Below are 57,671 nucleotides of genomic sequence, written 5' to 3'. Positions count from 1 at the left end.
CACACCTGTTAAGTAATGTGACATGACTCTTCCTGTTGTTAAATAGAGCGGATACTCTTCACATAATTTTTCTTTCGGAATCTCTGCAATGTTCGGACCAACCACCATCGCCGCCTTTCCATCCAGGTGAGCAAAAGAGGTTTCAAACAGCCGTTTCGTCCCACTATGGTCTGTTTCTGGGCAGGGCCATAATATTCCGCCCTCTTTTCTTAAACGCTCATATGTTATTCCAAAATAATCGGCAGTCCCTCCACGGCTTGCCATCCTTAATTCAGTAAATATTTCTTCAGCAGAAGAAAAGGAAAAATACTCTTCTTTCCCAAGCACACGGGCAAGTTCGCAGATAATTTGCCAATCATGTTTCGCTTCGCCTGGACACGGCAAGCTTGCTTCCCGTAATGTTACCCGTCCTTCCACATTTGTCATCGTTCCTTCATCTTCCAGATAGGAAGAGGCCGGGAGTATGACATCTGCTAATCTAGCAGTTTCTGAAATGAACAGATCAACGGCTACAAAGAAGGTTAATTTTTTCATAGCCTCCTTGACGAAGTTGGCATTGGGATTGGAAACAATCGGGTTGGAACACATAAGAAACAAACCTTTAATTTCCCCTTCATGGATTTTCTCCATCATTTCATAGGCTGAAACTCCTTTACGGGGTAAATCATCTGGATCAATCCCCCAAATGCCGGCCACATAGTTTCGATGTTCATCATTCTCAATTGACCGATATCCAGGAAGCTGGTCGGCTTTTTGTCCATGTTCCCTTGCCCCCTGTCCATTTCCCTGTCCCGTAATCGCCCCATAGCCACAATTCGGTTTACCGATTTTCCCTGTGGAAACCAGAATGTTCAGGAAATTACGAACAGTTTTTGAACCGTTCGTATGCTGCTCCACCCCTCTTGCTGTAAAAATCATTCCCGATTCTTCACTGCCAAACCTAACAGCCGCTTTGCGAATAAGGTGAATGGGTATCCCGGTAGTCTCTTCAATTTCCTTCATACTGAGGGATAATACATACTCTCTAACCTCTTCAAACCCGTTCACACGTTCTTGAATAAACTTTTCATCCACATAATTTTCCTCAATCATCACTTTCAATAGCCCATTTGCTAATACGGCATCCGTACCTGGTCTAGGTTTTAAATGCAAGTCTGCTAGTTTCGTTGTGGCTGTTTCACGCGGGTCTATAGCGATGATATAGGCGCCATTTTCTTTTGCTCTTTCAAAATAGGGCATAATCGTCGGCTGACATTCAGCAATATTCGTCCCTGCTAAAATGATACAACGAGTGTATGGAATTTCTGCCAAGCTATTCGTGAAGCCTCGGTCCAACCCAAAGGTTTGGTTCGCAGCCGAAGCAGCCGCAGACATACATAGTCGGCCATTATAATCGATGTATTTTGTTTTTAAGGCCACGCGGGCAAATTTCCCTAATAAATAAGCCTCTTCATTTGTGATTGACGCACTGCCGTACACCGCTAAGGCATTTTGACCAGATTCCCCCTGAATCTTCATAAAGTTTTCTTTAATATGATTCAGAGCTTCCTTCCAGGACACTCGGACAAATTCTCCATTGATTTTTACCAATGGGTATTTTAAACGCTCTTTATGGAAAGCGTGTTGATGGGCGTTCATACCCTTTACACATAATCGCCCCTCCGATGTTGGATTGTCTTTTCCGATGGTTATATATTTTTTTCTCGACACAATCGATTGTTCAATCAATTGCATTTTACATTGCATACTACAGTAAGGACATTGAGAGTCGTATCTTTTTTCTGATTTCACTTCTTGTTCCTTTGTCCGAAAATACTTTAATAGCGCTTCTGTCAAGCTGATCACCCTTTTCTATTGTTGGTTGTTGATTTCTATTCCAGACACTTGTTTTCCACTGAACCTTTTGCGGAACATTGTATCCTTCTCTAACCGAAGTAATAATTGCTGACGAAGTTCAAAATCAAAAATCACTTCTCTCACATGCACTAAACCGACTCTTTCGATCCATTGCCACGTCCGTTCGAGGAAATTGGCTGTCTCACGATAATATTGAATAAAAGCACAAATGATTTCGATTACATCCTGATTCTTCGTTCCAAGGGACAATAACTTACCTGCACGTACATTTCTCCCGCTGCTGCCACCGACATATATTTCCCAGCCGAGTCCAGTTCCAATTACACCGATATCTTTCGTCGTTGAACCGGCACCGTTATGCAAACAAGCAGAGACGCCTAATGTTACTCGATAGGGAGTTATGAGAAATTCTAATCTTTTTTCGAGACTGACAGCCAGCTCCATTGATGAATGTTTGTCACAATGGCAAATATGCTCTCCGATACTCGTTTTTACATTTTGAACCATATTTCCGTAAGTAGAACTTACTTGCATATCCAAATCTGCCAACAAAGCAGACAAATCTTTTTTCTTTACGCCCATCAAATGAATTCTTTGTTCACTAGTGACAGCGATATTTGTAATGCCGAACTTCTCGGCGACCGTGGCAATCATTCTCAATTGATCTGCGGAAGTTTTTCCACCGTACATCTGAGGGATGACAGTGTACGTCCCATCCTTCTGAATAATGGCCATCCTTTGTTCGGAAATATATAGGTTTTCTTGCTTCCTCTCATATTCCGGATAGATCATGCCTAAATAATAGGCTAAAGCAGGCCGACAGGTAGAACATCCTTCCTTATTCTCCCAACCAAGGAATTCCATCACTTCCTGTACCGTTGTTAATCCTTGCCATTGCATCTCATGCACCACTTCATCTTCCGTGAGTGTTGTACAGGAGCACATTGATTTTTGTTCAATGACTTCATTGAATTCATTGCTATGAATGTAGTTGAGTAAATCAGCTACTAATGGTTTACAGCCCCCGCATGCCCCCGAGGCTTTTGTACATTTCTTCACTTGGTCGACTGTCGTTAATCCGTTTTTTTGAACCGCTTCTATAATTGTCCCTTTCGCCACCCCATTACAATTGCAAATCATTTCACTATGGGCCATAGAAGCGACCGAATTCACATCCCTATTTAATGCTTGAAAAAGAGTAACTTTCTCCAAGTCTGATACATCTTGTCTTTTCATGATCATGTCTAGCAATCTTGTACGGTCACTCGTGTCTCCAAATAAGACAGCGCCAACCATTCGGGATTTTTCAAAAACCAATTTCTTATAAACGCCATCTAACTCATCGAAGATTACAATCGACCGCAATCTTTCGTCACATGAAAACTGTCCAACCGAAAACACATCTACTCCTGATATTTTTAATTGTGTCGAAAGAACAGTTCCTTCGTATCCATTTCCTCTAAGTCCGCAAATTCGTTTTGCCAACACCTTCCCTTGATCGTAAAGAGGCTTTACCAACCCATAGACCATTCCCCGGTGTTCCACACATTCACCGACAGCATAAATATTGGGGATATTTGTTTCCATATAATCATTGACAAGGATGGCTCGATTCGTCGCTATTCCACTTTCTTTAGCTAGTTGGATATTGGGTCTCACCCCTGCAGCCATCACAACCAGATCAGCAGCTGCTTCGGTACCATCTTTAAAGGAAACTCTTTCTACGCGATTGCTTCCGCAAATTTCCTTTGTTTCTCTTTCAAAAAGGAAACGCAAGCCTTGCTTTTCTAGTTCTGTTTGCAACAGTTTTGCAGCTGTTACATCCAATTGTCTTTCCATAAGATGTCGCCCATTATGAACAACGGTTACTTCCATACCAAGATTGAGCAGACCTTTGGCAGCCTCTAAACCTAAGACACCCCCTCCGATGACCATCGCTTTATGATAGTGTTTCGCTGTTTCCATCATTTTCTGACAATCTTCTATAGTTCGAAACGTAACTACTCCATCCATATCTTTACCGGGTATAGGGAGAAGAAATGGCATGGAACCTGTTGCGATGATAAGTCGATTATAGGGGTGCCTTCGACCTTTATCCGTTAGCAACTCTTGTTTTTCTGTATCTATTTTTAGGACCGTTTCACCAGTAAACAGTTCTATGTTCTGTTCGTTATACCAATTTCGACCATTGATTGTAATATCATCAAATGTCGTACTCCCCTGCAATACAGCTGATAATTGGATTCGATTATAGTTTAGGTGCGGTTCCGCTCCGAAAATTGTAATCTCATAAAGATCAGGTGCATCTCGTAAAATTTCCTCCATACATCGCACACCCGCCATTCCATTCCCTATCAATACGAGTTTTTGCTTATCCATTCTAAATACCCCCGCAAGTTAATTATGTCGATTATGGCAACCGTAAATATCACCTATTATTCCATAAAACTTATGAAAAGGAATTTGTTGTGTAACATTTCCTAACACGATAAGTTCTGTGTTAGAGCATCTTACATAAAAAGTGACATCATCCTTCTCGATAGGCTATTGTTGAACAAAGCAAGAGAAACACAAATACTTAAGCAGTTTAAGGAGGAAAATGAAATGAAAAACAACATCAGCTTAGCTTCATTTTTGGTTTTACTAATAAGAGTTATGTTTTCAAAAGATAGTTGTTTTGAATGGTAATAAAGGTTAAATGACCTGGTTTGTAAAATGTTTTGATTCATAGGAAAAATGTTTTCTAGAAAGGGGTACAATCTAATGAAGTTATCAGATTTAAAGAAAAGCGGTCATGCACCGTCGTTAGCAGCTTCATTTTTATACTTTGATGTCAGTTTTATGATTTGGGTTATTTTAGGGGCGCTGGGGGTTTATATTACAAAAGATTTTGGGCTGACCCCCTCACAAAAGGGTTTTATCGTTGCACTACCGATCTTAAGCGGGTCGTTTTTTCGACTCATCCTTGGCGTCTTAACAGATCGAATCGGCCCACGGAAAACGGCAATCAGCGGAATGCTCGTGACCATCATTCCGCTGGCATGGGGTTGGTTATTTGGTCAAACCTTAACTGAACTTTATGTGATTGGGATTCTTCTTGGAGTGGCAGGAGCGAGTTTTGCAGCAGCCATCCCGATGGCAAGCAGATGGTACCCCCCGCATTTACAAGGGCTGGCAATGGGAATTGCCGGGGCCGGGAACAGCGGAACACTGTTTGCTACCTTATTTGGACCGCGACTTGCGGAACAAATGGGCTGGCACAATGTCTTAGGATTAGCACTTATACCTTTATTAACTGTATTTCTCTTGTATATCATTTTGGCAAAAGATGCACCATCCCAACCAGCACCAAAACCTATGGTTGAATATTTGAAGGTATTCAAACAAAAAGATACTTGGTATTTTTGTTTGCTTTACAGTGTCACCTTCGGAGGTTTTGTAGGTTTATCCAGTTTCTTAAGCATCTTTTTTGTGGATCAATATCATTTATCGAAAGTAACGGCAGGAGATTTTGTCACACTTTGTGTGGCAGCAGGGAGCTTTTTCCGCCCGGTTGGCGGTTTTATAGCTGATAAAATCGGCGGCGTTCGTCTTTTAACTTTCCTCTTTATCGGGGTTGCACTCACCATGTTTGGTGTGAGTCAACTTCCCCCCTTGGCTCTTGTGACCACTTTATTGTTTATCGGTATGCTCTGCTTGGGGATGGGAAATGGAGCAGTTTTTCAATTGGTTCCACAGCGCTTTCAAGAAGAAATCGGGATGATCACTGGGATTGTTGGAGCGGCTGGCGGGGTTGGCGGATTTTTCGTTCCGAATATATTAGGAACCCTTAAAGAAGTAACTGGAACTTATGGAACTGGCTTTATGGTATATACAGGGATTGGAGTTGTCGCATTACTAGTGTTATTTATGGCACAAATGTCTTGGCGAAAAACCTGGGCAACAAAGGAAGTATCACTAAAAAATTAACACAAAACGCATTTGCCATATATGGTGGCAAATGCGTTTTTTATTACTCAAATTTACTTTTTTTGCTCGAGGCTTTGGTAAACAGCCATCATATCTCGTTTATTCAACTCGCGAATACGATTGAAAATAGGAATCTCTGCGACTGATTCCATACATTCAGGAACCACATCACTTACTTTTCCAGTCAACCATGTTTGGACATCAAAACCTTCAACGATTTCTTTACGTCCCTCATCATTGATGCCACTGGCAGAACAACTCACACATGGGATGGATAATTTATGCACTCCCTCATGGAGATTATCTTCTGAAATGACTTTCTTCCCTTTACAAAATGGGCAGGGATGACTCGCCTTAATTTTGTTAATTTGGGTAACAATTTTTTTGTAGCCAAACGCCTCATACACATAGGTGAGTTTCTTGTATTTACCATTGGTGAAATACTTATCAATGATTGTTTCTCTCGTCTCGAAGATGTTGGCAAAATCACATATAGTGAGTTGATTCTTGTTGCTAATCGATTCGACATTGCCTTTAATATTGCCCCAGAAAGGTAAAACATTTTGTAAAACCACTTCATAGTGGGAAAAGCTTGCAAGTTCTAATTCAAACATTTTCAGTGAGACTTGTATTTCCCGAGGAAGTAACGATACATCTTCGGTAAGTGTCATTTCGCCGCCTACAATCGATTTTAGCTTTTCGAGTTCTGGTAACTTCCCGACTATTTTTAGAACTTGATTAATGGGCTGTTGAATCAGGTCACGAATATCTGTATCCCCAAATAATAGTTTTTTATGATGTTTAAGGACGGTTCCTTGACAGACTGGACAGATCATCATTTCTTTTGATGCTTTCATTTGCTCTTTAATAATCGATTTCGAAATAAACATATAACGCCCAATGATGAAATTAAAACCTTCCCACGTTCTCGAAGCCTTGCCCGCTTTATCATAAAAGGACTTTTCCCAATATCCATATAAAAAGGTATGCTTTTCTGCATCTGTCATCTCATTAAAGCTTTTACTAATGTCTTGACCAAGTTCATTCTTAATCTCATCAAAAAGGAATTGCAATTTGGGATATTGATAATAATTTAATACTTCCATTACGTCTGGATGTAGTAAGCCATCCCAGAATGGGACATTTTTATCTTGAATAACTACGTCTATATCAAATTTTTCAATAACCCGTCGCCCAGAACAAGATGGACAATGATTGTCTTGATGATAGAAATCGAAGCTTCTCGTATCTTTATTGGTCGGATGAGCAGCCACGATATGGTTGATCAATCCACCTATCTCATAGAGAAAACTATATTGACTATACAAATGCCTTTCAAGATCAATGGCGATGACGGGTGCAATGGTGTCAGATTCGAATTCACCATAAATCAGCCGCGCCATTGATGATAAGCTTTTTAAGATGCCGCCCTTATAGATGTTTTCTGCATTCTTAAAATAGCTTATATGATTTTCTGTTAAATAGTGAATGCCATTTTTTGACTTAAGAGTAGAAGAAATATGCTCTGGCGACACTTCAACTTCTTCGTTTCTTTGGCCATAATACTCGTCATGACCGACAACATCAAGATGTTCCACAGGCTCAAGCTGTCTTTTACCAAAATCAACAATAAAATCAGAGCTATCTAACATATAGTCATTATGTTCAATCATCATGATGGAAACCGAATCATCTTCAAGGATAACCCTTACACTATCAATAAATTGGTTTAAAATATTTTGAGATAATCCTTTTGAAGGTTCATCAAAAATAAACATCGTATGTGGATGTCTTGAGCTCCCAAACAGCTCCGAAACTAAGTGAACACACTGAAATTCACCCGTCGATAAAGTTTGTGTCTTTCTTTCCAACGTTAAATACCCAAGACCAAGTTTGATCAATAAGCTTAAACGTTTATGTGCGATGTCCTCATTTGGCAGTTCATCGATAATATCCTCAATCGAACGTTGAAAAATATCATCAATTTCTTCACTATATTTTGTAAGTTTCTTTTTAATATCAAGAAATGTCGCAACGGTTGACCGGCTGGTAATGGATTGATTTCGATCTTGCCCCACAATGACCAGTTTATCTTTTGGATAGCGCTGCAGAAAATCTTTGGCGATACACTCATTAACCAGTGTAGATTTCCCACACCCAGATTCTCCTGTAAAAGTTACCAGTCTATTTTTCGGGATCTGAATTTCAGCCATTTGGATATTGCGACAGTAAAGGTCCTTAAACTGATAGTATTCTGTTGGATTTTCCTGAATTCGGCCCCACACAATAGGCTTAGGACGTGGTGATTCCTCAACTATTTTTCCTCCATATTTGCCACTGCCAGGACCAAAGAACAATTGTTCGTCAGTAGCGTCAAGCACCGTATCCGAGTGATCAATAAGCCAAATTTGATTCTTAAATCCTAGTAGTTTGATCTGTTCAAGTATTTTAACTAATGTTTGCCGATCTAGACCAACCGAGATTTCATCAATAATAATAACGGTATCAACACTTGCTGCCATGAATTCAGCCAGATATAGTCGTGTTAATTCTCCTCCTGACAAGGTACCCATGATCCGGTCTAGTGTTAAATAACCAATATTCATGTTGATGATATTTTGAAGAATATGTTGTTTTGCCTCGCTAATATGTAATTCGTCTGCTAGAGACAAAATAGATTCAATACTTAAGTTATTGATATCGGAAATACTATGTATTCGATCAAATAATTCAATTTTATATTGCTCTACTTCTTGATTAAAGCGCTTCCCATTACACCTAGGGCATTCGACATTTTTGGTAGTTCCGCGTCCTTTGCAAGCCGGACACCAGCCTAATTCATTATTAAAAGAAAAAACTTCTGGCGACAGATTATATTTCTGAGCGATACATTCACGTATTTCTTTAAACACACCTGTATGTGTACCGATGGTTGATCGGGGATTGGATGAAATCGATGACTTCCCGAGAAAAAGGACTAATGGCATATCTTTCATCTTAATGGCACTGAAATTGGTTTCCATGATATTGGAAAATAAATACTGATATTCAGCCTTCGGCAATAAAGAAACAAGTCTCTTTTTGGATTCTTCACCAATCGTTTGACAAAACGTTGTTTTACCAGATCCAGACAAACCGGCAATTCCTAACGACTTATCAATAGGTAGTTCTGCATCTAATTTGTTAATATTATTGGCAATTAATTCATTTATCTTCATTGTTATTTCCTCTGGATTCTGTAAATTTACTGCTTTCATGTTACCATAAGTACAACATACAAAAAAATAAAAACTCGTCCAATAAATAGAACGAGTTTTGTGATTTATTTTAATTTCCGGCTCAAGTAGTCAATTTTTTAAGGAAGATCTCTTTTTATCAAAACCACAATCTTAAATGATAGTCATATTCATAAATATCAACGTTTTCTTCCTCTTCTTTTTTAGGGTTACACTCATCACAAGGTTCTTCCGCCTGGTTATGTTTACATTGTTCAAATAAAAGTTCCATGTTTATGTCCCCTTTCTCTCTTCTTACTTTCTATTTTAATGGAAGCGTTTCCAATTGTCTTGTGGTTTTTATTGGAAATCATCGGGGAGAGCGATTTACATAAAGTAAGAGCGCCCTCCCCGATAATTCTAAGCAAGCTTTTGAATTTAAAGAGAATCAATTTTTCTCAGGAAGTCCCCTGACACTCTTAAAAACTCATCGGGCTCCTCCACATACGGCATATGAGCACTGTGCTCATAGACATGGAACGATGAACCAGGTGTTAAAGTGCTGTAGTACTGTGTTGTTTCTGGAGTAGCCTCATCAAACCGACCACATGTATATAATGTGGGACAGGTGATTTCCTTTAATTGTGGTGTACAATCAAATTCCTTCAAATTCCCGCGAACAGTAAATTCAGAAGGTCCCCACATGATATTGTATACTTCCGGATTTCTATTTTGAGAGCCTTGCTTTAACCAGTCGGGATATGGATCTAAACGGCAGACAAAGGTTTTGTTAAATTCGTCTGTTGCCTTTTTAAAATCCTCTGAATCAGTCGTACCATTTTCTTCGCACCTTTTAATGGTTTCCTGAATTTCTTGAGGCAACTTTTCAAGGTTACGTCTTTGATCCTGCTCCCATAAAGGAGCACTTAAACATGGGCTTGAAAAAATAACACTTTTCACACCATTAGGTTTGGTCAAACAATAGGCTGCTGCGAGCGTCGTCCCCCAAGAATGGCCTAGAATATGTACTTTTTCAAGATTGAGGGCTTGTCTCACCTGGCCCAACTCCTCAACAAATCTTTCAATTCTCCATAATGTTGGATCAGTTGGCCGATCTGATTTCCCGCATCCTAATTGATCGTAAAAGATTACGGGCCGGTCCTCTGACAGAGCCTTTAAACCTTGGAGCGAATAGCAGGACGATCCTGGCCCACCGTGCAGAATAATGACCGGAGATCCTTCGGCATTTTTATTAAAAAGTTGATACGCAACCCTTCCCCCGGTTACATCAATGTATCCTTCTTCAAACATAAACATTCCCCTTTTATTTTTTTATGTTCCTTTAATTCAGTATTTCAACATCGATATTAAAATACCCTGTTTTTATATTTGAAAATCGTATAGGTATAGTAGAAGTTAGAGGGGAAATAAGGTAATTAGTCTTTCATCAATGAACGTGTATAAACTATTTTGTTTCAGAAGTCTTGTTATTTTCATCCAACAAAAAAGTAACTACATGAATTATTGATTATCCGGACAACATAGAGAGGTGCTGTGTTAAAGGGAAGGTGGCACTTTGTATGAATAAACTTACTTATACACTGAGGAGGGCAACGATGGGAATATTAAGCGGAAATCCGAAAGAAGAACCATTACACTACGGAGAAGTCTTTGACATTTGGTCATCACAATTAGTTGGAAATGGTATGATTGCTGGATATCAGACGATGTTAAATCATGCCGGTGACGATGATTTAAAGAAATTATTAGTTGAAGCAATTGAACTCTGTCAGCAGGAAAAGAAACAAGTGGAAGAACTTTTAAAAGAAAATGGTATTGGCTTACCACCAGCAGCACCTGAGCCTCCTGAAGCATGCCTAGAAGAAATTCCTGTTGGAGCAAGAATTCCCGACCCTGCTATTGCAGCTACACTGTCTGCTGATATAGCTGCAGGACTAGTTTTATGCAGTCAGGCAATCGGAAAATCAATCAGAGAAGATGTAGCGTTGATGTACGCACAATTTCATGCTCAAAAGGTCGCTCTTGGTGGAAAGGTACTTCGTTTAAATAAAGAAAAAGGATGGTTAATTCCTCCTCCATTACACCTTAATAAACACCATGATTGTTAATTCGTTAGAAAACACGGTTATCTCTAGCCGTGTTTTTTCTGTTCTAAACATCAATTTTCAAGTAACATGGTACACCCATTTGGTATAATAATTATCATATAAGTAATAGTTGAGGTGGCACCATGAAAAAGACAATTGGAATGTTTGCTCACGTCGATGCTGGAAAAACAACATTGGCAGAACAGCTGCTCTACCATACGAAAACGATTAGACAAAGAGGTCGTGTCGATCATCAAGATACCTTTCTTGATACACATGACATAGAAAAACAACGAGGAATTACAGTATTTGCCGATCAGGCGGTGTTTTCATATAACGAATCCACCTATTATCTTATAGATACTCCTGGACATGTCGACTTCTCGCCTGAAATGGAACGGGCGATTCAAGTGATGGATTACGCTATAGTGATTATTAGTGCAGTAGAAGGCATCGAGGGACACACCGAAACCGTTTGGAATCTGCTGCAAAAACATGCCGTCCCCACATTTTTCTTTATCAACAAAATTGATCGTGTGGGTGCCGATTCCGCACGAGTTTTAAACGAAATTCGCAGCTACTTAACCACAGATGTTTTTGATATCACTAACATTCTGACGGATGGTGAAATGAATGACGAACTGATTGAATTTATTGCTGAGCGGAATGAATCCCTTTTGGAAACATACATGGAATCCGGATATCAACCCCATCTTTGGTTAGAAACGATGAGGAAATTAGTAAAAGAACAACAACTTTTCCCATGTGCGATTGGATCCGCTTTACAAGATATTGGTGTTGACAGCTTTCTTGAAAAATTGGAGCTATTAACGATTATAAATTATCCAAATGAAGAACCCTTTGCCGGACGTGTATACAAGATTCGCTATGATGAAAAAGGAACACGAATGACGTTTATTAAGGCACTGCGCGGGACATTAAAAGTAAGGGATGAATTTTATTACAGTGTGGATGAAAATCTGCTCCACGAGAAAATCACTCAAATTAGACTTTATAATGGAAATAAATTTAAAACAGCCGACCAAGTAACAGCAGGAGATATTTTCGCTGTAATTGGATTGTCGGCCGCTGCAGCTGGAGATGGTTTGGGGACATTCGAAGAAAAAGCAGAATACGAGATGGTCTCCGCTCTGAAATCCAAGGTTCTATTTGAACCATCGATACATGTGAAAGAAGTGTTGAGGTATTTTAAAATGTTAAATGCCGAAGATCCTGCTTTAAATGTCAGCTGGGAAGAACGCACCCAGGAGATTCACATCCACGTCATGGGGGTCATTCAACTTGAAGTTATGAAACATGTCATTAAGGAACGCTTTTCTTTTGATGTCTCATTTGCAGATCCGGAAATCTTATATAAAGAAACCATTGATTCAACGGTGATTGGTTATGGTCATTTTGAGCCACTTGGCCATTATGCCGAAGTGCATCTTAAATTAGAGCCGTGCGGGCGAAACACCGGGATTTCTTTCGAAAGTGTGTGTCATACCGATGATTTACCTGTTGGGACACAAAACGTTATTCATAATCACCTGTTTGAAAGGGAGCATCATGGATTACTAACTGGGTCTCCCATTACCGACCTAAAGATCACCTTGGTAACGGGACGGGCCCATGTCAAACATACCTCCGGCGGGGACTTTAGAAAGGCAACTTTCCGTGCTTTGCGGCAAGGTCTTGAAAAAGCAAACAATATTCTGCTGGAACCATTTTATGTTTTTAAAATCCGAGTGAATTTAGATCACATGGGAAAAGTGTTAACAGACATTCAAAATGCACACGGCAGCTTTAACCCTCCGATGACCGAAGGAAATAAAACCTTCATAACTGGCAAAGTTCCCGTTGCTACCTTTATGAATTATGGCCCTGAGTTCGCCTCGATTACACAAGGGAAAGGTTCTCTAAATCTGGTTTTCGGTGGTTATTACCCTTGCCATAATCAAAATGAAGTAATGGCAAGAATGAATTACAATAAGGATGCAGATCCAGAATACACATCATCGTCCATCTTTTGCTCCAAAGGGCAAGGCTATTCCGTGCCATGGAATGAAGTTGAAGATGAAATGCATTGTTTGTAGGGTTAGCTTAGGTTTAACAGTCAATTGACGACCGTCTCTTCAATTTTTCAAAAGATTCGGTCGTCAAGAACCTCTATTGGCGACCGTCTCTTCAATTTTTCGTCAGATTCGGTCGTCAAGAACCTCTATTGGCGACCAACTCTTCTCATTTTTTGATAGTTTCGGTCGACTTTCTCCTTTCAAGTTACTCGCAGTCTACTATCCAATGAGCAGGTCTTCTTAATGCAGATGGTAATATAGTCGTAAGATCCCCCTTTGCTGAATTGACTTGCGCTTGCGTCAGAAATAAACTATCTGTAAGATTAGCTCCACGTAAATCTGCATCTCTCAAGTCTGCACCAATTAAATCTGCCCCTCGCAAATCTGATTTCCTTAGATCTGCTGCAATGAACAAGGCCCCCCTTAAATTAGTTCCTTTAAGGTCAGTTCCTTTTAACTTGGCGCCAATGAAGTCCCTCTTTTTTATGTTCTTCTTTGGCGAAATCTTTGCGCGAACAAGTTCACTTGTGCGGAGAAGCAACTCATTTACTATGGCTCTATGTGCAGGAACATTTAACGCTATGATGGAAGAAGAATTTAGAGTTGTAAGCTGTTCCGTTTCTTCAAAAGCAGTTTTCAATTCTTTTGAAATTGGCTGCGCCTCTTCTAAACCAAGCGCTTCATTCAAGTAACAAAGCATTTCATGAAGTTGTTGCATAATAGGAAATACCTCAAACATTTCTTTGGCTAAAGATGGATCATCTCGCCAATCGATTCCGTTATAGGTAACTTGCGAAACCTTTTGGCCTGCACCAAAACACTCATATCCCACACAGCCTCTAAATCCTTCGTTTCTAAGATTCTTATGGATCCCACACCGAAAATCGGATTGCAAATTTGAACATGGCGTACCTGCTTCTTTATCTACGGCAAAGTCAGCAGACTTCGCAAAAGGCAATGCCACACAGCACAATCCAAAACAATTCAAACAATCGGCACGTAAACCATCATTATTTTTAATAAGTTGTCTAGACAATCAAACCCCTCCTACTATTCTTCTAATTTACCACAAAAAACCTCTCATCTATAAAATTAGATAAGAGGTTTTTCACATGAAGTCTATTTAAGTTAAAGCTTTTCTTTTAAGCGCACGGCTGTTTAAATTTTTTTCATTCCAATAGGCCATTCCGCATGCAATTAATAATAAAATACCTGTTACGATAAAGACACTGTGAACAGGGAAGATTCCACCCAAAAATCCACCAACGATTGGACCGATCATCCCGCCGATTTGGTTGGCTGTTTGGTTTAAACTAAATGCGCGCCCACGGAAATCCTCAGGTGTAGATTTAACAACAAGACCATTAAGAGCAGGAAAAACGGCACAGAAGAATATTCCAAACACAAAGCGCATCAACGAAAATCCCCAAATTTGGCTGAATAATATTTGAGTGATGGTTCCAATTCCACCGCCTAGTAAACCAATAAATAAGACTCGTTGAAATCCAACTTTGTCTGCCCATTTTCCCCAAAAAGGAGCAAATAGCGCACTGGCAATCCCAGGAAGTGAGAACACAACTCCCGCTAGCAGCGAGGCGTTTTCAGACGACCCTCCCAAGTTTACAACATATAATGGGAGCACAGGCTCGATAGTCATGATGGAACAACTGGTAACCACCGTGAGGATGAGAACAAGAAAGAATGGACGATTTGTCACGGCCAATTTAAAATCATTTCTAACAGAACCACGAACCTTACTTGGCGTAAAATTTTCCTCGACTACCCAAAAAATAATGAGGAGAGTGGCAAGGAAAACAATTATACCAGCACTGGCAAAGGCCCACCGATTCCCCACTAAATGAGAAATCCCTCCTCCTAACAAGGGACCAAGAATACTCCCTGAGGCCGACGCTGACGAAATAAGCGAAAGAGCATAACCCACCTTGTTTCCAGGTGTATTGGTACCAATCAACGCGATGGCTCCTGGAATGAAACCACTTAATAATCCCTGCAAGATTCGTAGAGCTAGTATTTGATAGGGATTGGTGACAAAAGCCATTAACGTATAGATAGCAAAGAGGGCAAAACCTGCCCGAATAATCATCGGTTTCCGCCCGTATTTATCCGCCATCCTGCCCCAAAACGGTGAGGCGATCGCCCCAGAAAAGAAGGCTGCACTGAATAACAATCCTGCCCACAATTCCGTATGTTCATGTACACCAATTTGCAAAAGGAAAATGGGCAAAAAGGGAATGACCATGGAAAAGCTTGCTGCTGTAAAAAAGACTCCGATCCAAAGCACCCACAAATTACGTTTCCAGTTTAGCATGATACTCCATCTCCCAAGCCTTCATTATATTTGGTAAATTACTCCGTTGTGAATATGGTCTATAATAACATACTAGTCAATTATTTTCATTTCCGAAATATTCGCATATAGAAATTTTAATTAAAAAGACCTGTAGATTCTGCTTGCAATACAAAAACCATCCAAATAAATGGATGGCTTTTTACACAGTACCTATTACAGCGTTTTTTCATTCCCAGAATTTTTTCTGACGTAATGGACAAGGAAGGTTCCCGAGAATACAGCAATTAAGATAGAAAAGAAAACAAATTCATCTAGTTGGTATCCAAATGCAGAAATAATCATTTTAATTGCAATAATGGCTATTAGGACAAAAGCAGTGATTTCAACTTCAGGGACTTTTTCAATTAATATTAAGAATAATTGAGCTACCCCTCGCATCATTAAGATCCCAATCACCCCGCCAATAAATAGGACCCATTCTTGGTTAGAGACCCCAAAAGCCGCAATCACACTATCCATACTAAAAGCAATATCCATTAGTTCCACGGTTAAGACAGTTCTCCAGAATCCGAATTTATTAGTTTGAACTTCATCCTCACCGTCATTATTCTTGATGAAGTTTTGAACAACAATCCAAAGCAGGTAGTGTCCACCGACTATTTTTATCCAATCAATATTAACTAACGTGACCCCTACGCCGATTGCTAATATACGAAAAAAATACGCACCAAAAATCCCATAGAACAATGCCTTTTTTCGTTGATCCTTAGGTAAATTCTTCACTAATACAGCTAAAACGAGGGCGTTATCAGCCGATAATAACCCTTCAAGAATAATGAGGGTTCCTATCACTCCCCAACTTGTTGGGTTCGTAAGAACGTCCTTGAGGGCTTCTAGTGAAAAAAACGTACTATAACTACTGATCATTTCATGTAGAAACTCCATGATTTCTCCCTTTCCATCACACTATTTTATGACCCTTGACCGAAGTCAATTATTTTTGGCTCATAGTGCTTGTCCTTCAACTTGGTCATGTAATAACTCCTTATTTAAATGTATGTAAAGTAGTAGAATAAATGAACAAAATCATTCCATACTTTAACTCCTAAAACAAAATAAGCTGAGAATAGCCAATATATAGTCGAACAGGCTTTTTCTCAGCTCATTTTAGATGATTATTGGAATTGCTTCTCTCTTTCTTTAATTAACATCACATTATATTTCTCAACGGAATTTAACGAACTGCCATCATAAGAAGGATCAGGAAAGTACCATGATTTTTTTGAAAAGTAAATCCGCAAATCCTCCGACTCAAAAATATAACCATGCCGGGCATAAATTTCATTTCTTGCTAAGCGTAGTTGTCTTGGAGTAAGTAGTTCTAGGTCACTCATGGTTAATTTGACATAATCACTTTCTGGGAAGATATATTCATTGGAAAAATCACGCGGTGGATTACTGTATGATCCACCAAAAACAATCGTATGCATGACAAGCCTTAAATTTTCTTTATTTGTTCCCTCTAGAACCGGAATAGAATACCCACATGACCCTGAGTAATTGATTAAGTCCGATTGTGGCAGGGTAACAGGATATTCACCCACGCAATTATTGCCGACAGCAATGAGCCAATCTTCATCTAGTTCCTGGGATAACGCTTGGGCAATGGCATAAATCTCTTTAGCCCATGTTTTTAGAGGCAGTAGGTTGCCATTATCAAAAAGGCCAAAAATGCGGGCTAAATCCCGAGACGGAATCTCTGAAGCCGATAAGACGACACCTTCACCTTGACGGTTTACACTCCACTCTCCAACCGAAATATCCCGGCCGGAAGTGAAGATTCGCAAGTTATTTAACTTAGCAGTGTAATAGTTTATGATCGATTGTTCACTAGTACCGGTTGCCTTTTCCGGTTTAATTTCCGTAGCTACTTCTTTTTTCGCTGATTGAGTCGTATCTACTTGATTACTTGCTTCTTTTTCCATATTATTAGATACGGATTTGGTCTCATTCTCTTTGTTGTTTGCATCTGTTTGGGTAGAATCCTTTAGATTGTTTATAATGAAATAAACCGCAATGACCGTTATTACAATCCCTAACAAAGAGAATAAAATAAGTAGGAATCCTTTATTATTCTTTCTATGTACAGAACGCTTCTCAGCCTTTTCAATGAATGTTTCTTCCTTCACCTTAATAACGGGAGTTTGCAAATCCGCACCAAGTTTCTCTCCGCAACCTGTACAAAATAGTTCTGACCCATTTATTTTTTTACCACAATTCGAACAGAATTCCCCCACTTATGAACCACTCCTTTACCAAGAAATGCTACTAAAATATCCCCTGCCTGCCTAAGCAGACAAAGGGATTAATCACCATAAATTTTATTTAGGTGTACGTAGTAATATGTCATCAATTTTGGATGATCTATTAGCAGTAAGATTCTTCGGGGAATAAAAAAAAGATTCGAGAGTGTGTCTCCGAATCGTTGGTTGGGCACTATTTTCGATTTAATGGAATTAATCCATCTTTTTACACATATTGTACCAACTGACGCCCCCATGTTGGGAAGCAGATACTCCGCAGTTACGATAGCCATACTTTTCATAGAAGGCTGATAGATCCTGCTTACACGTCAGCGTAATCGTTTCTCGTTTTTTTCTTCTAGCTTCTTTTTCAAGGTGGTCAAGTAAGGCTGCTGCCACGCCGTGCCCTTGAAATTGAGGAGCGACCGCTAATCCTAAAATACTTTGATGACCACCTATTGCTGGATTATTCTTAATCATACTAAATAAGTTATCAGTTATGTAAACTGAATCGATTACAGGACCATTTACTAATCCTGCGATTTCGCCATCCACTTCTGCAACGAAGAAACTATCCGGAATCCGTTTGATTCTCTCTTTGAATGCCTCTGTCGTTGCTGCCTCTTCTTTTGAGAAACATAGATTTTCGATGATCTGCAACTGAGTCAAATCTTCCATTTTAACGTTTCGTATCTTGATCATACTATCAATCCTCCAACTATCCTTATTATATTCATAATGTATTAGATAGCAATAAGAAATGCATTGATTAAAGAGATTCATTTCTTTAGTTTGAAATATTGGGAATCATTTGTATATCAAATGCAAAAAAACCAGGATTACCCTGGTTTAATCGTTTCTTCTAAGATTTTAACTGTCCATACCTTCCTTTTTCCCCTTAGTTAAGGTTCGCCGGTCACTTGCTTTTGGCGGTTCCTCTAACCAGCCATTGTCAATCATAAGATTCGCTCCATCTTCAGCATATCTCAAAAGTTCAATCGTTAGAGCAATATATTTTTCCCCGAGATCCCTTCTTGCTGTAACACTTAACGCTGCTCCATAAAAAGCTATAGCCGCTTGAGTTGAGAGCTGAATTTGATACATCATCCATTTATCAGAAAATGGGGATGTGGTCGAGCTGGTTACATATGATTGCCATGAGACTGGAGAATTCAGCATTTCTTCACGAAAAATCTTCTCAAAGGCAGCAATATGTTTAGTAGAAATCTCCGTTCCCCTATTAATATATTTTCGGATCTTATCTGAAACAGCTACCTGGCTAAAACCAACCTTTAATGCGATATGCAGGTGCATCTTGTTCATATTAAAAGTAATATCACCAATTTCCAATGATGTTAATGGACGCCGGTCCCCAAACCATCCAGTTAAAAAGCTTTGATGCTTCACAAAATCCACCGCTTCTGCTGGGGCAATAATTGGCGGTCGCGAATAAATACCCTTAGTCAACATCGTATCGATGGTTTTTTCAAAAAGCAGCATCGTTTCAGTATTACATGACATGTTATATTGACGGAGGTCAGCCCGAATCGAAGTGCTGACAGCAAGAGCATATCCTGTTAACCCTTGTAATATCATTATGTAGATATAATAAAGATAAAACGGATCTTGAAACAGACGTGGGGCTTGGATGTTTACATCCTCATCGGTAAAGCCCTGGGGAATTGGAAATTTTTCATCTTTTAAAAACTTTTTCACATGTTCCACATGGCCTTCGGCAATTTCAAGAGATTGTTTATATATGTCACGAATGTCTTGATCTTCTATATGTTCTAAAGCGTATTTTAGGAAGCAAATGGACATTGTATCAAACATATATTGTGTCCATAGGCTAGAAATTTCTGGAGCAGTTAATCGAATAATAGGGGTTGGTTCCATTTCACTCGTCCTTTACATGATTTGAAAATATATTTCCCAATTATTTACAAACTTATTCTAATAAAATATTGTTTCTTCTCATAGAGGTATAGGAGTCACCACAACACATATTTCAATAAATTTACCGATATGTCCTTTACAGGCTTGTTTTACAAACATACACTAGAACAATTCATCAGTTTGGAGTGAAAAAAATGTCCACACACCTAATTACAAATGTAAGAACTGCATTGGCATATACGGTACAAGCCATCCGTTATGCTGACAATGCCTTAATCCTTTTCCTCGAAATGTCCGATTTCCCCTTACCGGCTAACCCTATTAAAATTCAATACTATCAAGATGTCATCGACCATTTAACAGAGGTGTATCTTGCCATGAAAGGGTTACCCTTTGATACGTATTTTCCAAGTGATCCCATCATTACAGTCGCCCCTGTTGTTGCCCAAGTTCAAGATAATCAACACCTGATCAATCTTTCGGACAATCGGATTTCCTTAGCATTGGACAAGACGGAAGATTCCATTAACTACGTGGATCAAGCGCTGTTATTAAGCGCTGACGATGAAAAACTCAATGGACAGCTTTTTTTTATTAAACTTGGTTTAGTAGAAGCACGGGATGCCTTAGTTTCGGGACTAAATGAACCTGATTTTGTAGTAGGTTAAGCCGCTAGTACGATTGGTTCTTACTTCGTTAATTCTTTTTATAACTATCAATAGGCAGCGAAGCGTTTCCGTCTTGCGCAGAAACGCTTCGCTTCTTATGATTGATTTGTTTTTTCACGAAATGAAGTCAGAATACATGGGCCATTTGAACATTCACCTTAACAAACAATTCAAAACATCCTTTTTTGTAAACAGACACGGAGTTTTATTTCTTTATCTCAATCACAAATGGAAACGCTCTTACCTTACCATTTTGTTTAAACTCTGCCCATATTTTATAGATGCCAGGCTTATCGAAAGATGTTTCAAAAATGGGTTCCTCGTTATTGGATGGGTGAACATGAAGGAACTCTTTCCCATATTCATCAAGAATTACCACATGCCCCATTGCACCTAGATAAGGAGTCAAATTGGTTTGATCTAAATCAAAGGATAACGTTACGGGTTCACCTGCCTTAAATGAACTTACCTTTAAGGAAACCGTTTCTCCTTCCACTGTTTTGTTGAACTTCGTATCTGGAATTAGTTCATGACCATGACTTGTAATGTTTGGATCGCCAACGATAAAAGGAATCGCCTCTACTTTATATGAGAAATCGGTCGGTTTAATATCGATAAACGCTTTATAAAAACCATCCGGAAGGGTATTTTTTATCGTAAATTCCCCTTTCCCAGTTCGTTCCGGGTGCACATGATAATATTTCTGCAGTTGTTCATCAACGATGATTAGATGTAGTTCCTTCTCATGATTCACTTCTAACTCGTCAATCGGGTTACCAGCCTTGTCTTTTAAGAAGATTATTAGGTTATTTTTATCATTTTGGACAAAGGCATTTACCTCGCTGCCGTCATGATTTCCTGCAGCCATTTCATGCCCATGGGTGCTTCCTTTTTCTTCCTCCTGATGACCTCCGCCCATTTCTTGATTACTTTTGTTTTCACCCATCTCCATTTTATCGCCTTTGCTTTCTGCCTGAGCAGACGTGCCTTGATCTTCGGCAATCCATTGATCATAAGCCTGGAATCCAAAAATGACGATCGTAACATAAAGAATCCCTGCTATCGCCCATTTCCTCATACCTGTCACTCCTTTATTCATGAATTTTTTTTCTTCATTTAGTTTCACTCGCTGTAAACGCAGAGCATTTAACACTACCGATACCGAGCTAAATGCCATTGCTGTTCCTGCAATCCAAGGTTCTAGAAATCCTGCAGCGGCAAACGGAACGCCTACGGCATTGTAAGCGAATGCCCAAAATAAATTTTGTTTAATATTCTCCATCGTCTTTTTGCTCATAAAGATCGCATCAGCGATTGTTCTTAAATCTCCGCGGATGAGTGCAATATCTGCTGCCTCTACCGCTATATCTGTTCCTGTCCCAATCGCCATGCCGATGTCCGCGGTTGCAAGGGCTGGAGCATCGTTAATTCCATCTCCCACCATCGCGATCTTCTTTCCTTGTTGCTGCAGCTTTTTCACTTCAGCTGCCTTTCCTTCCGGCAATACCTCCGCAATGACCTTGTCGATTCCAACTTCCCTGGCAATGGCATCGGCCGTCCTTTGGTTATCACCAGTGATCATGATGACATCAAGTCCTAAATCCTTGAGTCGCTGGATCGCTTCTTTTGAGGTGTCTTTGATGGTATCGGCAACAGCAATCATCCCTGCATATACCCTATCAATCGCAACAAGCATCGCTGTTTTGCCGGTCTTTTCGAATGATGTCATTTGGTTGATTTTTCCCTGAAAATCCACATCGTTCAAGTTCATTAATTTTCTTGTTCCGACCAATACTTCTTTGCCATTTACGATTGCTTTAATCCCAAATCCCGGAATCGCTTCGAAATGACTTACTTCACCAAGCTCGATTCCTTTTTCTTTTATCGCACGAACAATCGCCTCCGCTAAAGGGTGTTCCGATTGAAATTCTGCAGAACCTGCCAGAAAAAGAAATTCCGCTTCGTTTATGCCTGGTTCAACATGGATGTCTGTTACCTCAGGTTCACCTTTCGTAACCGTTCCGGTCTTATCCAGCAATACCGTGTTGATTTTTTGCGTGATTTCTAAATGTTCTCCGCCTTTAAAAAGAATCCCAAATTCAGCGGCACGACCAGTACCTGCCATAATCGAGGTAGGGGTGGCTAAACCAAGACCACAAGGGCACGCAATCACCAGGACAGCAATCATTTTTTCAAGGGAATCCGCTAGCTGCCCTGGACTAATCCAGAAATACCAAATGGCAAAAGTGAGAAAAGTAATCGCAACAACTATAGGTACAAAGATCGCTGATATTTTATCCGCATGACGTTGGATGGGAGCCTTAGATCCCTGAGCCTCTTTTACGATTTTAATAATTTGAGCAAGCGCCGTTTCCTTACCCACTTTCAGTGCTCTTATCTTTAAAAAGCCATTCTTGTTGATGGTCGCTCCAATGACTTGATCGTCGACCGTTTTATCAACCGGAATACTTTCCCCCGTCAGCATCGCTTCATCCAATGCCGATTGCCCTTCAATTATTACACCGTCAACGGGCACTTTTTCACCTGGGCGGATTAAGACGATATCCCCTATCCTTACCTCTTCTAATGCGATTTCCTGTTCCATTCCATTTCGGATGATGTTTGCTGTTTTTGCTTGTAATCCCATTAGTTTCTTTATCGCATCAGAAGATTTTCCCTTTGCTTTTATTTCAAAAAGCTTTCCTAGCACTATAAATGCGATCAAGATGGCACTCGTTTCAAAGTACCGGTCAAACATATTTGTTTCCGGTCCAATTGACTGAATGGAAAGATACAGACTGTAAAAATAAGCGGTGGATGTGCCTAGTGCCACTAATACATCCATGTTGGCACTACGATTGCGCAGGGCTTTAAAAGCGCCTTGGTAAAATTGCCATCCGATGATAAACTGTACCGGTGTGGCAATTGCCAATTGGACCCAGGTATTCATTAGAAAATCTGGAAGGTTGATAAAATAGGTAAACTCAAAATCAGAAGCCATCGCCCATAACAGCGGGGTCGCGAGGATGATTGAAAAAATCACCTGTCCCTTCATTTTTTCCAAATCTTTTTCGCGTAGTTCCGCTATTTCCTCCCCTTGTTTAGGGATGGCTTGATATCCAATCTGTTCAACCTTCTTTTCGATGTCCTCTATGGTAAGCTGAGAAGAGCTATATTCGATTACGGCTGTTTCCAGCGCTAAATTAACATGTACTGTTTTGACACCATCCAATTTTTCCAGCCCTCGCTCGATCCTTGCTGCACAGGCAGCACAAGTCATTCCGACCAAGTCAAATTCGACCTTTTCGTTATGATTCATCGCCAATCACTCCTTTCTATCGCCAAGTACAATACCCCTGTACTGTATTTATAAACTAAAAAGTTTTTTCTCTATATCTACATTTTACGATTTATCCTCTTTTTTAAACCGCAAGATGTTTTCGTGTTTCCGCAATTATTTTGCAAGGTGATAAAAAACGTACCAATATCATGGCACGTTTTTGCACAGTTATGCAATATCATATCCCTGTTCATCGATTGTTTGCTTAATTTGCTCCATGGTCACCAGATTGGACTGAAATTCAATTGCTACATTCCCATTTTTCAAATCGACTAGCACTTTTTCCACACCAGGTAGGCTTCCGACACTGCCTTCTATAACCTTTGCACAATGCCCGCATGACATCCCAATCACATTTAATTCTACCTTTTTCATAATTAATTACCTCGCTTATATATATTTTTCTGACAAGCTGCTTTATTAAACACTCCTCAACGCATCAATCGGGTTCAGCCTGGATGCTTTCCTTGCAGGAGCAAGACCAAATATAATCCCGATTGCTGCCGAGAATCCCAGGGCCAAGATGACGGTCGAGGCTGACAATGCGAAACTTGCTCCAATAATCAGGCAAACGACGAACGCGATGAACACACCAAGCAGGAAGCCAATCGTGCCCCCAAAAAGTGACATAAAAACCGCTTCTAGTAAAAACTGCTGCTGGATCCGTTTCGGTTCGGCTCCGAGTGCCTTTCTTAGCCCAATTTCCGTTGTCCGTTCCGTAACAGAAACTAACATCATGTTCATAATCCCGATGCCGCCAACCACTAGTGAAATCGACGCAATCCCACCAAGCATCAGAGATAACATCGTTGTTACTTGTTTAATCGAAGAAATCATATCTTCCATATTCATCACAGTAAAACTGTCAGCTTTGTAGTTAAATGCCTGATTTAATACGGATTCAATATCATTGGTTATTTTTTCAGAGTCATTAGAATCCTTCATATACACATCAACACTTGTAATGTAGCCCGTACCTAGCAGACTCATGGAGGTGGTATAAGGGATAATGACAGCATCATTAGTTGATCCTTCTGAGAAGCTGCTAGATTTCTGTAAAGTTCCGACTACCGTATAAGTAACCCCGGCGATCATTAACTTTTTCCCAATCGGATTCTCTCCCCAAAATAATTCGTTAGCAATATCGGAACCTATCAGACATACTTTGTTTTCACTATTGATATCTAATATATTTAATCCTCTGCCAGTTTCAACTAGGTCTTTTGTCTTGGAAAAATACCCATCATTTTTGCCTTGAACCAATACATCTGTTTTTTCGCTGCCGTTATAGACCACATTTGTGGTTCCAGTAAGAGTTGGTGAAACTCCCGCAACATCTTCAATTTCTGCCAGTTTTTGAATATCCGTATCTAGTAAACCTTTTTTGAGCGGTGTCCCGATGGCCTGAACTGAGATTTTATCTGCACCAAAGGATGAAAACTCACTGGTCATCCCATTCATGGCGCCTTTTACGATGGTAATTAGCGCAATGATTGAGGCCACACCAATCACAATCCCTAGCATCGTGAGGAAGGATCGCATTTTGTTATGAATAAGATTCATCCAAGACATCTTAAGATTTTCCTTAAACATGAACATGCTCCTCCTTCAGATTTCCGTCTAATATGTGTACAATCCTACTTGCATTTTTCGCAATTTCTATATCATGTGTAATCATAATAATGGTTTTTCCTTCTTCGTGTAGTTCATGAAAAAGCTCCATAATTTGCTGACCGGTTTTTTGATCGAGCGCTCCAGTTGGTTCGTCAGCGAGTAAAATAGTCGGTTCGGTCACCATTGCTCTCGCGATGGCTACGCGCTGCTGCTGTCCTCCTGAAAGCTGATTGGGGCGATGATGCAGTTTATCACCCAGCCCAACCCTTACCAGCATGTCACGGGCTCTTTGTTTGCGGACTTTTTCAGATACCCTCGCATAGATCAGAGGAAGCTCAACATTTTGGATTGCACTAAGTCTCGGAAGGAGTTGGAACTGCTGAAACACAAATCCAACCTCCTGATTACGAATTACGGCCAGTTGTGACTCATTAAGTTCATCCACTTTTTGATTCGATAATGTATAGTCACCGCTGGTGGGTGAATCGAGACAGCCAATCATGTTCATCAGAGTCGATTTCCCTGAACCTGAGGGCCCTAAAATGGCAACGAAATCACCTCTATGAACTGTGAGATTGATGTTATTTAAGACCACTTGATCTTCATCGCCCATAAAGTAGGTTTTGGTTATATGCTCCATTTTGAGGATTTGCTCATTCATTATTCATTACCTCCATGCATCATGGCTGCATCGGAATTGTTTTTCTCTTGATTCGGAATGAGGACAACCTCACCAGCGTCCACTCCGCCCTTAATTTCCACCGTCGTACCATCATTAATGCCGGTTTGGATAAATTGCTTTTTTGCCATCCCTTTTTCGGTTGGGATTAATACATAAGGTTTATTTTTACTATCAAATTGAATGGCCTTCATGGAAAGGGTTGTGACTCCCTTAGCAGATTGCTTCATTATTTTCGCTTCGGTGCTCATGCCCACCTTAATCGCTTGGTCTTTCGTAAGATCAATGGTTGCGGTAAAGTAAGAGACCCCATTCTCGTTGATGGCTTCTTTGGAAATGGCAGAAACGGTTCCTTTTATTTCTTTTTCAAGCGCGTTGATGGCAACATTCACTTTTTGATCCACTTTGAGATATTTGAGGTCATATTCATCGACCTTTACGTTGGTTTGTAATTTGGAATAATCGACAATATCGACAAGCTGTGCTCCAGACATGACTTCTGCGTTTTTCTCGACATGGATCTTGGATATCTCCCCGTCAAGTGCAGCCTTAATTTTGTCCCCTTGCTTAGTGGTCAACAAGACATCGCCTTTTTCTACTTCCTCCCCGACTTCCACTTCAATTTCTTTAATTTGTATGGCAGTATCACTCATCATCGTCTTCCTGTTTTTTGCTTCGACGGTTCCTGAAAAGGAGTAATAGGTAATAATGTCACCTGTTTCTGCTTTCTCTTCTTCAAGATCACTCGCACCTTTTGGCATAAATAAATAGCCAGTAAAGAGAGCCGAAGCAATCAGCGCAATCATTGTCCATATGACAAACTTCTTTTTACTCTTCTTTTTCATTTTTCTTTCCTCCCGAATCATTTTTTTGTTAGTTGTTACTTCGTATGGGGGTTTTCTTTTGTTTTGGATGATTTCAGTGTACGGTGTTTCTATTCCATCAAAACCGCAGACTTTTGGGGGAGCCCCGCATGTGGGTGTGTTTTGTGCTAAAAAGGGGTTACTCTCGGATAATTTGTATTTACTCTTGGATAAGGGGCAAATACTCTCGGATATCAAGGGATTACTCGTGGATAGGATGCAATACTCTCGATAACGGTTTTTTAATGTCCCATAACCCGAGTTTACTGGCGGATGAGTCCACTTTACTGGCGGATGAGTCCACTTTACTGGCGGATAACCCATGTTACTGGCGGTTGAATCCAGTTTACTGGCGGATAATCCATATTTACTGGCGAGAGTCAATTTAACTGGCGGATGGCATAGATTTAGTGGTGCTTGGCCCGAGTTTACTGACGGATAACTCCTGATTACTGGCGATAACCATACTCATAGTAAGCACAAAAAAACCTTAACTCTATATGTTAAGGTCTTTACTGCTATGAGCTTCCCTTTTAATTAGATAGATCATTATTACAAGACTACCAACTACGCTCATGATCAATAGCAACATATTTAAATATAATGGCAAGAACGAAACAGCAATGGCAATCCAGGCAAATAGAAGGGCTAACGGGCTCGTAGCTCTAAGGAAAATATGAACAAATCGGTAACTTGAACGGATAAAAGGTGTGGCTTCTAACAACAAAATAGTTGGGTTCATAATCGAACCATAAATCAATGGGATGACAATGTAAATGGAAAACTCAGTTTTCAACGACACTTCTAATAGAAAAGCAAAACCCAATGCAAACCCTTGCATGAAAAAATCAATATGAGCTGATTTTAGTTTTCTAGAATTCGTGAAAACTTTAGTTATCGGTGAACTTTTTTGATAATATACCGCTGAAAGCGGCAATGATAATACCATCCCAATCATAAACGAGAATAATCCCCACTGTAATAGATGAATATTCACAATAACACACCTGCAACTACATATCTGACCTTTGTCTTCATGATAATCCCCCTTCATTTATTTAGTATGGAATCATCATATTTCAGAAGGAGACACTGCCAACCGCAAACATTCATGGACTTACCGCAAATTATTGCGGATTCACCGAACCAACTCACCGTTTAATAACACAAAAAAGGACCGGCATTCGCTGGTCCCATTCCATCTAATATAAATCTTCCGTCGGCAGAATCCCCAGTCCTTTAGCTTTTTTAATAGCTTCCACCCGTGAGTTGACATTTAATTTTTGAAAAAGTTCGGTCAGACTGTACTCCAATGAGCGCTGACTGATTAGCAAGGTCTTGGAAATTTCCTTATTACTATGTCCCTTGGCTAACTCGCGCAGAAGTGTTTCTTCCTTTTTTCCAATCGTTGTTTTCTCATTGGCACTATCCCCTTGCACAATGATCTCCTGACGTCTAAGCTGCTTAAGAAGTTGCATCGGAATAATCGCCTCTTTCCTCGCGGCGCTGCGGATTGCCTGAACTAGCTGTTCTCTGGTCGATGTTTTCGAAATAAAGCCAGACACGCCTGAATCCATCAGCAAATTAAAATGTGGTGCAATATCAAATCCCGAATATATGAGAATTATGGCGTCAGGAACATCTTCGAGCACTTTTCGTGCTAAATCAGCCCCATTGATATTAGGCATATATAAATCAAACAAGATGACGTCAAAACTTTTTAGACGGACCAAATCCGGGACAAGATAAACGTCCGTTTCAATCGTAACATTCATATCTGGTTCTGACTCAATGAGCATCTTTGTTCCTTCGACGACGGATCTATGATCATCCACCAATAATATTTCCATAGTGATCACCTTTTTGCGTTGTTATAGTTGGAATGGTAATATCCATATGAAAGCCCTCTTGAGGAGCAGAATGAAACTCCACTTTCCCCTCTAAACTAAGGACACGATTCTCAATCCCAGCTAAACCCATATGTTTAAACGAGCCGCCAAAGGAGGTTAAATCGATCCCGACCCCGTTATCACCATAAGAAAAATGAATATAATCCTGTTTGCTGATCAAATTCATTGTTACTTTCGATGCTTTCGAATGTTTGGTGGCATTATTTAATAGCTCCTGAACTATACGATACAAGCCGAGGATTTGATCCTCATTTAATGAATGGATTAAATCCATGGCAGTGAAGTCAATCTCATAATTAGAAAACATGCGGGCATACGAAAACAGACTCTTTAAAGATTCCACCAGCCCCATTTTTATGAGAAACGGCGGGCGAAGTTCATTACAGGTAATGCGAATTTGATGAATGGCGTCAAGCAGTCCTTCTTCAATTTGCATTAGCTCTTCCTGAATCTCATCGTTAAACTTTGATGTGGAGCGTAATGATTCCAGTTTACGGTACCAAATAATAAGGTCCTGCAATACAGAATCATGCAAATCGCTGGAAAGAGAAGCCCGTTCCTTTTCCGAAAGTCTAAACAAGAGCCGGAGCATCCATTTAGGGGTCTCATTGATACTTACCATGTCCTCAATGCGTTTCATCAAATCTTCAATAAATCCAAGATTATCATATAAAATCGTGACATAATGAACGGCCGTTTCAAGCCACTCTTCCTCTATTTTTTTCAAAGCTTGATCAGTGCTAATCCTTAAATAGATAAGCTGATCCTTTTCGGCAATTTTTACCCATTTTTCCTTTTGGTTACCTAGAGATGCTTCCTTATTTCTTGGAACTTTTTCAATGGATGCACTTGTAACTGCCAATACTTTCTTAACCTCATCAATTAAACGATTTTCTAATTCAGAAACTTTCATAACGTTCGCAAGATCATGGGAGAAACGATTAATACTTTGCTGAAGCGTCTTATATCTTTCTTCACTTTGGATTAGCTCTAATTCCTCTTTTTTACGCTCAGTTATATCCTTAACCATCCCATGTACACCCATTAATTCACCATAAAGGAAGATCGGAACAAAGGAAATATTAACAACGCGAGGATCCGGTTGCCTATAGCGTACAATCCTGCATTCAATGTCTCTTGATTCATGGGTTTGAATGACTTCCGAGAGAACTTGATAGATAGCCAAGTGATCTTCATCATAAATCAACCCTATTAAACAACGATCTGGCAATTCGTCTATTTTGATACCTGTAATTTTTTCAAACGATCGATTAGCATTGACAAAATTAGCCTTTAAATCAATGGAAAAAACTCCATCCAAATTGTTCTCAAATAACGACTTATACCTTTGCTCACTTTCTTCTAATGCTAACTCCGACCGTTTTTTCTCCGTAATATCCAACATCAACCCATCAAGACGTTCGACTGCGCCTGTATTGTCCAAAAACGGGTGGACGATCAGCCTTCCCCATCTAGTTTCATTTTCAATATGGGTATAACGAATGACTTTGTTTACAGGTAGACCCCTATCCAAGTTCTTCTTTACTTCCCCCATTAGCATCATATTGTCCTCTGGGTGGATATGGTCATGAAGCCGAATTGGGTTATTCATGATTTCATGTCTAGGAATTCCCGATATTTTTTCGATACTCTCCGAACAAAAGGTATAATAGCTAAAATCCTTATCCGTTGACCATACCGCTGCATTTACACTCTCTAAAATATTTTCTAATAATTGTTCAGTCTTTTTTCGTTCAGTAATATCACGTATCACGGCAACTACATATTTTACATTTCCAAAACTATCAAATACAGGTTTTACCTTAGTCTCAACATGGAGCAGTGATCCTTGGGCGTGAATGGCACGATATTCCATCTTAATTTCTGTTTTGGTTTGGACTGCTTGAAAATGCAAGGCACGAATTCGCTGCCTGTCCTCAGGATGAATTAAGTCAAAGGCGTCCATTCCTTCGTATTGATCCGCTTTGTACCCAATCATCGAATAAATGGATGGTGATACATAACGAACTATCGTCCTTTGATCCACGAGTACGATGACATCCGATGTGTTATCGGCAACAATTTTATACCTTATATCTCCGTCTAGGAGGTGTTCGATGGTGGATTTTTGTAAAATACCCGTATAAGCAATTGGAGTTGATTCGTTTTCAATAATAGGTTTTAATTGCAGTCTCACAGAGATGGCGGAACCATCAAGACAATACACAACAAACGGTTCATTCTCTTTCTTTTCTTTTAAGATTAAGTTGGTTAAACTATCATCCCATTGTTTTTGGTCCGAACCAAAGAATTTCTGAAAAGCATCGTTTACCCATAATACTTTATTATCAAGTCCAATGATATACATCGCATCTGGCAGATTCTGCAGTAATTGTTGCGCGCTTCGTATAAATTTTAAGTCCGTGCTCATTGCCTACTCCTTTCAATAAGAAAGAATTTCCAGATAAATTCTATATATTCATTATAATGTAGGTAATGCGGTGAAAACACGCAAAAAATAGGGGGAGGTCCGCAAAAAAGAAAAAGCCTCCAAATGCTGGGGCTGAAAAAGCTAACTGTTAATCTCCATATGAGGTTTTTCATGTTTGTAATAATCCAAGCGATCTTGTAAAGTACCTGTGTGAAACTCAAACTTATGCCCGTCTGGGTCCGTAAAGTAGATAGACTTCTTGTCTTTTTCATCTCTTTCACGACCTGGTAAGATAGTAACATTCAAATCTATTAGTTTTTGAACCATACAATTAAACTCTGCTTCCTCAATAGAAAATGCTATATGTGTGTAGGATTGGTGAATTTCATTTCGGGGGATATCTTTTTCCACATTGAGAGCCAACCACATCCCATTTAGATCAAAATAGGCGGTGCTTCTTCCTTTTACCAACAGCTTAGCATCAAAGACATTCTTGTAAAACTCAATAGATTTCTCCAGATCCGAAACGGAAAATAAGAAATGATTGATACCTTTTATGGACACGAATAATCACCTCATATTATCAGGCTTCAATTTTGGTTTGATAAAAATTTGGTCAATGATTGCCAATACAATGACGATAACTATCCCAACGATTATATTTAACCATTGAATTGCCATTAATATACCAAGCGTAATTGACCCATACAAACGTATTGATTCAATTAACTTTCTATGCTTTTCCATGCGATCATCCTCCTTATCTAAACACTTCTTCAATAACAGATTCCCCCTCGGTATGCTCACCGTCTGTCCATTTCCACTTTTCATGTAATCTAATTCTTCCATCGGGAAGAGTTTCTGGAATCGAGCAGCACTTCCCGCCTCTAATTTCGTTTTTTGTGTTCACATGGTTATATCTAAATTGTAAATGGCCATTTTCCTGAACTATTCCAATCAGCGTCCCCTTTACGATCTCTCCGCCGCCATATGTAGCTGAAAGTATATTTCCTTCTTGTTTGTATTCAAATGAGGTACTTGAAGAAACCTCTCCGTTTGCTGTATTTTCAACAGATACAAATATCCGACCATTGTAATTGATCACCATTACCTTTTAACCTCCTTAATCGTTATAATATTCACATATTTTACCATATATTTTACATTTTCAAGTAGCTATAAATATAGAAACCTATTAATTTTTTTAAAATGGTTCACGTTAGAATAATCGCTCTGTTCAAAGAACATACTATCAAATGAGAATTGTTGGATTATATTGGGAGAAAAATTGATGTCAGAAACTGTTGAGATTATTATTCGAACGTTTACTTCATTTATATTATTATGGGTATTTGTCCTGGTACTCGGTAAACAAACGATTGCCCATAAGACGTATCACCTTTATATAGCTTCCATTACGATGGGAACAATAGCAGGAAATCTAGCCTTTAATATTAAAATTAGATTTCTTTATTTTATTATAGCGATGATCCTACTGGGTACGGTTGTTTTTATTCTAAATCAAGTGGCCTTACGAAATCCACGCTTAAGGAAATGGATCGCTGGTGAGCCTGCAATCTTAATTCAAAATGGAGAAATTCTTGGAGAATCAATGGAACGAATGCATTATTCGCTAGATTCTCTGCAACAAGCATTACGCGGCAAGGATATTTTCAACATTGAAGAAGTAGAATGTGCGATTTTAGAAATAAATGGCTCACTGTCTGTCTTAAAAAAAAGCCAATACCTATCCACCACTAAAGAAGATTTAAAGCAATTATCCTCCTCTGAGACGGTACCGGTCGAGTTGATTTATAATGGGAAAATATTATTTGAGAACTTAACCAAATCCAATTACGATGAAAAATGGTTAATGGGAGAACTAAAAAAGAGAAACCTTGCAGTTAATGATATTTCGTATGCTGTGATAGGGACCAAAGGAAATTTGTCCATTGATTTAAACGACAACATAAATAACTGATCATAAAAAGACATCCCACCAATGGATGTCTTTTCGGTAAAAATGAAAGGTTATTTAAGATTTGCCAACTTATTTAGATCATCACGGTGTCCAATGACTACTGCCTTATCCCCATTTTGAATAAGATGTTCCGGAAAGGGTGAAATGATTAAATTTTCATTACTTAGAATGGCAATGACATTCACATTATATTTCGCACGTAAATCCAGTTCACGTAAAGTTTTTCTAGCCATACACGGTGGCAGCATGATTTCTTCAATATTGTAATCCTTTGAAAGTTCTATATAGTTCAGGACATTGGGTGAGAGAAGTTGATGGGCTACACGTTCTCCCATATCTCTTTCAGGATGTACAACCCAATCTGCACCTACTTTTGTTAAAACTTGTCCATGGCGTTTATTCAGAGCTTTTGCAATCACCTGTTTCACGCCCATTTCTTTTAAAATTAATACTGTTAAAATACTTGCCTGCATATCATTGCCGATGGCAACAATAACATAATCAAAATTACGAATTCCAACCGCCTTCAGTGATTCTTCTTCCGTAGAATCAAGGACAACAGCATGGGTAACTAATAATTTACCTTCTTCGACTCTTTCTTCATTTATATCAATTCCCATTACTTCCTGATCTGCTTCAATTAGCTTGGATGCGATACTCGTACCAAATCTCCCTAACCCAATTACAACAAAACTTTGCTTTACCATAAGTACTAAACACCCCCTAATTAAAAAATGAAACTCTAGCCGATTAAGATCTTTTCTTCTGCATATCTAACTTTTGCATCTTTACGAGTATTTAAAAGTGCAAAAGCCATCGTTAAAGGTCCAAGCCTTCCAATAAACATCATGATGGAAATCAAGACTCTACCGAAGGGCGACAGGTCGGGTGTAAAATTAGCGGACAAACCTACTGTTCCAAAGGCAGAAATGGTTTCAAACAGCAGTTTGCTCATATCAGCTTTTTCGGTAAAGGTTAATAAGAAGAAAATGAGGAAGATAAAAAACATTCCCGCCACAACAATCGATAATGATTTATTGACAAGCTCCCACGGAAGCCTTCGTTTAAAAATGTTCACTTCATCCCGATTGGTAACCACCGCCCAAAAAGCTAAAATAATAATAGCAAAGGTTGTTACTTTGATACCTCCACCAGTAGACCCGGGGGATGCACCAATAAACATTAGGCCCATCATGAAAACAAGGGAAGAAAGATTCATCGCTCCTATATCAATCGTATTAAAACCGGCAGTCCGTGTTACAACGCCTTGAAAGTAAGATGCCCAAAGCTTATCATCAAATGACAGCTTCCCAATAGTTCCAGAATTATTATATTCTGATAATAAAATGATGAATGTCCCAACGATGTTCAGTAATAGTGTCATAAAGAGGGCGACTTTCGAATGAAGGGATAATTTGCGAAAGGATCTTTTATGAAAGAGATCGAGAATAACGGTAAAACCAATTCCACCCGTGATGAAAAGAAGGGTTATCATGATATTAACCGTCGGATCACCCACCCATTTACTTAAGTTGTCTGATTCAAGACCAAACCCTGCATTATTAAAAGCTGAAATAGAATGAAAAATACCATAGTAAATGGCTTTCCGGAGCGGCATGTCAAAGGACCAGCGAATGGCTAACGTGATAGCACCAATTAGTTCGACAATAAAGGTAATGATGATGATCCGTTTTACTAAGTTGACTACCCCCGAAAGAGAAAACACATTTAATGAATCCTGAAGTAATAAGCGCTCTTTTAATCCAATTTTTTTCCCTAAGATAATAAACAATAAGATACCCGTAGTCATAAATCCCCAACCGCCTATTTGGACTAAACAAAGAAGAACGATTTCTCCAAATAAAGTAAAGGTTGTTCCTGTATCGACCACAGCCAGCCCTGTCACACAAACAGCTGAAGTAGCCTCAAATAAAGCATCAATGAAACTAAGTCCCCGTCCCTCTTCATAGGTTGCAATCGGTAACATAAACAGTAAAGTCCCCAATAGAATTAAACATCCGAAACCTATCACAAGGATTTGGGCAGGATGCAAACGAACTAAATTCCCTTTTCTTTTTATTAATTTCACAATATTGACTCTCCCTCTCTACCAATACATTGGGGTACTATTTTTATGTTTTACCCTAATGTCTATGTTTATGATTACATATATTAATTAATGTAAATCCTCTAATTCCACGATCTTGTCAGTAATAAGGTTATGTTCAAGCTCTGCCACTTTATTTGAGATAATATCTTCCTTGACCAATTTCTCAATTGCTCCATGCTGAGCATATAAGGCATGTTTTTGTAGGATCGATTGTTGTTTTTCTTTCAGACTGGGATACTTTTTAAAAAGTTGCTCCATTTTGCTCTGTAATACAGAAAGTTCCTGTTCATATTCTGTAATCACCTCTTTAGCTGCTGTTTCGGTGATGAACAAATTTTTTTTAACGGTGTGTATTTCATTTATGGCTGTTTCAAATCTATGTCCCCTTGCAATCAGTTCTTCATATTCTTTATCCCCTTCTTCTTTTTTATTAAGCCCTAAGACGGATAATAGCGGTCTAATAGATATTCCTTGAAATATTAAAGAAAACAATACCACACTAAACGCGGCAATTAATATATCTTCCCTACCGGTAAATTCATGAGAAAGACTTAATACAAGTGCTATGGATAAAGAGCCTTTTAAACCCCCCCAGTTGATCACGTGTTTCCAGGGAGTTGGAAAATTACTGGTGAATAATAGACTTACATAAACTGCAATACTTCTGGCAATGAGAACAATCAAAATGGCAAGAAAAACTAACCCCCATTTGTCCGCTAAGTTAATCTGGGTTATTTCCAATCCAACCATTAGGAAGACGACTGAATTGGCCAATAGTGCAGTAACCTCCCAAAAATTATTAATATTTAGCTTCGTCGTCGGGCTCATCCCAATACTTGCTCCATAATTTCCAAAAATCAGTGCAGCGACAACAACCGCGATGACTCCTGAGGCATGGACGGCCTCAGCTAGTAAGAATGAACCGTAAAAAAGGAGCACACTAAAGATAATTTCTAATGGGTAATCGTCAAAGTAACTAGTTAGTTTAGAAAAACCATATCCAAGTGCACCGCCAATGATGAGTCCAAGGGAAATCACTTTAATAAATTCCCATAATCCATATCCAATCCCGACTGCCCCAAGATCCATATATGTAAGTAAATAGAAAGCAGAAATTTTAAATAGGACGACCGCCAGTCCATCATTAAATAAACTTTCTCCCTCAATGACAGTTGCGAGCCTTTTATTTACGCCAACGCTTTTAAAAATGGAGATCACACTGACAGGGTCAGTGGCACTCATTAGAGCAGCAAACACAAATGCGGTAGGAATCGAAAAATCTAAAAGCCATATCGTAGAAAAACCGACAATAAGAAAGGATAACAGAGTAGCTCCAAAAGCTAAAGCAAGAATAGGACCTTTATTCTCTTTTAAATGGGAAAAAGGAAGCTTTAAAGCCGCTTCGCCTAATAAAGCGGGCAAGAAGAGTGTAATGATAACAAAGTTAAAAACTTCACCTTCTGTAATAAAATCCTTTAAAGGAGATAATGCTGGAATATTTACCAGGCCAATAATAGTCCCAACTATAACTAAGGCAATTGGATAAGGCTGCTTTAATTTTTTAGAGATGGCTGTGATACCAGCTGCGATCATGATTAATGTAAGTCCAAGTTCGAAAATATGATGCATATCTATTTCCTCCACCTGATTCCCCCCTTATAAATTAATAATGTCCATTATGTGTACAACCTATCATTTAATTTTCCTCTAAAACTCAATGGTGCCATTTCTCTACGTGTCAATTTCTATAGGTATATTTAAAATCCTATTTTTTACGTAAAAAAATAGATATTAATATTAAGAAAAGGGAACGCGTTAGCGCTCCCATCTTTTTTACATTATTGTATAGACAACAAAGGTTTGAGTTTATCATATTGAATCTCTTTTATACCCTTATTTATTCTTCATCGCTAATTCCGCTCTGTTTTCGGCTAAAGGAGGTTGTTCCAGCCAACCGATATCAATCATCATGTCGAGCCAATCGTTTCCTATTTTTACGTCACCAGAAATTGCCATCATATAATGCGGGGTTAAATCCCTCCTGGGAGACGATGCCCATCCCGTTCCGTAATACACCATCGCAGTTGTAAATAAAAATCCGACTTGATACATCATTAGCTTTTCAGAAAACGGAGAAGTGGTGGAATTCGTCACTTCTGCTTCTAAAGTGGGTGGTGCAGGCAGATTTTCCTTATTTAAAAGGTCATTGAACATTTGGATGTGGCTGTCTTTTGTTTTCAATGCTTTTAATAGAAAGTCTCGAACGTTCTTAGACTGAGCGACTTGCCAAAAGGCCACTGTGACGGCTTTCGCCATTATGCTCTTCTTCAAATTAAAATAAATATCGGTAATTTCAATACAACTTAATGGTCGTTTTTCACCAAACCATCCCGCTAAAAAGTTTTCGTCTTTGACATAATCTGGCTTTTCAGGTGGTAAAACCACAGGGGGACGATAGTATAAGCCTTTTTCTAACAAAACATTCTTGGTCCGATTACACAATTCAACGGCAGATGCATTACAACGCGTGAAATATTCACGAACGTCCTGTCGAGCACTTGTGGTGATCGCGCCGCTGTACCCATGACAGCCATGGATGGTCATAATATTTAAATAATGCAAACACAAAACATCAGAAAAAAGACGTGGAGTGTTTGGTATCAGGTCATGATTCGTAAATCCGATTGGCACTGGAAAACCTTCTTGGATTAAGAACTCTTTTATTTTCTCTAAATGTTGGGTACCAAGAGACATTGCATATTCAAAAACATCTCTGATTTCCTTGTCTTCCAGGTGTTCCATCATATGTTGGTGAAAGCAAATCCCTGCTGTTTCGTTTAAATATTGTGTCCAGAGGGCAGCAATCTCGGCGGAAGTCAATTTGGTTTTATGAATGGAAGACACACAAGACACCTCATTGTTTTTTTCATAGATTGTCTTACATTTTATTGAAATATACCTTGTCTTTATTATATAAAACTTCGCGATTTGATTGGAATCACTTCTGGTTTCTTGACCATTCCATCACTTTTTTACTTTTATTTTCTCGGATATGGTCGTCCAGTACATCGGGTCTTCTAAGCCAAGTCTCCAAAGCCCTATTCCCCGTAAGTCATATTTCTCTACAAGATTTAGCTTAAACCGCAGACTGTGGCCATTCTCAAACCAAGCCTGGTGGCTATGATTTTTATTATCTACGTAACTGAAATGAGGTGTCTTTGTACGAGAGTCCCATTTAACTTTCGCTTTATATTTTGTTTTCTGACTCATTAACATTGCATAGGAGCTATACAAGGCTTTGTTTGCTGTTGTATCCCAGTTCCATCCATAAGTAGCGATACCGAGTAAAATTTTGGATGGTGGTACTTTATGTTTCAAAGCATAATCAATCGTTGCTTCTATCCAATTGACTGATGCTGTTGATCCGGGTGTTGTTCTTGGGTTGTGTTCATCGTATGTCATAATCATTAATCTATCTGAATATTGACCAAGCTTTTCGTAATCAAACCACGCTGACCAGGGATTAGCACGGGAATCACCTGTGTTTGCCGGAACTGAAACGGTTACAACTTTTCCGTCACGATGTAGTGATTCAGATAATTTTTTTATCAGTAAACTAAAGGAATCACGGTCAGTCAAATACAAATTTTCCATGTCAATATTAATCCCTTCATAGTTAAACTGATGCATTTCATCGCGTACGTTCTGAATGAAAACATTGCGGTTTTTATCGCTTTTGAGTATATTACTCGCTACCCGCTTTCCCTTCTCCTCCGTTTCATAAAAGAGATTATGTACAACCATATATACCTTTAGGTGTTTTTCATGTGCACCCTGAATAACCATTCTTTTATGATCTTCGGTAACTGAATCTATAAGATTGCCCGGTCGCTTATCATCAAGCTTATACCAAAAGGGTGCGATGATACTTAAATTATTGAATTGTGAGTTAACTGTAGGTTGGGACCCTGGTAACGTGCCTTCCTGTTCTGTATAGAAACCTAATACCTCGCGAGGAGTTTTATTCGTACTGGATTCTGCCTCTTTTCTTTGTGACTGACTACAGGATGACAAAAGTAAAAAGAGCAAAATTAAAGAAAGGATCGTGAATGACCGATAACAATATTTTCCCATCATGCACCTTCTTCTAATTCGTAGTTTTAGATAGAAATTGATTTATCAAAAAAATTTACATCATTAACAAAAGATACAGTAACTTGCCTTCCTATATTAGGTAAAATGTTTCACAATTATGTAAAGGTTTGATTTTTTTAGGAGTTCTTTTAATTGTCTATCATGCCCTATGAAGCTAAATATGAAAAAAATGGTGCCAGTTTATACGGACGCCATTTTCTTTGCTACTATTTTACAATTTGATAGTCATCTGTGGTTGCTTTGCTTAGCAGTTCCTTTGTACAGCTGAATTAAAAGTAATTTCTAGAATAGCGGGATGTTCTCAAAATGTTCCACAGTCGGAAAAGGATCATAGAAATGATGTAATAAGCTTTTCCAAACTTGATACTCATTGGATTGCCTAAATCCAACGGTATGATCTTCTAGAGTTTCCCACTTAATCAATAATAAATATTTCCCCTTCACTTCAAGACAACGCTGTAATTCGTGAGATATGTACCCTTTCATGGATGCGATGATTTCTGAGGCCTGACGAAATGCCTCCTCATACTCCTCTTCCATCCCTGGCCTAACCGTAAGCATAACCGCTTCCAATATCATGTAAGTCCCACCTTTCTTAATTGTAAAAATTAAATTAATTCTATCATATAATTCTAAGGTTAATTGGACCTAAAAATATCTCACACCGAGAATCCCTCCTAAAATTATCCTTTTTTCAGGTGAAAATTCACGAATATTTCATTTTTTATATGCGCTTCATGTATTTTTCGTCACACCTTTTCTTCTTTGGCGGAGATACAATCAAACTGAAGCTATCCCACTAAAGGAGTTGAGAGATCTCAAGAGTTAATTAGATTAGGAGTGCAGTAATCATACATATGATTCTTTAAAAAACGTAAGGAGGGCAATCTATTGTTCAATTTATTGATTTTCGGGTTAATTGCTATTACCCTGGTGTTGCTAAGTATCTTTATGGATGGGCTGATGAGGTTATATAAGGAAGAAAAGGAAGCGGAAAAAAATAGGGTTCGCGATGGAATGGAAGGATATTTACATGGTATTGGTCCTGTAAAAATCTTTAAAACAATTCATGATGCCGATGGCAATATAAGATATTTGGTATATTTGCCGCAATATGAGTGGTTCAAAACACCAACCTACAAATGGTATGAAGTCTATGCCACACATAACGGCTTCCAGCACATCGAAGTAGAAAGATAATCTGCACATAGTAAAATGGCTTGGAGTAATCTCCAAGCCATTTTTGTGAAAATCTATTCTTTATTACTTAATATTTTCGATGATGGTTGCTACGCCTTGTCCACCGCCAACACATAATGTAGCTAAACCATATTGGTTTTCTCTTTTCTTCATTTCATGAATTAAAGTTACCAAAATTCTTGCTCCACTTGCACCGATTGGGTGGCCAAGTGCAATCGCACCGCCGTTAACATTTAGTTTTTCTTTACTAAAATGAAGCTCGCGATCAACTGCGATTGATTGAGCAGCAAATGCCTCATTTGCTTCAATTAGGTCAATGTCTTCTAATGATAAAGACGCTGAATTAAGAGCTTTTTTCACAGCTGGGACAGGTCCGATTCCCATAATACTCGGATCTACACCTGCAGAAGCATTCGCTTTGATTGTTACGAGAGGAGTAACTCCTAATTCCTCTGCCTTTTTACGGCTCATCACAACAAATGCAGCCGCACCGTCGTTAATGCCTGAAGCATTAGCAGCAGTAACAGATCCATCTTTTTTAAATGCAGGACGAAGTTTACCTAAACCTTCTGCAGTTGCTCCAAAACGAGGGAACTCATCTTGGCTGAATAATGTTACTTGTCCTTTTCTTCCAGGTACCTCAACAGGAACGATTTCATCAGCAAAGCGATTCGATTCAATCGCTGCTTGAGCCTTTTGCTGACTCCATGCAGCAAATTCATCCTGTTCTGCACGTGAGATTTCATACTTTTCAGCAAGATTTTCAGCTGTGATTCCCATATGATAGTTATTTTCCGCACACCATAAACCGTCTTGAATCATGCTGTCTAACATTTTCTGATCGCCCATTTTGAAACCGTTGCGTCCGCCTTTTAACAAGTATGGAGCTTGACTCATACTTTCCATTCCACCTGCAACAACGATTTCAGACTCCCCTGCAAGAATGGCTTGTGTTGCTAAGTGAACAGCCTTCAAGCCTGATCCACAAACCTTATTAATTGTAAAAGCTGGTGACTCTTGAGGAATACCCGCTGCTAGAGAAGCTTGTCTTGCCGGATTTTGTCCTAATCCTGCTTGTAATACGTTCCCCATAATAACTTCATCCACATCATTTGGATTAATTCCAGCTTTTTCAATAGCTGCTTTAATGACAGTTGTACCTAACTGAGTGGCTGATACATTTTCTAAACTCCCTAAGAAACTACCAATAGCTGTTCTTACGGCACTTACAATGACAACTTCATTTACTGACATTCTGATCTCCTCCAAAGCTGATTTATGTATTTGAATAATTCCTCACAAATTTTACTACATTTAGCCCTACTTTTTGCGACAAACAATTCGACAAATTCAGAGTTATGTATTATTACTTTCACCCTTTATTAATCAAAAACCTATTAAACTTTTTTAAAAATTAGGGATTAAACCAATGAATGGCAACGGAAAATGTCACATTCAAAAAAAACAATAGTGTAAGGGCATTTATGTTGAAATACATTAAAAAATGACGAATTTTGTAGAAAAATATTTATTTGAATTATTTTTCAATATTATTTATTCAAAATATTAACAATAAAAAAGAGAGAGAAAACCAAATTCTCCCTCTTAGCTTTGGCTATGCAATTTAAATTACTAATCCCCCATCCACACTTAAGATCGTTCCGTTTATATAATTGGCTTTATCTGAAGCTAAAAATAAGTATGCTGCGGCAATGTCTTCTGGTTTTCCAAGTTTCTTGAGCGGTGTCTTTTCCTTCATAAACTCAAGGACTTTATCTGGCACGGCAGCCGTCATGCCTGTTTCAATGAAGCCTGGAGCGACTGCATTGACCCTAATCCCTTTTGGACCAAATTCTTTTGCCCAGCTCTTGGTCAACCCAATTACACCAGCTTTGGTTGCCGCATAATTTGTTTGACCAATATTCCCATATAAACCGACCACTGAGGATGCGTTGAGAATAACCCCTGCCCCCTGCTTTAACATATAAGGAGCAACCGCTTTCGTACATTTAAAAACCCCGGAGAGGTTTACAGAAATTACTTTTTCCCAAGCGGATTCATCCATTTTTGTAAGAAAGCCGTCTAGTGTAATTCCAGCATTATTGATGAGAATGTCGATTCGGTCGTGCTTTTCTACTGTGGCACTGACCATCTTTTCAATCTGTGCACTGTCTGTTACATCCACTTTAAAAAACGCTAACTTTTCACTATTTAATTCTTCTAATGCATTTTTCCCAGCTGACTCATCATAATCACAAATTACAACACTTGCACCCTCTTGAAGAAATTGTTTTGCCGTTTCTTTGCCGATTCCTTGTGCACCACCAGTAATTAACACGACCTTTTCATTAAATTCCAATACTATCACCTCATTTTTACTATTCTCAAAAGAACAACTACACTCATCATCATCCCAAGGCACATTGATAAAGAAAACAACAAAACAATTATAATAAGGGGGACGAAGCCCATTATTACCATTTTTAACCATAGTATGCTAAATTCTTTCTACTTATAACTTCTGTTAAATTCCTAGGTCATTTCGCGAAAAAGTGAGAATTTTGTCAAAAAATGAAGAAATGTATTTTGTGAATTTTTAAACTTTCACTTTTAATATTCCAAACAAGTTAGTATGATGGATACGTCAACAAAAAAGTAATCAAGGAGGTAGAAAGAATGAACCAAGATTTTAATTTTTATGATATGTGGAAAGATTTTTATTCCCAATCTAGTAAATTATTTGATGGAAAATTGGGTACGGAAGACTTTAATGTTTATGATATGTGGAAAGATATTTATTCCCAATCCAGCAAATTATTTGATGAAAAATTCGGCAATGATTACCCTTCTCAAGGGATGGGACAGTTGTTGGAGATGAATCTTCAATTTAAAAAAATGATTGATGAATCTACATTAAAATATTTAGAGTTTATGAATGTCCCATCTCGAAATGACATCGCTAACATTTCATCGTTAATTGTTAATGTGGATGCAAAAGTTGACGACCTTGAAGAAAAACTGGAAGAAAAATTAGAAAATAATGAAGGTCAGTTGTCATTTAAATCAGAATTGTCAAATGTTAAAAAAGATGTGAAGAATTTGGATAATAAATTGAATCAAATTCTTACTCTGTTAAATACACAAAAAGAAAAGAAATAAAAACGGATTACATATTAGCATGTAATACAAAATAATGGATTAAATCAGCAGGATTATTTAAACAACTACTATAGATGAGGTGCAGAAAAATGACAGAATTAAAAGGCAAAGTAGCGATTGTAACAGGCGGCAGCAGAGGTATCGGTGCATCGATTGCATTAGAACTAGCTAAGAATGGCGCGAAAGTTGTTATTAACTATAATATCCGTAAAGAATTAGCAGATAAAGTAGTCGCAGAAATTAATGAGTTTGGTGGAGAGGCATACGCTGTTCAAGCAGATGTTTCAGAAAGTAATGAAGCAGCATACCTTGTACAAGAAACGATCAACCATTACGGCAAATTAGATATCCTAGTTAATAATGCAGGAATTACAAGAGACAGCACGTTCAAAAAATTGAGCGAAGAAGATTGGAGAAAAGTAATTGATGTAAATTTAAACAGTGTTTACAACAATACTTCTGCTGCTCTACCTTACCTTCTTGAATCAGATGCTGGCCGCATTATCAACATTTCATCCATTATTGGCCAAGCGGGCGGCTTTGGACAAACCAACTATGCAGCAGCAAAAGCAGGACTTATTGGATATACTAAATCCCTTGCTCTTGAGCTTGCTAAAAGCAATGTAACTGTTAATGCGATTTGCCCTGGATTTATTGGTACTGAGATGGTTCAAGCCATTCCTGAAAAAGTTCTTGCAGGAATCGTTGAAAAAGTTCCACAAAAACGTTTAGGTAAACCAGAAGAAATTGCTCGTGGTGTTGTTTTCTTATGTAAAGATGGTGACTATATCACTGGTCAACAATTAAATATTAACGGTGGACTTTACATGTAATTGTCATGAAGGTACAACTTTCTTTATATATTAAGAGAGTAAATAAATTTTGTAAGGAGTGAACAGTCATTAACGTTTTGATGCCAAAAGAATGGAATGGTGTACTCGAATTTGCACCTGAAAAGTATCAAGAGATGTATCAACGTGTTTACAGGGCAACTCAAGTGTTAACGACCGAGCCTGAACCGGAAGTAGCACCTACACCGAAAGAAGTTGTTTGGACTAGAAATAAAACGAAGCTTTACCGGTATATTTCTGACCAACCAAAAAAATATAAAACTCCCCTTCTTTTAGTTTATGCTCTAATCAATAAACCATATATCTTGGATTTAACTAAAGGTGGCAGTTTAATAGAATATCTAGTTGAGCGTGGGTTTGATGTTTATCTTCTTGACTGGGGTACACCAGGTTACGAAGATAGAAATATGAAACTAGATGATTACATTATGGACTATATCCCTCGTGCAGTTCGTAAGGTATTGAGAAAATCTAAAGCTGAAGAAGTATCGATTCTTGGTTATTGCATGGGTGGAACGATTACGTCTGCATTTGCGGCACTACACCCTGAATTACCAATTCGCAACCTTATCTTTATGACTAGTCCGTTTAATTTTGAAAATAGCGGTTCATATGGTCCGATGCTGGATGAGCGCTATTTTGATATTAATAAAGTCGTAGAAACCCTTGGTGTGATTCCACCAGAAATGATTGACTTTGGAAATAAAATGATCAATCCAATGGGAACCAACTTTGGACCATTAATTAGTCTCGTAGAGCGTGCTGATAATGAGAAATTTATTAAAAGCTTTAAACTTCTACGAAAATGGTTAAATGACGGGATTCTTTTTCCTGGTGAAGCCTACCGTCAGTGGATTAGAGACTTCTACCAAAATAATAAACTGATCAAAGGCGAAATGGTTATTCGAGGTAAAAAGGTTAAACTTGAAAATATCAAGGCTAATGTGCTCAATTTAGCTGGGGTAAACGACCTAATTGCCCCGCCACATCAAGTCGAGGCATTGATGAATGTGATTTCAAGTAAGGATAAAGAATTTAAAGTGTTACCTGTTGGACATACTTCGATTACTTTTGGCAGTCAAGCCACAAAAATAACGTACCCAACGATAGCGGATTGGTTAGAAGAAAGATCCAACTAAACCAATTTTAAATGAGTGTCCCTATAGGGGCACTTCTTTTATTTTATCTAGTGAAAAAGTAATGGCAGGTAAACAATTGGGCAATAGTGGTAAAATTAATTATAGGTAATTTTTAGGAAGAAAACAAGTGTAATAGATGAAATTTATATTTAATTTAGAGAATTCAAATAATTTAAAATTAAAAAGCCGGAAACTTAAGAGCATAGCAACAATCATAGACTCCCTTTGGTTACCATTGACCTGTTTTTTCCACCACTATGAGCATCATAGACTCCCTATGGTTACCGTTGACCTGTTTTTCCCACCACTCTGGGCATCATAGACTCTTTATGGTTACCGTTGAGCTGTTTTTTCCACCACTATGGGTATCATAGACTCCCTATGGTTACAGTTGAGCGTTTTTTCCACCACTATGGGCATCTTAGACTTCCTATGGTTACCACACAACTAGCTTTTTCTTACTAATCAACCATCATTCAGTTACTCGATCTAACGATGTTTGTCTCTGAGATCAAAAAAACACCACAGTATCAAATACTGTGGTAGAAAGAATGGCTAACAACAATATCCAAAAGGATGCAAAGGAGGATTTGGGGGGAATGACCAATTTGGCTGCAATGATGGATCCTTCCAATGCCATGCTCCTAATGCAGCAGCACAGGCATCAATCAAATGGCTTTCCTCATCAATAAAAACAGGAAGCTTGGTTAATTTTTGCTCCGCAAACCAGTCTCGAATCCAGGTTCTTGCTGTGAGAATTTGTTTGTAGCTCAAGACATATTCCAGATCCCTTTCAAGAAGTCTTGATCCAATCACTGCACCTGGATGCACCTCCACAATCGAAATCGGATATCTTGCAGCTAGATACCCTATTTCTCTACTAAGCTTAATTCCTCTAAGAGTAAGATATACCATTCGATTTAAGGTTGGCGGCATGATGGATCCAGGTTTCATCCCAATTGAGACAATATACTGACGAAGCTGTTTATCCCCTAGCCGATCCCCTCCCCCATCTTCATACGATAAAGGGGCATCGATCCCGATAACGACTTCATCTAATTGACTTTGAGCCTCTATTTCTTTTAAAATATCCAAATCCCCTATATTCCTAATTAAATTCAAGAAATTTAATTGACCACTTTGTTGGTCAAATACAGTCAATACAGTATCTTTGTGATTACTTGGACCCGCTAAATCAATACCAATCACTCTCATAAGCAAACCACTTTATAAAAATTAATACTCATCACTAAACCCTGAAAATCCAATCGAGGCAGAAGAAAGATCTTGATCCCATTCTTGTTTTTGTTGTTTTTGCTGCAGCGATTTTAAGTCTGCACAAAGACGATTCACATCCACTTTTTGTTCATAATGCCATTCAAGGGCAATCGATGTATATAATTCATTGAGCTGCGCATAGGAGAAATCCTTAGTCGAATCAATGACCTGTTGAATCTCGTCCTCTAAAAGAATTCGAGCAATATTCTTATTTAATAAATACTGATAACGGAGCTCCTTCGTCGGCACATGAATCTCATACGCACGGTCAAACCGGCCAGAGCGATTCATAAGTGCAGGGTCAATTTTTTCAGGATAATTTGTCGTCCCAATGATGAAAATACCTTCCTTCGAAGTAGCACCGTCTAAGATGTTCAAGAAGACAGAACGGACACTCGCTGGCATGGAATCAATATCCTCAATAACTAATACCAATGGTGTTAACTTCAATACCGATGTAAAGACCTCTTTTATGGTATAACTCGATGTAAATTCTGTGATCTGCCAATAAGCAACTGGAGCGTTAATGCTGCTGGCGATCGATTTCACGAGGGTGGTCTTACCATTACCAGGCTTCCCGTAGAGCAGAATTCCTCGCTTATAAGGAATGTCATAGGTTTTGAAAAACTGACCGCTTTCCGAGAAGAATTCGTCAATCGAACGGTAAATTTCACGCTTTAATGAATCCTCTAAAAAAACATCTTCTCTTCTAACCAATGTAGTAATACTATCAATTTCTGTTTCCACACCATCTTCCGTATCCGTAAAAACAGTGACATAGTTCTTAATATATTCTCTTTTTCTTTTAAGGACATACTTCAAAAAGGCTACTAAGCACGCATCATTTTTGGCAAAAATAAAATCACGAGTCATTTCCCCATCAATTTGATAAATGACTAATCTTGCTAGCGCCACCTGATAGTTTGGATAGTAAAAGAGACCGTTGATAATCCGTGGTTTAATAATCAGCTCCATCACCTTATCGGTATGGTTAGATGAGATGGTCTTGGTCTCCCCTTCTTTATAAATATGACAAATCAATTGTACTTCCGGAGATTCCTCTTTCAAGTCTTCCTCAAGAATGTCCCAAATTTCATTGGAGGTATCTTCATCAGAATACATTTGAAAGTCGATTCCCACTTCATTAACGAGTTTTTCTTGAATGGTAGAAACGATTTTGCCGTAGTCGTAATAATAAGGGAATGCTTCCCGGTCGATTTTATTAGTGTCAAACAAAACATTATTTTTCATCTAATTCTCCTTATTCTTATAAGTCATGAAACCTTCCCATCAATATCGTATGATAGTAATTTCCATCAGACAGGATCTTGTCCTTTTTTAAAATACCTTCCACTTCAAAACCAAATTTTTCATAGAGTTTAATGGCTTTATCATTGGTTTCGAGAACAGCCAACGATATTTTCTTAACTCCGTTTGAGTCCGCCCATTGGACAGATTCTTTTAATAAGTTTTTCCCGATTGCATATCCCCAGAATTCTCTTAAAACACAGACGCCAAATTCCACTTTATGTGCAAATCTTTTCAATTTGCTTCCTTCGCATCTGGAAAAACCTACAATTCTCTCATTGACCTCAACAACTAAAAAAATATTACTCTTACTTTCTGTATCTTCTTTAATTATCTGTTTGAAACCTGATTCATCAATAAACGCTTCGCCTTTTTCTCTATCCAAATTCTCTGTTTCCCCATCGATCTGCAATCTAACTTCTGACAAGCTCATTGCATCCGTCTCATTTGCAGACCTAATGATATAGCGTAAATTATTCACAAAATATTCCGTCGGTTCTACTCTCATAACGATCCCCTCCTTTTAATAGGACCATATCCTCATAATTGGAGGGTCCTTCTCTCCTATGTTATAGCACATACGTTTAGTAAAAGAAATGGTTGATTTTCTTAATCCGAAAAGACAAGCCTTGAGAGTCATAAATTGCACATATGCAGCCTTTTCCCTGTATATAATGAAATAAGGCAATTATTGGGAAACGCAAAGGAGGTTGCCCCAATAGATGAATTCCCCATTAACTGAGCAGCAAATGCTGACCATCATTAAAAATGGTCTGAAGAAATCTCAAAATCCTAAACAGATTATGATTATTGGTGCAGGCATGGCTGGACTCGTCGCGGCCTCTTTATTAAAGGAAGCTGATCATAGTGTCACCATTTTGGAAGCAAATGATAGAGTGGGCGGACGTGTTTATACAATAAGAACGCCTTTTAGCGAGAACTTATATTTTAATGCCGGACCGATGCGAATTCCCGAAAAACATCAATTAACCATTGAATATATTAAAAAATTTAAGTTGCCTACCAATCTATTTATAAACCGAACTCCAAATGACATCCTCTACGCCAATGGCATTAAAACAAGGCTTCAATTGTATGAGAAGGATCCCAGCATTTTAAAATACCCCGTTACTCCAAATGAAAAAGGAAAATCAGCGGAAGAACTTTTGTTATCTGTCGTCCAACCGATCATCGATTATATAAACAAAGATCCAAAAAAGAATTGGCCTCTTATAGAAAAGCAATATAGAAATCTATCGTTAGGCTCTTTCTTAGACTACTATTTTTCTGTCGGTGCAAATGATATGATTGGTGTGCTTATTGACTTGGAAGCGTATATGGGGATGACCTTTGTAGAGATATTACGAGAACTCATCATCTTAAGCGGAACGAAGAATTTTTATGAAATAACGGGTGGAATGGATCTATTGCCTAAAGCCTTTCAACCACAATTATACGAAAATATTTTGTTTAACCAAAAATTAATGAAAATATCTCAACATCAAAACAATGTAACCATTCATTGTAAGCACCAGAAGACCGATCAGAGCTTAAGCATGACTGGTGACCTTGCCATCGTGACTATTCCATTTTCAACGCTCCGGTTTGTGCAAGTCGAGCCCTATGAATCCTTCTCCTATTTTAAAAGGACAGCGATTCGTGAACTCAATTATATGGGCTCCTCTAAGATTGCCATCGAGTTTAAAAGTAGATTTTGGGAGAAAGCAGGGCAATTAGGTGGTAAATCAATCACCGATCTTCCCATTCGATTTTCCTATTATCCAAGCTATGGTATTGGTTCAAAAGGACCTGCGGTTGTTATTGCGAGTTATACTTGGGCAGATGAGGCTTTAACCTTGGAGAGTCTATCTGAAAGAGAGATGATCCAAATTGCACTAAAGAACTTGGCTGAAATATTTGGGAATCAGGTTTATTCAGAATTCGTAACGGGAGCTGCTTTTAGCTGGAGTAAAAACCCATATTCTTGCGGAGGTTTTACCTCTTTTGAACCGGGTCAGGACGTTGAGCTATATCCGTATATTTCTACACCCGAGGGAAGAGTACACTTTGCTGGTGAACATACCGGCCTTACCCACGGCTGGATTCAAGGGGCAATTGAATCCGGGATCCGTGTGGCAAATGAAGTGAATGACACACCTAAGTAATTTTATATAAAAGGCTGCGAGGCAGCCTCTTCTATTCCTATAAATGATAAGTTTTATTTTAGCGTTTTTGTCATAATAAAATCTATTTGTTCCTCATCACCCATATAAAAAGAGTGTGCGCCAGTTTGAACAAACCCCATTTTCTTATAAAAAGCAATAGCATTTTCATTTTTTTCCCATACGCCCAGCCAGATTTTCTTTTTATTACGTTCGATTGCTATTTCCATAGCTTTATTTATCAAATACTTTCCAAGCCCTTGTTTTTGAAATTTGATCCCTATATAAATCCTCTCGATTTCAAGTGATTCATCCCCCATTTCCTCAGACTGAGCCTCTTTGGTATTGATTTTTAAATATCCAGCGACGTCTTTATTAAAATATACAAAAAAGAATTCAGAAGAAATATTGGATAATTCTTTTTCTAATTGATTTAAGTTGAATGCCCTTTCTAAATAGGCTTTCATATTTTCGGGTGAGTTCTGGTCTTTAAATGTTTCATTAAATGTTTCGTAACTAATTTCTTGTAGTGTATGTAAATCTTCAAGGGTACACTTCTTTATGATTATAGTCATTTTAATTTTGTCACTCCTTTATTAACTAATAATTTCTCTTGTTCCCCTTTTTTACAAATTCCCAGTCTACTTCAATATTTTTTCGAACTCTTTGAAGAAGAGTAAACATGGTTTCTACTTCCCTTTCGGAAAAGCCCTCTAATGCTACCATGTTGGAATAATCATTTTCTCTTCTTATGAAAGGATAAACATAATTCCCTTTTTCCGTTGGAAAGAGTTTTTTTATTTTCTTGTTTTGTTGGTCCTCTTTTTTTTCTATAAAACCACTCATTTCAAGTTTTTTTATCGCACGAGCTGCAGTTGTTCTGTCTACCTTTATCATTTCAGCTAACTTCTCTTGAATGATTCCTGGATTTTCACATATTCGAACAAGGTACAAATACTGCCCTTTTGTCAGGTCATATTCTTTAAATTCTATATTACTTATCGAATCCAAGGCCCTTGCGATCATTCCAATTTCGCGTAGAATTTCTTTCATGATTTTTCTCCTTTCTTCGTTTTTTTGTTGCATTTACTATAAAAAGTAATATGAATAAAATGTAACCTAATTTTATTGCATTTACAACAATTAAATAAATTTAAGCAAATACAAAATCTGACAATGTTCGACGGTTACATTTGTTAGAATAGTTGTATAAATGTAATCAAACTGTAATCTATGACATAAATACATAGTTTAAGAGAATGAAATATTTAAAGCTTGAATATCATCAGATTTAGGAGGGAACTTTATGGAAAGCACAGCAGTAACTAAAGAAATGGACTTAAAACGCGAAAATTCAGTAAAGTGGTTCGCAAACTGGAGGTTTATTACCGGAAGTCTTCTCTTCATGATCATACTCTTGATTGCAGCAATCTGGTACTATCAAGCAAACCATTTTAATTCAAATATCAAGATTAATGGGATAAACGTGGGTGGAATGACCGCTGATCAGGCATTAAAGAAATTAAAAACTACTATATTGAAAAATACCGTCTATGTCGGTGATCAACAAGTTTTCGATGGAAAAGATACAAAAATGGGATTTATGAAAAGTGACCTGCCCCAAGTCAAAAAAATACTAAAGGGCCAGTGGACGTTTTTTCCTTCATCAAAAGCGAATAATTATTCCTTATGGCCTAGTAAACAAGATCAATATCGAAACCAAACGTTAAAAAAGCAAGTGGAAGAAAAGCTGTTAGCCATGAATCAAACGTTAAAAAAGCCAAAAGATGCGGAGGTTCGTTTAGTAAAAGGTCAAATTGTTGTCACTAACAGTGTTAGCGGAGATCAGTATGATGTCCCTAGTCTTTTGAAGGACTTTGAAAAACACAATTATGTTAGTGAAATCTATCTCAATCCAGTCTACATACAGCCCATTAAAGAATACAGCGAGTTTATAAAAAATCAACAGAAAATGCTAGAAGAATTCCTTGTGCAGACCGTTGATTATAAAGTACAGAACAAAGTTTTTAAGTTATCCGCAAAAGAATTAATTAAAAATGCATCTATTACAAAAGATTTGCAGATTAAGATTAATGATGAGGGTGAGGTTAAGAAAAAGATTGCTGAAATTAACCATTCTCAGTCCACACTAAACAAGGATTTCACATTCAAGACCCATTCAGGTTCGGTCATATCGGTTAAAGGAAAAGGCTATGGCTGGGCCATAAATGTTGATAAAGAAATCCCCCGTATTGTGAAAGCTTTTGAAAGTGGGAAGAAATCAGTTTCCGCCTCGAATATTTACGGAAATGGATGGAAAGGTGAAGGCTACGGATATGACACTGTCAAGAACAATGGGATTGGCAATACGTATGCTGAAGTCTCCATAGCAGCGCAGCGAATTTGGATATACAAAAATGGGAAGTTAGTCGTCACAACGAATGTGGTTACAGGCAATCATAGTACCCAACATGATACATCACCAGGAGTGTGGTATATCCTTTATAAGCAAACACCTGCTGTTCTAACGGGCAGAGAAAACGGAAAAATTACGTATCAGACACCGGTTCAATATTGGGCCCCTTTTACGAATGACGGGCAGGGATTCCACGATGCCAACTGGAGGTCAAACTTTGGTGGTAATATCTATAAAAGCAATGGATCCCATGGCTGTGTCAACACCCCGCCTAGCGTTATGAAAACGGTGTATGACAATCTCAGCACTTATGATCCGGTTGTCGTTTATTGAGGCATTACTAAAGACTGAAGTAGCAGCCCTAGAATGGTGTATGGCTCTTTTATGTCCTTGCTTAAAATCCTATATAAAAAGGAGAAACATCATGTTTCTCCTTTTTTAACGTATTTTTTTAAGGGGTTTCATCGCTTTTGTACTCTAAAATATCTCCAGGTTGACAATCCAAAGCTTTACATATTGCTTCTAATGTGGAAAAACGAACCGCTTTTGCTTTCCCATTTTTTAGAATGGAAAGGTTCGCCATTGTAATCCCAACCCTTTCCGAAAGTTCAGTTACGCTCATTTTCCTTTTCGCCAGCATCACATCAATATTGATTATTATCGCCATTGTTCTCACCTCAGACCGTTAAATCATTTTCTGATTTTATATCAATCGCTTCTTTTAAAAGCTTCTGGAGAACAGCTGCAAAAACTGCAATCACGAGTGAAGCAAACGGAACAATCAATCCGACAAAGATGACACCTGGGGCGTCGTCTTTATCCGCAAAGAGATAGAATAGCGGTAAGACGAGCACATGCAGGATACTGATTGTGATGGCACATTGTTTGATTTTCTTTAATGCATTTACAGACAATTCGGAGAAAGCTTCATTTTTGTCAATATGGCGTAACAGTTTGAATGCTTGGTACAAAGCAAAGTAAAAAGGAATCGCTGATGCATAAAAAATAATGGAAACGAAATATTTTATAGAAGAAAAATCAGGTAGCAATTTTGCTGCAAGATTTCCAAGTTCAGGTACCAAAAAGATGCACAATGCAAGAACTGGGATTCCTATAAAAATAACAGCTACCTTTAAGAAGAGTGTCGTAACTTGTTTCATAAAAGCACCTCACATAATTAATTATAATATGATTTTATATCATTATTTATCGTTTATCAATAAAAACTTATTGGTTTTAATTATATACTTGTTGTTATAAGTATATTCTTTTATTTTTAAATAGTAAAAAGCATTCCTTTTTTGCAAAGAAATGCTTTTTACTTGTATCGAGTTAATTTTATTATTTAATGTTTTGTAGTTGTTTTGCGATTTCGGCCCTTTGTCTTAGGCTTTATAAGTTTGACTCACTTCAACTTTTACATTTTGTTTTTTTATTACAATCACAAATAGGCTGGCTAGCAAACAAAACATTCCTGCCAGCATAAATGCCCATGTATAGGAGTTGAAAATATTATAGATGATCCCGCCTCCTCCTGCCGCCACTGCTGAACCCAACTGATGGGCAGCAAAGATCCAGCCATAAACCACGACACTTTTTTCAATCCCAAAAATTTGCCGTGAAATGTTAATCGTTGGTGGTACAGTTGCGATCCAATCTAATCCATAAAAAACGGAAAAAATAATAAGTAGCGTAATTGAACCTTTGGCTAGTGCTAAGGGAAGTAAGACGAGTGAAGCCCCTCTTAAACCGTAATACCAAAACAGCAGCCACCGGTTATCAAACCGATCCGAAAGCCACCCAGAAAGAGTGGTTCCAATTAAATCAAAAATCCCCATAAACGAAAGCATCGAAGCTGCTGTAACTGCCGTAAATCCAAAGCCAATACAATAAGAAATAAAATGAGTACCAATTAATCCACTTGTTGAAAGCCCGCAAATAAAGAAACTGCCTGCAAGTAACCAAAATTCCTTCACTTTTACTGCTTCAAACAATGTACGAAAGGCGATAATGATTGGATTATTCTTTACAACGACTTGCTGTCCAGGCGGTTCTTTTTCTAATCCATAACGAAGCAGCCCTATTTCTTTTGGTGAATTCTTCATAAAGAGTAGGATGATAATCAACATAATGAAGCTCAGGATAAGAATAAAACCAATTGCCCATTTCCAGGAAGATTCTTCGATAATAATCGCTAACAGCGGTAGAAGGATTAGTTGTCCTGTCGCTGTACTCGCAGTCAAAATGCCAACTGCAATTCCCCTTCTTTTTTCAAACCAATGATTGGCAACATAAGGGCTTAATATCGTTAAGAACAGCCCCGATCCAAGGCCAATGATTACTCCCCAAATGATCATTAATTGCCAAGGTTCCGTCATAAAAAGAGTCAGCAAAACTCCAACCATTAGTGTAGACATCGCCAAAACCATCATTTTCTTTAAACCAATTTCCTCTAACAGCGCCGCCATAAAAGGGCCAGAAAACCCGTATAGCAGTAGGTTAAGGGCAAACGCCATCGAGATTAGTGAACGATCCCATCCGAAGGCATTTTCCATAGGGACAATCAAGACCCCTGAGGAGGATCGAACAATTCCTGCTACGATAATAGAAAAAAATGTGATCAATAAAATAAACCAACTATAATGTATCCGTTTCAAGTCTTTTTATCCTCCGGTTGTTGGGAATTTTCAGAATAAGTTTATAATAACATACCTGTCAACAGTAATAGTTCATCCATAATTCCCTCCAAGTGTCCATGACAGTGCACCTTTTTTTTAGTAGAAAGCTTTTGAAATGAAAAGCCCGATTTCCGCTTCAATCACGAAGCAAAATCGGGCTTGTTTTTTGTTGTGGGAATCAATTTTTACTTCTTAGAATCTCATTCACGGTGGTTCTCATGGAATAAATAACGGTTTTCTTGTAATGTGCAGCAATAAAAAGAACTCGGATTTGTTCGGACCGCGATAGTTGTTTAAAACGAGGTTCTTGCTTTAAAAATGAGCGGACGATTGACCAGCTGGCCGGCATTAAAGGAAAGTCATCCAGGGGTTGTTTGTTACGGAATCGATGAAACCACGAGAACATTCCAGTGGAACTACTGCTTTTATCGACTATACAGGGAGCGTAAATATTTTTCGTATGTTTTTTAAGGGATTCGAATCGATCTTGCCCGCTAACAATAATATAATTGCCATCTTTGCGATTTTTTTTGACAACCAAAACAAACATGCAATCCCACATGACTCTCTGCAGTCTCTTAAGGTGCTCTGTAATTTTCATCGATAAATCTGGCTTGATCTTGGTTAGAGGAATATACTGGATCGTGAATTTCATACTCAGCCCCTCCTATGTTTTCATTTTCCTTCCCTCAGTTTCTTATAGCAGGTGCGTTATACTATTGAAATCCGTTTTTAAGATCCCTATTTAAAAATGTATGATGAAGGGCGCATGTCACATACGAAGTAAGTAAAAAACAATTCAAGAGGTTTCCGGTTATTATAAGTCATGTGTTAGGCCCCGATCTGAAAAAATAGACGGAAAAATTCCGCTTAATTCGTAATTATCATTAAAAAAGGCATAAATAGGCGGAGAGATTCCGCCTATTTACTCAAAAAATTTGAAAAAGTGAGATTTTTCTTTGCATAACAGGAAAAACTCCGCTTATTTACCCCGAAACGAGCTCCATTCTCCATTTAACCGGAAATTCTCCGCTTATTTCTTTTGCTGGTTAACTATTAAAGAATCAAGGGATTCTTTTCTCTACAACTCTTGTCCCCGAGTCTCAATAATATGCTTATACCAATGGAATGAAAGCTTTTTCTTTCTGTTTAAGTGATCCTTATGATCCACGTAGATAAATCCGTATTGCTTTTTGTACCCATTTAACCAGCTCAAAAGATCAATCACAGACCAGGCATAATACCCTTTCAGATGGATGCCTTCTTTAATCGCACGCTTAACGACTTTTAAATGTTCCTCAATATATTTTATCCGTGGCACATCAACAATTTCACCCTCGATGATCGGATCTTCATCACCCAGGCCATTTTCAGTGACATACATTTTAATATCTCCATAACGATCTTTTAGCATATGCAGTCCGTCTAAAAATCCTTGCGGCGAGATTTCCCAGCCCCATTTTGTATAGGTTTTATCCTCCATCTTCACAGTTCGATAGAAATAATCAAAAGACGGGTTTCCTGGTGCTAAAGTAGAGGTTTCTCGTGAGTGTTCCAACGATGATGCAGTTTCATGATTTTTTTCCACTCGGATTGGCTGATAGTAATTAAGTCCAATAAAATCATTTTTACTTGCATTTCTTTTTAACGCATTTAGCTCTTCTTCTGTCCAGATTGGTGTCCAGCCCTTCTCCTCTAACTGCTCAACCACATAGGACGGATATTCTCCTTTTAAAATAGGGTCATAGTACCAAAAAGTTTCATATTCATTGGCATGTCTTGCTGCTAATAAATTCTCAGATTGATTATCCACACTGAAGGCAGGTAAGAACACATGGGTAATCCCGATTTCTCCGTACTGATTTAGTTCCTTATAAACTTCAACCGCTTTCGCATGGGCATAAAACACATAATGGGTTGCTTGGAAGTATTTTTTCTCATCGTTTTGAATTCCAGGTGGATGTGCTCCTTTTAAATAGCCTAATCCTGTAAACA

Annotated in this window: 50 protein-coding genes and 2 pseudogenes (2 of these 52 only partly in view); 11 read left to right on the top strand and 41 right to left on the bottom strand. The window is 38.4% G+C overall.

The features are described from left to right. Both nasC and nirB read right to left on the bottom strand, forming a co-directional pair. Positions 1 to 1,836, bottom strand: partial view of an assimilatory nitrate reductase catalytic subunit NasC gene (gene nasC / locus AC4QJR_RS13960; protein ID WP_496523192.1) — the 5' portion only. Its footprint begins 312 nt before the window's first position; the window shows 1,836 of its 2,148 coding nt (coding positions 1–1,836); the start codon lies at positions 1,834 to 1,836; its stop codon lies beyond the left edge, outside the window. A 15-nt stretch (positions 1,837 to 1,851) separates the two neighbouring features. After that, complete coding sequence (gene nirB, locus AC4QJR_RS13955) at positions 1,852 to 4,236, bottom strand: nitrite reductase large subunit NirB (protein WP_496523191.1); 2,385 nt, start codon at positions 4,234 to 4,236, stop codon at positions 1,852 to 1,854. A 384-nt stretch (positions 4,237 to 4,620) separates the two neighbouring features. On the opposite strand from nirB, the gene AC4QJR_RS13950 reads away from it, so the two are divergent. Continuing rightward, positions 4,621 to 5,826 carry a nitrate/nitrite transporter gene (locus AC4QJR_RS13950; protein ID WP_496523190.1) on the top strand — a complete coding sequence of 402 codons (1,206 nt, stop codon included), beginning with the start codon at positions 4,621 to 4,623 and terminating at the stop codon, positions 5,824 to 5,826. Positions 5,827 to 5,879: 53 nt separating this feature from the next. Here AC4QJR_RS13950 and AC4QJR_RS13945 read toward each other — a convergent pair whose 3' ends face one another. The 3 genes from AC4QJR_RS13945 to AC4QJR_RS13935 form a co-directional block, all read right to left on the bottom strand. Then, entirely contained in the window at positions 5,880 to 9,044 is a 3,165-nt protein-coding gene (locus tag AC4QJR_RS13945; protein WP_496523189.1) for an ATP-binding cassette domain-containing protein, read from the bottom strand. Between the two features lie 157 nt (positions 9,045 to 9,201). After that, a complete protein-coding gene (locus AC4QJR_RS13940) occupies positions 9,202 to 9,333 on the bottom strand; it encodes a hypothetical protein (protein WP_257148528.1) in 132 nt (43 codons plus the stop codon). Positions 9,334 to 9,479: 146 nt separating this feature from the next. Beyond that, positions 9,480 to 10,352, bottom strand: coding sequence for a proline iminopeptidase-family hydrolase (locus tag AC4QJR_RS13935; RefSeq protein ID WP_496523188.1), 873 nt, complete (start codon positions 10,350 to 10,352; stop codon positions 9,480 to 9,482). Positions 10,353 to 10,657: 305 nt separating this feature from the next. Here AC4QJR_RS13935 and AC4QJR_RS13930 point away from each other — a divergent pair, with 305 nt between their 5' ends. Both AC4QJR_RS13930 and AC4QJR_RS13925 read left to right on the top strand, forming a co-directional pair. Next, a complete protein-coding gene (locus AC4QJR_RS13930) occupies positions 10,658 to 11,170 on the top strand; it encodes a DUF3231 family protein (RefSeq protein WP_251460079.1) in 513 nt (170 codons plus the stop codon). 122 nt (positions 11,171 to 11,292) lie between these two features. Further along, positions 11,293 to 13,245: a GTP-binding protein gene (locus tag AC4QJR_RS13925; protein WP_496523187.1), complete on the top strand. Its 1,953-nt coding sequence runs from the start codon at positions 11,293 to 11,295 to the stop codon at positions 13,243 to 13,245. A gap of 184 nt (positions 13,246 to 13,429) precedes the next feature. On the opposite strand, the gene AC4QJR_RS13920 is transcribed toward AC4QJR_RS13925, so the two are convergent. The 6 genes from AC4QJR_RS13920 to AC4QJR_RS13895 form a co-directional block, all read right to left on the bottom strand. After that, complete coding sequence (locus AC4QJR_RS13920) at positions 13,430 to 14,260, bottom strand: pentapeptide repeat-containing protein (RefSeq protein ID WP_496526585.1); 831 nt, start codon at positions 14,258 to 14,260, stop codon at positions 13,430 to 13,432. Positions 14,261 to 14,347: 87 nt separating this feature from the next. Beyond that, positions 14,348 to 15,553: an MFS transporter gene (locus AC4QJR_RS13915; RefSeq protein ID WP_496526584.1), complete on the bottom strand. Its 1,206-nt coding sequence runs from the start codon at positions 15,551 to 15,553 to the stop codon at positions 14,348 to 14,350. 195 nt (positions 15,554 to 15,748) lie between these two features. Continuing rightward, the gene (locus AC4QJR_RS13910; RefSeq protein WP_496526583.1) at positions 15,749 to 16,480 is read right to left on the bottom strand and encodes a TerC family protein; all 732 of its coding nucleotides are present in this window, start codon (positions 16,478 to 16,480) and stop codon (positions 15,749 to 15,751) included. A gap of 230 nt (positions 16,481 to 16,710) precedes the next feature. After that, entirely contained in the window at positions 16,711 to 17,832 is a 1,122-nt protein-coding gene (locus tag AC4QJR_RS13905) for a YARHG domain-containing protein (protein ID WP_496526582.1), read from the bottom strand. Positions 17,833 to 18,051: 219 nt separating this feature from the next. Next, positions 18,052 to 18,540, bottom strand: coding sequence for a GNAT family N-acetyltransferase (locus tag AC4QJR_RS13900; RefSeq protein WP_496526581.1), 489 nt, complete (start codon positions 18,538 to 18,540; stop codon positions 18,052 to 18,054). Between the two features lie 168 nt (positions 18,541 to 18,708). Next, on the bottom strand, positions 18,709 to 19,734 hold the full coding sequence (locus AC4QJR_RS13895) for a DUF3231 family protein (protein WP_496526580.1): 1,026 nt from the start codon (positions 19,732 to 19,734) through the stop codon (positions 18,709 to 18,711). Positions 19,735 to 19,928: 194 nt separating this feature from the next. Here AC4QJR_RS13895 and AC4QJR_RS13890 point away from each other — a divergent pair, with 194 nt between their 5' ends. Further along, positions 19,929 to 20,402 carry a hypothetical protein gene (locus tag AC4QJR_RS13890; protein ID WP_496526579.1) on the top strand — a complete coding sequence of 158 codons (474 nt, stop codon included), beginning with the start codon at positions 19,929 to 19,931 and terminating at the stop codon, positions 20,400 to 20,402. 205 nt (positions 20,403 to 20,607) lie between these two features. Here AC4QJR_RS13890 and AC4QJR_RS13885 read toward each other — a convergent pair. The 12 genes and pseudogenes from AC4QJR_RS13885 to AC4QJR_RS13830 all read right to left on the bottom strand — a co-directional run. Next, positions 20,608 to 21,207, bottom strand: a pseudogene (locus tag AC4QJR_RS13885) (DUF8832 domain-containing protein); the annotation flags it as partial. 312 nt (positions 21,208 to 21,519) lie between these two features. Beyond that, a pseudogene (locus AC4QJR_RS13880) lies at positions 21,520 to 23,712 on the bottom strand (heavy metal translocating P-type ATPase); the annotation flags it as partial. A 198-nt stretch (positions 23,713 to 23,910) separates the two neighbouring features. Next, positions 23,911 to 24,117 carry a copper chaperone CopZ gene (copZ, locus tag AC4QJR_RS13875; RefSeq protein WP_496526578.1) on the bottom strand — a complete coding sequence of 69 codons (207 nt, stop codon included), beginning with the start codon at positions 24,115 to 24,117 and terminating at the stop codon, positions 23,911 to 23,913. Positions 24,118 to 24,162: 45 nt separating this feature from the next. After that, on the bottom strand, positions 24,163 to 25,335 hold the full coding sequence (locus AC4QJR_RS13870; protein ID WP_496526577.1) for an ABC transporter permease: 1,173 nt from the start codon (positions 25,333 to 25,335) through the stop codon (positions 24,163 to 24,165). Then, the gene (locus AC4QJR_RS13865) at positions 25,328 to 26,017 is read right to left on the bottom strand and encodes an ABC transporter ATP-binding protein (RefSeq protein WP_098574652.1); all 690 of its coding nucleotides are present in this window, start codon (positions 26,015 to 26,017) and stop codon (positions 25,328 to 25,330) included. The genes AC4QJR_RS13870 and AC4QJR_RS13865 overlap by 8 nt, the downstream gene beginning before the upstream one ends. Then, positions 26,017 to 26,880, bottom strand: a complete 864-nt coding sequence (locus AC4QJR_RS13860) for an efflux RND transporter periplasmic adaptor subunit (protein WP_496526576.1) — start codon at positions 26,878 to 26,880, stop codon at positions 26,017 to 26,019. Before AC4QJR_RS13860 ends, AC4QJR_RS13865 begins: the two co-directional genes overlap by 1 nt. 514 nt (positions 26,881 to 27,394) lie before the next feature. Then, positions 27,395 to 27,895 carry a hypothetical protein gene (locus AC4QJR_RS13855; RefSeq protein WP_496526575.1) on the bottom strand — a complete coding sequence of 167 codons (501 nt, stop codon included), beginning with the start codon at positions 27,893 to 27,895 and terminating at the stop codon, positions 27,395 to 27,397. A 205-nt stretch (positions 27,896 to 28,100) separates the two neighbouring features. Beyond that, positions 28,101 to 28,748: a response regulator transcription factor gene (locus AC4QJR_RS13850; RefSeq protein WP_496526574.1), complete on the bottom strand. Its 648-nt coding sequence runs from the start codon at positions 28,746 to 28,748 to the stop codon at positions 28,101 to 28,103. After that, entirely contained in the window at positions 28,726 to 31,239 is a 2,514-nt protein-coding gene (locus tag AC4QJR_RS13845; RefSeq protein ID WP_496526573.1) for a PAS domain-containing sensor histidine kinase, read from the bottom strand. The genes AC4QJR_RS13850 and AC4QJR_RS13845 overlap by 23 nt, the downstream gene beginning before the upstream one ends. A 141-nt stretch (positions 31,240 to 31,380) precedes the next feature. Next, positions 31,381 to 31,803, bottom strand: a complete 423-nt coding sequence (fosM, locus tag AC4QJR_RS13840) for a FosM family fosfomycin resistance protein (protein ID WP_496526572.1) — start codon at positions 31,801 to 31,803, stop codon at positions 31,381 to 31,383. Between the two features lie 6 nt (positions 31,804 to 31,809). Continuing rightward, entirely contained in the window at positions 31,810 to 31,986 is a 177-nt protein-coding gene (locus AC4QJR_RS13835) for a hypothetical protein (protein WP_251459943.1), read from the bottom strand. Positions 31,987 to 31,999: 13 nt separating this feature from the next. Continuing rightward, positions 32,000 to 32,344 carry an avidin-fold protein gene (locus AC4QJR_RS13830; RefSeq protein ID WP_180230142.1) on the bottom strand — a complete coding sequence of 115 codons (345 nt, stop codon included), beginning with the start codon at positions 32,342 to 32,344 and terminating at the stop codon, positions 32,000 to 32,002. Positions 32,345 to 32,530: 186 nt separating this feature from the next. Here AC4QJR_RS13830 and AC4QJR_RS13825 point away from each other — a divergent pair, with 186 nt between their 5' ends. After that, positions 32,531 to 33,220 (top strand): YetF domain-containing protein, encoded by a 690-nt coding sequence (locus AC4QJR_RS13825; RefSeq protein ID WP_375375994.1) that lies wholly within the window; start codon positions 32,531 to 32,533, stop codon positions 33,218 to 33,220. 50 nt (positions 33,221 to 33,270) lie between these two features. Here the strand turns inward: AC4QJR_RS13825 and AC4QJR_RS13820 are convergent, their stop codons facing one another. From AC4QJR_RS13820 to AC4QJR_RS13795, 6 genes are all read right to left on the bottom strand, one after another. Then, positions 33,271 to 33,927: a potassium channel family protein gene (locus AC4QJR_RS13820; RefSeq protein WP_496526571.1), complete on the bottom strand. Its 657-nt coding sequence runs from the start codon at positions 33,925 to 33,927 to the stop codon at positions 33,271 to 33,273. Between the two features lie 35 nt (positions 33,928 to 33,962). Continuing rightward, positions 33,963 to 35,312 carry a TrkH family potassium uptake protein gene (locus tag AC4QJR_RS13815; protein ID WP_496526680.1) on the bottom strand — a complete coding sequence of 450 codons (1,350 nt, stop codon included), beginning with the start codon at positions 35,310 to 35,312 and terminating at the stop codon, positions 33,963 to 33,965. 84 nt (positions 35,313 to 35,396) lie between these two features. After that, entirely contained in the window at positions 35,397 to 36,974 is a 1,578-nt protein-coding gene (locus tag AC4QJR_RS13810; RefSeq protein ID WP_496526570.1) for a cation:proton antiporter, read from the bottom strand. Positions 36,975 to 37,223: 249 nt separating this feature from the next. Next, the gene (locus AC4QJR_RS13805; RefSeq protein ID WP_496526569.1) at positions 37,224 to 38,234 is read right to left on the bottom strand and encodes a DUF3231 family protein; all 1,011 of its coding nucleotides are present in this window, start codon (positions 38,232 to 38,234) and stop codon (positions 37,224 to 37,226) included. A gap of 120 nt (positions 38,235 to 38,354) precedes the next feature. Next, positions 38,355 to 39,464: a glycosyl hydrolase family 18 protein gene (locus AC4QJR_RS13800; protein WP_496526568.1), complete on the bottom strand. Its 1,110-nt coding sequence runs from the start codon at positions 39,462 to 39,464 to the stop codon at positions 38,355 to 38,357. A 303-nt stretch (positions 39,465 to 39,767) separates the two neighbouring features. After that, positions 39,768 to 40,064: an antibiotic biosynthesis monooxygenase family protein gene (locus tag AC4QJR_RS13795; protein WP_496526567.1), complete on the bottom strand. Its 297-nt coding sequence runs from the start codon at positions 40,062 to 40,064 to the stop codon at positions 39,768 to 39,770. Between the two features lie 312 nt (positions 40,065 to 40,376). Between AC4QJR_RS13795 and AC4QJR_RS13790 the strand changes: the two genes are divergently transcribed. Continuing rightward, entirely contained in the window at positions 40,377 to 40,685 is a 309-nt protein-coding gene (locus AC4QJR_RS13790) for a hypothetical protein (RefSeq protein ID WP_098574667.1), read from the top strand. 63 nt (positions 40,686 to 40,748) lie between these two features. On the opposite strand, the gene AC4QJR_RS13785 is transcribed toward AC4QJR_RS13790, so the two are convergent. Both AC4QJR_RS13785 and fabG read right to left on the bottom strand, forming a co-directional pair. Further along, complete coding sequence (locus tag AC4QJR_RS13785) at positions 40,749 to 41,939, bottom strand: acetyl-CoA C-acetyltransferase (RefSeq protein ID WP_098574668.1); 1,191 nt, start codon at positions 41,937 to 41,939, stop codon at positions 40,749 to 40,751. Between the two features lie 370 nt (positions 41,940 to 42,309). Beyond that, positions 42,310 to 43,044, bottom strand: a complete 735-nt coding sequence (fabG, locus tag AC4QJR_RS13780) for a 3-oxoacyl-ACP reductase FabG (RefSeq protein ID WP_251459960.1) — start codon at positions 43,042 to 43,044, stop codon at positions 42,310 to 42,312. Positions 43,045 to 43,361: 317 nt separating this feature from the next. On the opposite strand from fabG, the gene AC4QJR_RS13775 reads away from it, so the two are divergent. From AC4QJR_RS13775 to phaC, 3 genes are all read left to right on the top strand, one after another. Further along, entirely contained in the window at positions 43,362 to 43,844 is a 483-nt protein-coding gene (locus AC4QJR_RS13775; protein ID WP_098574670.1) for a polyhydroxyalkanoic acid synthase subunit PhaR, read from the top strand. Between the two features lie 89 nt (positions 43,845 to 43,933). Further along, on the top strand, positions 43,934 to 44,677 hold the full coding sequence (locus tag AC4QJR_RS13770) for a 3-oxoacyl-ACP reductase (protein WP_496526566.1): 744 nt from the start codon (positions 43,934 to 43,936) through the stop codon (positions 44,675 to 44,677). Between the two features lie 80 nt (positions 44,678 to 44,757). Then, positions 44,758 to 45,834, top strand: a complete 1,077-nt coding sequence (phaC, locus tag AC4QJR_RS13765) for a class III poly(R)-hydroxyalkanoic acid synthase subunit PhaC (protein WP_098574672.1) — start codon at positions 44,758 to 44,760, stop codon at positions 45,832 to 45,834. 555 nt (positions 45,835 to 46,389) lie between these two features. On the opposite strand, the gene AC4QJR_RS13760 is transcribed toward phaC, so the two are convergent. Genes AC4QJR_RS13760 through AC4QJR_RS13750 form a run of 3 tightly spaced genes read right to left on the bottom strand, consistent with a single transcriptional unit; the run spans position 46,390 to position 48,928 of the window. Further along, on the bottom strand, positions 46,390 to 47,049 hold the full coding sequence (locus tag AC4QJR_RS13760; RefSeq protein ID WP_496526565.1) for a DUF429 domain-containing protein: 660 nt from the start codon (positions 47,047 to 47,049) through the stop codon (positions 46,390 to 46,392). A 21-nt stretch (positions 47,050 to 47,070) separates the two neighbouring features. After that, positions 47,071 to 48,363, bottom strand: a complete 1,293-nt coding sequence (locus AC4QJR_RS13755) for an ATP-binding protein (RefSeq protein WP_496526564.1) — start codon at positions 48,361 to 48,363, stop codon at positions 47,071 to 47,073. Positions 48,364 to 48,379: 16 nt separating this feature from the next. Further along, complete coding sequence (locus AC4QJR_RS13750) at positions 48,380 to 48,928, bottom strand: GNAT family N-acetyltransferase (protein ID WP_496526563.1); 549 nt, start codon at positions 48,926 to 48,928, stop codon at positions 48,380 to 48,382. A 214-nt stretch (positions 48,929 to 49,142) separates the two neighbouring features. Between AC4QJR_RS13750 and AC4QJR_RS13745 the strand changes: the two genes are divergently transcribed. Beyond that, on the top strand, positions 49,143 to 50,585 hold the full coding sequence (locus AC4QJR_RS13745; protein ID WP_496526562.1) for a flavin monoamine oxidase family protein: 1,443 nt from the start codon (positions 49,143 to 49,145) through the stop codon (positions 50,583 to 50,585). Positions 50,586 to 50,638: 53 nt separating this feature from the next. On the opposite strand, the gene paiA is transcribed toward AC4QJR_RS13745, so the two are convergent. Both paiA and AC4QJR_RS13735 read right to left on the bottom strand, forming a co-directional pair. Next, positions 50,639 to 51,157 (bottom strand): spermidine/spermine N(1)-acetyltransferase, encoded by a 519-nt coding sequence (gene paiA, locus AC4QJR_RS13740; RefSeq protein WP_496526561.1) that lies wholly within the window; start codon positions 51,155 to 51,157, stop codon positions 50,639 to 50,641. 25 nt (positions 51,158 to 51,182) lie between these two features. Continuing rightward, positions 51,183 to 51,635: a MarR family winged helix-turn-helix transcriptional regulator gene (locus AC4QJR_RS13735; RefSeq protein WP_375375982.1), complete on the bottom strand. Its 453-nt coding sequence runs from the start codon at positions 51,633 to 51,635 to the stop codon at positions 51,183 to 51,185. 253 nt (positions 51,636 to 51,888) lie between these two features. On the opposite strand from AC4QJR_RS13735, the gene AC4QJR_RS13730 reads away from it, so the two are divergent. Beyond that, positions 51,889 to 53,331, top strand: a complete 1,443-nt coding sequence (locus tag AC4QJR_RS13730) for a L,D-transpeptidase family protein (RefSeq protein WP_496526560.1) — start codon at positions 51,889 to 51,891, stop codon at positions 53,329 to 53,331. A gap of 118 nt (positions 53,332 to 53,449) precedes the next feature. Here AC4QJR_RS13730 and AC4QJR_RS13725 read toward each other — a convergent pair whose 3' ends face one another. From AC4QJR_RS13725 to AC4QJR_RS13705, 5 genes are all read right to left on the bottom strand, one after another. Beyond that, positions 53,450 to 53,665, bottom strand: a complete 216-nt coding sequence (locus AC4QJR_RS13725; RefSeq protein ID WP_098574680.1) for a helix-turn-helix domain-containing protein — start codon at positions 53,663 to 53,665, stop codon at positions 53,450 to 53,452. Between the two features lie 10 nt (positions 53,666 to 53,675). Further along, a complete protein-coding gene (locus AC4QJR_RS13720) occupies positions 53,676 to 54,158 on the bottom strand; it encodes a DUF2975 domain-containing protein (RefSeq protein ID WP_098574681.1) in 483 nt (160 codons plus the stop codon). Between the two features lie 225 nt (positions 54,159 to 54,383). Beyond that, positions 54,384 to 55,655 carry an MFS transporter gene (locus tag AC4QJR_RS13715; RefSeq protein WP_496526559.1) on the bottom strand — a complete coding sequence of 424 codons (1,272 nt, stop codon included), beginning with the start codon at positions 55,653 to 55,655 and terminating at the stop codon, positions 54,384 to 54,386. A gap of 199 nt (positions 55,656 to 55,854) precedes the next feature. Then, entirely contained in the window at positions 55,855 to 56,331 is a 477-nt protein-coding gene (locus tag AC4QJR_RS13710) for a hypothetical protein (RefSeq protein ID WP_098574683.1), read from the bottom strand. 426 nt (positions 56,332 to 56,757) lie between these two features. Then, positions 56,758 to 57,671 carry the 3' portion of a GH1 family beta-glucosidase gene (locus AC4QJR_RS13705; RefSeq protein ID WP_496526558.1) on the bottom strand. Its footprint extends 496 nt past the window's final position, so only the last 914 of its 1,410 coding nucleotides appear in the window; the start codon falls outside the window, past its right edge; its stop codon occupies positions 56,758 to 56,760.

The sequence above is a fragment of the Neobacillus sp. BP17 genome (assembly GCF_059579525.1).
This window is presented reverse-complemented; position numbering and strand designations above follow the sequence as displayed.

What these genes read in the sequence shown, in the direction of transcription:
- AC4QJR_RS13865 (WP_098574652.1), bottom strand. Translation starts at nt 26,017, where the DNA reads ATGAATGAGCAAATCCTCAAAATGGAGCATATAACCAAAACCTACTTT.
- AC4QJR_RS13735 (WP_375375982.1), bottom strand. Translation starts at nt 51,635, where the DNA reads ATGAAAGAAATTCTACGCGAAATTGGAATGATCGCAAGGGCCTTGGAT.
- AC4QJR_RS13775 (WP_098574670.1), top strand. Translation starts at nt 43,362, where the DNA reads ATGAACCAAGATTTTAATTTTTATGATATGTGGAAAGATTTTTATTCC.
- AC4QJR_RS13890 (WP_496526579.1), top strand. Translation starts at nt 19,929, where the DNA reads ATGTCCACACACCTAATTACAAATGTAAGAACTGCATTGGCATATACG.
- AC4QJR_RS13710 (WP_098574683.1), bottom strand. Translation starts at nt 56,331, where the DNA reads ATGAAATTCACGATCCAGTATATTCCTCTAACCAAGATCAAGCCAGAT.
- paiA (WP_496526561.1), bottom strand. Translation starts at nt 51,157, where the DNA reads ATGACTATAATCATAAAGAAGTGTACCCTTGAAGATTTACATACACTA.
- AC4QJR_RS13745 (WP_496526562.1), top strand. Translation starts at nt 49,143, where the DNA reads ATGAATTCCCCATTAACTGAGCAGCAAATGCTGACCATCATTAAAAAT.
- AC4QJR_RS13725 (WP_098574680.1), bottom strand. Translation starts at nt 53,665, where the DNA reads ATGGCGATAATAATCAATATTGATGTGATGCTGGCGAAAAGGAAAATG.
- AC4QJR_RS13820 (WP_496526571.1), bottom strand. Translation starts at nt 33,927, where the DNA reads ATGGTAAAGCAAAGTTTTGTTGTAATTGGGTTAGGGAGATTTGGTACG.
- AC4QJR_RS13910 (WP_496526583.1), bottom strand. Translation starts at nt 16,480, where the DNA reads ATGGAGTTTCTACATGAAATGATCAGTAGTTATAGTACGTTTTTTTCA.
- AC4QJR_RS13860 (WP_496526576.1), bottom strand. Translation starts at nt 26,880, where the DNA reads ATGAAAAAGAAGAGTAAAAAGAAGTTTGTCATATGGACAATGATTGCG.
- AC4QJR_RS13850 (WP_496526574.1), bottom strand. Translation starts at nt 28,748, where the DNA reads ATGGAAATATTATTGGTGGATGATCATAGATCCGTCGTCGAAGGAACA.
- AC4QJR_RS13755 (WP_496526564.1), bottom strand. Translation starts at nt 48,363, where the DNA reads ATGAAAAATAATGTTTTGTTTGACACTAATAAAATCGACCGGGAAGCA.
- AC4QJR_RS13720 (WP_098574681.1), bottom strand. Translation starts at nt 54,158, where the DNA reads ATGAAACAAGTTACGACACTCTTCTTAAAGGTAGCTGTTATTTTTATA.
- AC4QJR_RS13930 (WP_251460079.1), top strand. Translation starts at nt 10,658, where the DNA reads ATGGGAATATTAAGCGGAAATCCGAAAGAAGAACCATTACACTACGGA.
- AC4QJR_RS13940 (WP_257148528.1), bottom strand. Translation starts at nt 9,333, where the DNA reads ATGGAACTTTTATTTGAACAATGTAAACATAACCAGGCGGAAGAACCT.
- AC4QJR_RS13895 (WP_496526580.1), bottom strand. Translation starts at nt 19,734, where the DNA reads ATGGAACCAACCCCTATTATTCGATTAACTGCTCCAGAAATTTCTAGC.
- AC4QJR_RS13785 (WP_098574668.1), bottom strand. Translation starts at nt 41,939, where the DNA reads ATGTCAGTAAATGAAGTTGTCATTGTAAGTGCCGTAAGAACAGCTATT.
- AC4QJR_RS13795 (WP_496526567.1), bottom strand. Translation starts at nt 40,064, where the DNA reads ATGATATTGGAAGCGGTTATGCTTACGGTTAGGCCAGGGATGGAAGAG.
- AC4QJR_RS13915 (WP_496526584.1), bottom strand. Translation starts at nt 15,553, where the DNA reads ATGCTAAACTGGAAACGTAATTTGTGGGTGCTTTGGATCGGAGTCTTT.
- AC4QJR_RS13925 (WP_496523187.1), top strand. Translation starts at nt 11,293, where the DNA reads ATGAAAAAGACAATTGGAATGTTTGCTCACGTCGATGCTGGAAAAACA.
- AC4QJR_RS13870 (WP_496526577.1), bottom strand. Translation starts at nt 25,335, where the DNA reads ATGTTTAAGGAAAATCTTAAGATGTCTTGGATGAATCTTATTCATAAC.
- AC4QJR_RS13825 (WP_375375994.1), top strand. Translation starts at nt 32,531, where the DNA reads ATGTCAGAAACTGTTGAGATTATTATTCGAACGTTTACTTCATTTATA.
- nirB (WP_496523191.1), bottom strand. Translation starts at nt 4,236, where the DNA reads ATGGATAAGCAAAAACTCGTATTGATAGGGAATGGAATGGCGGGTGTG.
- AC4QJR_RS13800 (WP_496526568.1), bottom strand. Translation starts at nt 39,464, where the DNA reads ATGGGAAAATATTGTTATCGGTCATTCACGATCCTTTCTTTAATTTTG.
- AC4QJR_RS13950 (WP_496523190.1), top strand. Translation starts at nt 4,621, where the DNA reads ATGAAGTTATCAGATTTAAAGAAAAGCGGTCATGCACCGTCGTTAGCA.
- AC4QJR_RS13760 (WP_496526565.1), bottom strand. Translation starts at nt 47,049, where the DNA reads ATGAGAGTGATTGGTATTGATTTAGCGGGTCCAAGTAATCACAAAGAT.
- AC4QJR_RS13900 (WP_496526581.1), bottom strand. Translation starts at nt 18,540, where the DNA reads ATGATCAAGATACGAAACGTTAAAATGGAAGATTTGACTCAGTTGCAG.
- AC4QJR_RS13845 (WP_496526573.1), bottom strand. Translation starts at nt 31,239, where the DNA reads ATGAGCACGGACTTAAAATTTATACGAAGCGCGCAACAATTACTGCAG.
- AC4QJR_RS13835 (WP_251459943.1), bottom strand. Translation starts at nt 31,986, where the DNA reads ATGGAAAAGCATAGAAAGTTAATTGAATCAATACGTTTGTATGGGTCA.
- AC4QJR_RS13750 (WP_496526563.1), bottom strand. Translation starts at nt 48,928, where the DNA reads ATGAGAGTAGAACCGACGGAATATTTTGTGAATAATTTACGCTATATC.
- phaC (WP_098574672.1), top strand. Translation starts at nt 44,758, where the DNA reads ATGCCAAAAGAATGGAATGGTGTACTCGAATTTGCACCTGAAAAGTAT.
- AC4QJR_RS13730 (WP_496526560.1), top strand. Translation starts at nt 51,889, where the DNA reads ATGGAAAGCACAGCAGTAACTAAAGAAATGGACTTAAAACGCGAAAAT.
- AC4QJR_RS13770 (WP_496526566.1), top strand. Translation starts at nt 43,934, where the DNA reads ATGACAGAATTAAAAGGCAAAGTAGCGATTGTAACAGGCGGCAGCAGA.
- AC4QJR_RS13945 (WP_496523189.1), bottom strand. Translation starts at nt 9,044, where the DNA reads ATGAAGATAAATGAATTAATTGCCAATAATATTAACAAATTAGATGCA.
- copZ (WP_496526578.1), bottom strand. Translation starts at nt 24,117, where the DNA reads ATGAAAAAGGTAGAATTAAATGTGATTGGGATGTCATGCGGGCATTGT.
- AC4QJR_RS13935 (WP_496523188.1), bottom strand. Translation starts at nt 10,352, where the DNA reads ATGTTTGAAGAAGGATACATTGATGTAACCGGGGGAAGGGTTGCGTAT.